The following is a 44,440-nucleotide window of genomic DNA, read 5'->3' as shown; positions in this document are numbered from 1 at the left end:
TTGAGGTGGTCGGCCAGGTCGCGGCGGACCTGCCGGCCGGCGCGCTCACCGGCGCGCACATCGTGGGGGTCGGTCTCGGCGGCGCGGCGGGCGGCGCGCTCCGACAACGCTGCGGCCAGCCGGCACGCGCGCGCTTCCAGACGGCGGCGGGCGACCTCGACCGCCTCGAGCTCGGCGCGGATCTCGTCGTCGCCCAACTCGTCGATACGGGCGGCGACCACCCCGTCGACCGCGCTGGCCAACCCCTCCAGACGTTCCGCGTCGAACACGGTCGGCGCCTGCACCACCGCCGCCGACACCGCCACTCCTCCCGTGGACCGAACTGACGTTCGACCCCATCATACGAAGTGGTGTGACGCCACAGCCACCCAGACCCGACCCCGGTGTGGACAAGAGGACGGCCGCTACGCCCTCCGCGGCCGGGCGTCCGCACCCTGGCCGCCGATGCAGGATCCTCAGCGTCCGGAGGGCAGCAGCCCGAGCTGTGCCTTGAGTCGCAGAACCCGCCTGGTCGCGTCGGCGATCGTCTCCTGTGAGAGCCGGCCGGATCTCACGGCGCCCACGATGGCGCGCACAGCCGTGGCGGCGTCCGCGGGCATCAGCAGCACGTCGCAGCCCGCCTCCAGCGCCGCAACCACGATCTCGCCATCATCACGTCCGTTCCGCACCCCGCCCATCCACAGCGAGTCGGTCACCACCACGCCGTCGAAGCCCATCTGTTGGCGCAGCAGGCCGCCGACGATCCGCGGTGAGAGGGTGGCTGGCGTCCCTGCCGCGTCGAGTGCCGGAGCGCTCAGGTGGGCGGTCATGACCGCGTCGACGCCAGCGCGCACGGCGGCGACGAACGGCGGCAGGTGAACGTCAGACCACACCTGTCGGCGAGCGTTCACCACCGGCGTGCGCTCGTGGCTATCGACGTCCGCGCCGCCGTGGCCCGGGAAGTGCTTGGCCGTCGCGGCGATCCCCGCGTCGTGGTAACCGGCGATCTGCGCCTGCACCAGGTCGGACGCGGCCTTGGGGTCGGCGGACAACGCCCGGTCGCCGATGACCGGGTTACCTGGCTTGGTGTTGACGTCCGCGACGGGTGCGAGGTTGAGGTTGATGCCCACCGCAGCCAGTTCGTGCCCGGCGGCGACCGCCGCGCGCCTGGCCACGCCCAGGTCCCCGGCTGCACCCAGCTCGGCGCCGCCGATCGGGTGCGAACCGGGCAGGCGGGTGACGGGACCGCCCTCGTGATCGGTCGCGACCAGCAGACCGATACCGACCGACGAGCAGGCCGCTTGCTGCAGGCCAGCCGTGAGGCGGGTGATCTGGTCGCGTCGACGCAGGTTGCCGGTCGGCACGTCGAACGCCTGTGGATCGCTGCGGTTGTGACGGACGAAGACCACCCCGCCGGGGCGGACGGCAGAGATCACGCTGGCAGGCGTCGCGGCGCCGTACAAGCGTCGGTTGGAAGCTGCCTCCTGCTGAGTGACCTGGTGGGGTCGCGAACCGTAGAGGTGGACGACGAGGAGCTGGCGGATCTGCGCCTCGAGATCGAGTCGTTCCAACACGCTTACGGCGTGCGCGTCCGTCGTCATGTGCCTGTCATGGGTCTCAAGCCTCGGAGCGATGATCCACGGTTCGTGTGTCCTCGGCCACGGCTACGTGGTCGGTTCCGCTATTCCCGCCGGCGCCAGCCAGCGGGCGTGGCGCGACCGCTACGCTCGCTCGCCGTGGTGACCCGGGAGCGGACCAGTCAGCCCGATCGTTGCCGTGCCTGACGACCGCCAGGGCGGCAGTTGCCAGCTCGTCGGATGGCTGCTGTTCCTCGCGGGCGTGGTGCTGTTCCTCATGGCTGGGATCCGCGACGGCGACCTGCTGACGACCGTCGGGAGTGTGTTGTTCCTGGCCGGCGTGATCGCGTTCCTGGTGCCGTCCCTGTCGGACCGCGACGAGTGATCCTGGTTCGGCCGCGACGAGTGACGCTGGTCCGGTCGGCACCAGGGGCGCATCAGCAGTCAAGCCGCTGACACCCGGAAGGTTGCCCCCTGAGCTGGAGCGCGGATGCCGACACCTACCAACAGCACGCCGCGTTCGTGGCCGAGCTGGCTGCTGCCCTCGTCGAAGTCTTGGATCCCCGCCCCGGTGAGCGCATCCTCGACCTGGGGTGTGGTGATGGGCGGTTGTCGGTCGCGATCGCCCAACGGGGAGCCGAGGTCGTGGCGGTCGACAGCTCACCGGACATGGTTCAGGCCGCGCGGACCCGTGGCATCGAGGCGTACCACGTGGACGGGCAGCAACTCGGCGACACGCTGGGGTCCTTCGATGCCGTGTTCTCCAACGCCGCGTTGCACTGGATGCCCGACGCCGACGCGGTCATCGCGGGGGTGGCCGGTGTCTTGGTGGAAGATGGCCGCTTCGTCGCCGAGTTCGGTGGCCGCGGCAACGTCGCCGCGATCCGGGTCGCGGCCCGAGCGGCACTCGACGCGCAGGCGGTGGACCGGCCGCTGCCGGCCTGGTTCTTCCCGTCAGCCGATGCCTACCGGCAGCGCCTCGAGCGCCACGGGTTCACGGTGTCGCGGTGTGAGCTTCACCCGCGCCCGACGTTTCTTGAGAGCGGCATCCGCTCATGGCTGACCACGTTCCTCGGCGACACGTTCCGTGCGATGGACGACGAGGTGGCCGCGGCGGTCCTCGCACGGGCCGAGGCGCTGCTTGAGCCAGTGCTCCGCGACGAGGACGGCCACTGGTGGGCCGATTACGTGCGGGTGGTCGTGCACGCCACCCGATGAGTGGCGGAGCGTCTCGGCCCGGGTTCGTCGCGGTCGAGCATGGTCCAGCCTGGGCCATGCTGCTCACGAGCAGCCACTCGTCGCCCCGCACTGCTCGCACAGGTGGCAGCTGCCCGCCCGCACCATCGGCGTCCCGCACGAGTAGCACAGCGGGGCGTCGGCGTCGTACGTCGCCGGCGAGTCGGCAGCCGGCACTGCGGGGAGCGCCTCGGCACGCGTCGTCGGTGCGACGGGCGTTGCCGCGGAAGCGTCGGTCGACCCGCCGCCGTACTGGGCGTCGAGGGCGGTGGTGCGTTCGTCGGTGGTGTAGATCCCGAGGTCGGCGCGCCTGTCGGCGGGGAGGTACTCGATCGCCAGCTTGCGGGCGAGGTAGTCGATGATCGACGTCGCGAAGCGGATCTCCTCGTCGTCGGTCATCCCGGCCGGCTCGAAGCGCATGTTCATGAACTTCTGCACGTACACGTCGAGCGGCACGCCGTACTGCAGACCGAGGCTGACGCTGATCGCGAACGCGTCCATCACCCCCGACAGGGTCGAACCCTGCTTGCCGAGCTTGACGAAGATCTCCCCGATCCCGTCACCGGGGTACTCCCCAGCGGTGAGGTAGCCCTCCGCGTCGGCCACCCGGAACGAGATCGTCTGGCTGGGCCGCTGCTTGGGCAGCTTCCGGCGGACCATCCGGTCGCGGGTGTCGATGGCGGGGGACGCCACCGGCGATCCCGCCTCGTCGGTCTTGGTGACCGACAGGGGCTGTGCGACCTTGCAGTTGTCGCGGTAGATCGCGATCGCCTTGATGCCCAGCTGCCACGCGTCGTAGAACAGCTGCTCGACGTCCTCGACGGTGGCCGATTCGGGCATGTTCACAGTTTTGCTTATGGCACCCGAGATGAACGGCTGTGCCGCCGCCATCATCTTCACGTGCCCCATGTAGTGGATGGCGTTGTCACCCATCGCGCACTGGAAGACGGGCATGTGCTCGTCTCGGAGCGCCGGGGCGCCGTCGATCGTGTTGTGCTCGTCGATGTGGGCGACGATCGCCTCGATCTGCTCGTCGTTGTACCCGAGCTGGTGCAGGGCCTGGGGCACGGTGCGGTTCACGATCGACATCGATCCGCCACCGACCAGCTTCTTGGTCTTGACCAGCCCGAGGTCGGGCTCGATGCCGGTCGTGTCGCAGTCCATCACCAAGCCGATGGTGTTGTGACTGACGAACCCGTTGGCGACGTAGGTGACGTTGTCGGGGACGGACAGGTCGTAGGTGAGCTCGTCGTGGCCGAGCTCCGCACTCACCACCGTGTCCAGCAGCCACCGGGCCGGCGGAACCGGTTCCACGTCGGCGCCGCCGTGGCCGGTGGCGTCGGCGCCGACCAGGTCGACCTCGTCATCCTGCGCCGGGACGTGCCGATCCACGTCCAGCACAGCGACCGTCGCTCCGGTCGCGTCGTGGTGCACCCGGCGGGTCGAGGGGGTGCCGAGTGCCAGCAACAACGTCTGCACCTCATCGCAGAACTCCTCGGACGTCGTGGACCACGGCATGCCGGCGGCGTGCCCGCTCGAGCCGGCGTGGAACAGGCCACGCAGGAACGCCGAGTACACCTTCCGGTCGTTGCTGTGCAGCACCGCGTCGGGGACCTGCGTGACACGGGCTCCCTTGGGCGATCGCTTCCCAGCGAAACCGCACGCGTCCCACCACGCCGCGAGCCGGTCAGAGGCGAGCACCACGTCGACGCGGTCAGCGCGCTGCGACACCTGCGGCTCGACGTCGAACAGCTCCTTGGCGGCCAGACGCACGTCTTCGACCCGGTCGAAGTCATCGGCGGGCACGTGCACGCGGACGCTGCCGTCGCGCACCGAACCGCCGCCGAGGACGCAGCCCACCAGCCACGCCAACTGCGAGGTCAGCTGCCGCGGGGGGACCACGTCACCGTCGGGCAGCGGCGGGAGCGCGACTCTCCGGGGCTCGTCGATCAGCTGGCCGAGCGCGAGCGGGACGCGGTCGCCCGGCTGCAGCTCGTCGAACCGCCGCCACACCCACTCCCCGGTGTCGGTGACGACCTTCACGCGGTGGCGGGGGGTGCCACGCAGCCGGTACCCACGTGTCGTCGAGACGGTCACGACCGACTCCGAACCGTTCACGTAGAAGCGGGTCGCGTCACGCGGGCCCTCGTCGGTGGCCACCTGGACTCCCAGGCCCTGCCACCGCTCACCGGCCGGGTCCCCCAACGACTCCAGGCGCACCAGCCCATGCTCGGTCGGCACCAGCGTGCCACCGACCAGACATCCGGTCGGTGCCAGGACCGTCGCCTGCGAGTTGCGGAAACCGTGCTCCGCGCCGACTGCGTACGCTTCCTTCCAGGCGCGCTTGGCCGCACCGAGCAGGTCGCCGGGGAGCGGGCGGGGATCGATCTTCTCGGCCTGGTCGCCGTGCATCTCGATCACGCGCAGCATGGCGTCGGCGTTGCGGGGGTAGCCGGAGAACGGCCCGGTCACCTTCGCGATCTCCGCCGACGTGCGGTAGGCGTGGCCCGTCATCAGCGCGGTGAGCGCCCCACACCACGCCCGGCCCTCGTCGCTGTCGTACGGCAGGCCCAGCGACATCAGCAGTCCGCCGAGGTTCGCGTACCCCAGCCCCAGCTCGCGGAACGCCAGGGCGTTGTCGCGGATCTTGTCGGTCGGGTACGAACTGTTCCCAACGATGATCTCCTGGGCGGTGATCGTCAGTTCGATCGCGCGCGTGTACGCCTCGACGTTGAAGCGGTCGGCCTCGTAGTCGTAGAACTTCTTGAGGTTCAGCGAGGCCAGGTTGCAGGCCGAGTTGTCCAGGTGCATGTACTCGCTGTTGTGCGCGATGACGGAGTGATCGCTGAACGCCCCGTCGTCCGTCACGGCGAAGTTGTGCGTCCCCTCGACCTCCATGTCGAACACCATCACCGGCTCGGGCAGAACGATCCGGAAGACCTGCGACACGTGGTCGATCCGGTCACCGTCCGGCCCGACGGCGCGGAGCGCCATCCCGGGGTCGAGCAGTTGCGCCTCCACGTACCGGCCATCGGCGAGCAGGAAGCGGTGCTCCGGCGTGCACCGCAGGTTGACGCCACCGACCGTGACGACCTCGACGACGTTGCGCACCTCTCCGGCGACCCACACGTTCGTCGCCCGCCGCCACACGTGCTGGCCCGACGCCAGGTCGTAGGCGCGGACATGCGGCAGCTGCTGACCGGCCCGTGCGCGCTTGTCGAGCACGTCGAACCTCAGCAGCCCTTCGGATGTCTCGACCTGGGTCTCCGCGACGAAGCAGCACGGGTTGCTCGCGTTGATCCGCCCCGACTCCGGGCAGGTGTGCCAACGGTTGATGGTCGTGTCGTACTGCATGCCCGGGTCGGCGCACTCCCACGTGGCTTGCGCGATCTGGCTCATGACGTCCCGCGCCTTCTTCCGCTCGATCACGTCGCCGGACGTCACCGCGCGCAGTTCGTACTCCTCGTCGTTCTCCCACGCGCGCATGAACTCGTCGGTGACCCGGACCGAGTTGTTCGCGTTCTGGTACTGGATCGAGGCGTAGTCGGGGCTGTCGAGGTCCATGTCGATCCCCGCCTCGCGCAGGACGCGGATCTTGCGCTCCTCCCGCGCCTTGCACCAGATGAACTCCTCGACGTCGGGATGGTCGACGTTGAGGATGACCATCTTCGCCGCACGACGGGTCTTGCCTCCGCTGCGGATCGTCCCGGCCGATGCGTCGGCGCCGCGCATGAACGACACGGGACCCGACGGCTCCCCGCCGCCAGAGAGCTGCTCCTTGGACGAACGGATCGTGGAGAGGTTGACGCCCGATCCCGAGCCGCCCTTGAAGATCAGCCCCTCCTCGACGTACCAGTTCAGGATGGAGCTCATCGTGTCCTCGACGGCGAGGATGAAGCACGCCGAGCACTGTGGCTCCTTCTCGACGCCGACGTTGAACCAGACCGGCGAGTTGAAGGCCATCTTCTGGTTGACCAGCAGGTGCTTGAGTTCGTGGTCGAAGGCCTCAGCGGACTCCTCGTCAGCGAAGTAGCCGTCCTTGCTCCCCCAGGCGGTGATGGTGTCGGCGACCCGGTCGATCATCTGCTTGACCGAGCGCTCGCGCGCTGGGGTGCCCAGCTGCCCGCGGAAGTACTTCTGCGCCACGATGGTGGTGGCGTTCAGCGACCACGACGCCGGGAACTCCACGCCCCGCTGCTCGAAGGAGGTGGACCCGTCACGCCAGTTGGTGATCACCGCATCGCGCAGCTCCCACTCCACCTCGTCGTAGGGGTGGACGCCGTCCCGCGTGAAGAACCGGCCGACCTTCAACCCGCGGGCGCCATCTTCGGAGACCGTGGCGTGCAGCGGCTCACCGTCGCCGGTTGCCTGCGGGGGCGTGGTGAGGTCGGCCTGCGCAACCGTGGTGATGTCGATCGCGGCCTCGTCGCGGCCGTTGTTCCTGGCCTGCGCCATGGAGTCCCTCCGGGTTGTCGAGTGCGGCGGTGGAGTTACGACGCTGTGATTAGAGAGGGCAGCTGGGTCAGTGTCAACGATGCGCCGCGGCCGGCCAACCACCACCGGTTGGGTCCTTCCACATGTGTGACCACGACATGTTGTGTTTCCACCGCGAAGCCACCGACGCTGCACACGGTTATCCACAGGCTACCCACGCGTTCCTCACAGCTCGTCCACGTGCTTGCTGTTTGCGAGCAGTGCGCCGCCCGCACAACGGTTCCGTTCAGCGCACCACAGTGGGCATGCTCCCACGGGGGCGTGACTGCAGCCCCACCGACCATGGCGGGCCAGGCGCGGCGTCCCCACTACGCTTGTGACAACCGCCGGCCGGCTGGAGGTCCCCTCATGCCAGACGACCGTCCCGAGGTCCACCTGCGCGTGCTGACACCCGAGGACGCTCCGTGGATGGTGCAGCTCGACGACCAGGGCTACGAAGGCATGGCCCGGCGTTTCGCCTGGAACGAGGAGAAGCTCGCTGCCGAGCTCGCCTCGGGGATCTGGGCGTGCGAGGAGCAGGTCGGCTGGGCGGTGCTCGTCGACGGTGAGCCGGCCGGCTTCGCGTTCGCCGGCAACCTCACTGGCGGGGAGGGGGTGCTCGACATCCGGTTGAGCGAGGCCGTCCGCGGACAGGGTGTGGGCCGTGAGGCCCTGCGCCAGCTCGCCGATCACCACTTCGCCGACCACCCCGACCTGCTCCGCCTCGAGGGCCGCACCCACGAGCACAACGTCCCGATGCAGCGCGCCTTCACCGCTGCCGGGTTCCTGATGGAGGCCCGCTACCGCGACTCGTTCGAGCAGCCCGACGGCACGCTGGCGTCCGAGTGGGGCTACGCGATCACCCACAGTGACTGGAAGGCCGGCCGCCACCGCGCCGACGACAACGGGTACAACGTGCACGGCTTGGCGTTCTCCCTCGACAACATGCCCGATGAGGGGGCCCACATGCCCAAGGGCTCGTTGGCCAAGTTCCTCCAGGAGGGTCGCCGGGTGCTGGCCAGGTACGGCGGCGGCAAGGTCAGCGACGGTGAGGCCGCGGGGATCATCCACGGTGACACGATCCGCTACCGCTTCATCCACCGCTACCAGGAGCACGAGATCATCACGGGCTTCGGTCACGGCCGGTTGCAGCGGCGCGGCGACGGCCGCCTGGAACTGATCGACGAGTTCGAACGCGACAAGGATGGTGCGCGCGGTCTGCACGTGTGGGTCGAACGCCGCTGACGCCCCGACGACGTGTCGGGCCTCCTCGTCGCCGGCGCGGGCCGCGGGTAGCGTCCTGGCGGCATCGGGGTCGCGGAGGTGGACTGGGCGATGCGTTGCCCGACGTGCGGCCAGGACGACGACCGGGTCGTCGATTCCCGTCCGGCCGATGACGGTTCGTCGATCCGCCGTCGCCGGGAGTGTCAACCGTGCGGCGCACGCTACACCACGTTCGAGCGCTTGGAGCTGCCGCAGTTGCTCGTCCAGAAGACCTCCGGCCAGCTGCAGCCCTTCGACCGCACCAAGGTCCGCGAAGGCATGGCTCGGGCCGCCAAGGGCCGGGTCTCCACCGAGGCGCTGGACCGGGCGGTGGCTGACGTCGAGGTGGCCGTCCGTCAGGTCGGCGCTCGGCAGGTGACCAGCGAACAGGTGGGGCTGCAGGTCCTGGCACGCCTGCGTGAGCTCGACGACGTGTCCTACGTGCGGTTCGCGTCCGTCTACAAGGACTTCCAGGGCCCCGAGGACTTCGAGAAGGAACTGAAGTCGCTCCAGAAGGACGCGACGGTCGCCCTGACCCCAACGACACCTGCGACGTCGCCACGCCCGACCGGGTCACTCGGCCGGTAGGAGCACCACCGTCCACGGCGCGACCTCCCCCGGCGCGAGCAGGTTGACGGCACGGAGCCGTTGCAGGTACCCGCGGGGGTCGCTGCCCGCAGGCGCATGCGTCAACGCGACATCCCACAGGGTCTGGCCGGGACCGACCGTGGCGGTCCCGGCGACCAACGGCCGCTCAGCGTCTGCGACAGCCGCGACACGGGTCCACGCCAGCGTCAGCAGCAGGCAGACGAGCATCGCGACCGCCACCGTCGCGCGCGTCCGCTCGGCATGGCGGCCTCCTTCGATCACCGTCAGCGCCGGCCGCCTGGCGACCTCACCCCTCGCGCGTGTCCGTCTGGGCTCGCTGGTCGTCGCCGCCTCGATCATCACCGACCTCCTGTCTGGTCTGCGTCGGGTGTACGTCATGGGTGTGACAGTCCCGACGCACGTTCGTTGCAGCTCGCCCACACGCCGGGCGCACCGCTTCCGAACGTGCGTTCGTCATGCTCGCCGAACGTGCGTTCGTTCGTCAAGGGCCGAACGGGTGTTTGCTTCCGGAGGCCTGGTGGGGATACGGTTGCCCGTCGAACGTTCGTTCGTCAACGCCAGGCCGCACGGTCGCGGCCGCCTGGTCAGGACGGAGAGGGGCCAGATGCGATCACGTGACGAGCTGACCGACCGCCAGCGGCGCATCCTGGAGGTGATCCACGACCACCTCGAAGCGCGCGGCTACCCCCCGTCGGTCCGCGAGATCGGGAACGCCGTGGGACTGTCGTCCCCATCGTCGGTGCACGCCCAACTCGCGCAGCTGGAGACCAAGGGGTACCTGCGGCGCGACCCCACCAAGCCACGCGCCCTCGAGGTCCGCGTCGACGTGGACACCGACCTGGGGCTGCGCCCCGCCGTCACGCGCAACGTCCCACTGGTGGGTGAAATCGCGGCCGGCGCGCCGGTCGTGGCTGAGGAGCGGGTCGAGGCGCTGTTGCCCCTGCCGCGTGAGCTCGTCGGCGAGGGTGAGCTGTTCATGCTGCGTGTGCGTGGTGAGTCGATGATCGAGGCGGGCATCCTCCCCGGTGACCTGGTGGTCGTCCGAAAGCAGCCAGCCGTCGAACAGGGCGAGATGTGCGCTGCCCTGATCGATGGTGAGGCCACCGTGAAGTTCTTCCGCCGCTCCCGGTCCGGTGAGGTGACCCTCGACCCGGCGAACCCCGTGTACGAGCCGATCCCGCTGAGCAGTGACCAGGACGTGGCGATCCTGGGTCGGGTCGTCACCGTCCTGCGCAGCGTCTAGCTCGCTCTGTCACGGACGTCCCTGACGGCGAGGGAGCAGCCAACCCGCCAGACGCTCCCAGCGATGTCTTCGTGACCGAGCCTCCTGCGCCGCCCTCCCGGGCTGCGGCCGCCGACGGAAGCACGTTCACTCCCCGACCGGCCAGTGCTCGACCACGACCTCCTCCATCGGGAAGTGGCTCGGGTTCCCGGTGGCGAGCGTCGCGCCCGCCCGCACGGCGGCAGCCGCGATGAGGCAGTCCGCCTGGTGCAGCGTGACGCCACGTTCGGCGAACGTGCGCCGCCAACGGCCGGCGACCTCCCCTTCGCGGGAGCCGAGCGCCACGGTCCGCAGGCCGCGGAACAGTGATGCCACGATCCCCTCCTCCTCCGGCCTCACCCCTCGCCACACCTCTTCGATGTTGATCGCGCAAACCCACGGAACCTCGCCCGTGGCACGAAGCCGGCGAAGGCGGTCGCCCGCACGACGCCCACGGAGGGCGTCGATCAGCACCGTGGTGTCGAGCAGCAGCAACCCTCAACCGACTCGTCGGTCGTCGCTCACCCTCTGGGCGCGCACCCATGCGGCAGGATCCTCGTCCCACTCGTGGCCTGTCTCGGAGAGGCCGCCGAGCGCGTCTTCGATCGCGTCCCATCTGCGTTCGTCGTCGAGAGCCCGGCGGATCAGAGTGGCGATGAACGCGCTACGCCGGCCGCGCCCGACGCGCTGATCGAGCTCTTCGACGAGCTCGTCGTCTAGCGTGATGTGCACACGCATGGGCCTAGGATAGCACATCAATTGCCCGACCCGAGGCTCGCAGCTCACGTTCAGGGCATCCTGCGTCCGCTCGGCAGGCACCCACCGTGGGCGTGGCAGCTCGGTGAACGGCCCGGCGGCCAGAACCACACGCTCAGATCGTCCAACTCCCCTGGCGACGGTGGCGGCGCGACCCGACTGCGGAAGTCGACGTCTCCAAGCTGCCACAGCGCGAACACCTCAGCGAAGTCGCCGGCCCCCGTCGACAGATCGTCGCAGCCCGAGCATCCGTACCACGGGGTCGACTCAGGCGCCCCGCGGCGCTCCAGCCACGCGGCACGTCTGGCTGGAGAGCCGGCCGTGACGTCGACGGCGTGTCCGATCTCGTGGGCGAGGTCGAACGCGGTCTGGGCCACCGGATCGCCGCGACGCACGAACACCTCGATGCGGCGATCGACGCGATGGAACAGGGCGCGCAGCCCGGTCCGGGCGGGGCCGAACTCGATCGTGAACCCCGTGCTGCGCCACGGGTAGGTGATGCGTTGCAGCACCTGCTCGGCGCGGTCGGCGAGCCACGCGGGGCCGTGCACGCTCACCCGCGGTCGGTCGTCGCCTGCGTCGGCCGCTGGTGGGACGGGCGGGGCGACGCGGGGCTCGGGCGGCTCGGGAGGGGCGGTGAGGAGTGCGCTCCACGGTACGGGCCCGTCGAGGTTGTCGGTCGCCGCCGTGGGAGCCGCCAGGGTCGCGCCCGACCGCGTGCGCGCGTCGACGTGGGGCTCGACGGTCGGAGCCGCGCTCAGTACTGCCGCCATCGAACAGGCGGCCACCACCGTGGCTGCCGCCCGTGGGTGGCCCACGCTCGACGCTCCGTCGTTCACCCGAACGGGTCGGGATCGAGCAGGTCACGCATCGCACGTGCAACGTGCTCGTCGACGGTCGCGACCAGCTCGGTCCCCTCGCTCGAGTGCTCCTGCTTGTGGACCTCCCCGTACCGGTGCGCGAGGTTGACCAGCTCCGTGCGGTCGTAGGGCACCGTGACGGTCACCCGCAACCGCTCGTCCGGCAGGCGGAGCAGGACGCGTTCGACCAGCTCGTCGATGCCGTACCCGGTCCTGGCCGACACCTCGACCGGTTGCCCGTTGGCACGCGACAGGCTGCGGGACAGCGCCGCGAGGTCGACCGGATCGGCCAGGTCGGCCTTGTTCAGCACGAGTTGTTCGGGGACGCCGTCGGCTCCGATCTCGGCCAGGACGTCGCGGACGGCCGCGATCTGCGCCTCGGCTTCCGGATGGCTGGCATCCACCACGTGCAGCAGCAGGTCGGCGTGGGCCGATTCCTCCAGCGTGGACTTGAACGCCTCGACCAGCCCGTGCGGGAGCTTGCGGACGAACCCGACGGTGTCGGTCACGACGACCGAGCGTCCGTCGGGCAGGTCCAGCCGCCGCGCGGTGGTGTCCAGGGTGGCGAACAGGGCGTCGCGCACCAGTGCGGACGCGCCGGTCAGCTCGTTGAGCAGCGAGGACTTCCCGGCGTTGGTGTAGCCGACCAGCGCGACCGTGGGCACCCGGTTGCGGTCGCGCTCCTGGGTCTTGGTGCGTCGGATGCGCGCGAAGTCGGCGAGGTCCTCGCGGAGCTTGCGCATGCGCCGGTGGATGCGCCGGCGGTCGACCTCCAGCTGCGACTCGCCGGGTCCTCGTGTGCCGATGCGACCCTCCTGCCGCGACAGCGCCTGTCCCCAGCCGCGCAGACGTGGCAGCAGGTAGGTGAGCTGGGCGAGCTCGACCTGCGTCTTGCCTTCACGGCTCACCGCGTGCTGGGCGAAGATGTCGAGGATCACGATGGTGCGGTCGAGCACCTTCTGCTGGACGCCCTCCTCGAGGTTGCGCTGCTGGGCCGGTGTGAGCTCGTCGTCGAAGATCACCGCATCGGCGTGGCTGGCCTGCAGCAGCGCACGCAGTTCGGCGACCTTGCCCTTGCCGATGTAGGTGGCGGGGTCCGGCGTCGCCCTGCGCTGCACCAGGCGACCCACGACCTCCGCCCCGGCCGTGTCCGCCAGCGCCTCGAGCTCATCGAGGTTGGCCACGACCCGCTCGTCGGTCCGGTCGGCCAGCTGCACACCGACCAGGACGGCGCGCTCCACCGGCTGGAAGACGTCCATCCCCTCGCGGGGACGACCCTCCTCGAGGACGTCGCGCTGCCGGCGACGCAGCTCCGCTCGCGTGACCTCGCCGTCGTTCGATGCGCTCTTGCCGCCGTCGTGTGGCAGCGACGATCCACGGTGTTGCGACACCGTGCGCTCCCGGTCGGTCATCGGCGCCCCGCCACCTCGGCGAGCCAACGACCGTTCAACTCACCTTCCGCGACCTCCACCGCAGGGCCGCGCAGCAGCACTGCACGATCCTCGCCCGGGTCGTACCGGACCGTCAGCTCGCCGCCGGGCCACTCCTCGATCAGGTCGGTGCCCGCGAGGTCGAGCAGCTGCAGCGCCACCAGCGCTGCGCACGCACCCGTCCCGCAAGCGGCGGTCTCGCCCACGCCACGCTCCCACACCCGTATCCGCACCCGGCCGGCGGCGACCACCTCGACGAACTCGACGTTGGTCCGCTTCGGGAACCGCGGATGGGTCTCCAACGCCGGCCCCAGATCCGTCACGGGCGCAGCGCCCACGTCATCGACCACCACGACCGCGTGCGGGTTGCCCATGGACACCGCCGTCACACGGATCTCGTGCCCGTCGACGGACACGGGGACGTCCACCGCGCGATCACCGTCGACGTGGAACGGGATCTCGGCCGGGTCGAGCACCGGGTGGCCCATCGCGACCGTCACCGCGGTGACGGTCGCGTCGCGGCCGGTCTCCACCGACGCCGCGACCACCCCAGCCCGCGTGGCGATGTGCAGGGTGCGCGACGCGTCAGCGACCAGCCCGCGCTCGACGAGATGTTTGGCCACCACCCGCACGCCGTTCCCGCACGTATCGGCGACCGAACCGTCGGCGTTGCGGTAATCCATGAACGCGTCCGCGCCGTCGGGTGCAGCGACGATCCGCAACACCCCGTCGGCGCCGATGCCGCGACGCCGGTCACAGACCGCGCGGACCAGCGCCGGGTCCAACGTCAGCTCGTCGTTCCAGTCGGGGACGACGACGAAGTCGTTCCCGGCTCCGTGCGCCTTGACGAACCGCATACGAGCGAGGGTACCGGTGGGTGGGTGGTCCTCCCCGATCAAGACCACACCTGTAGGACCTGGTGCGGCGTCGACCAGCGCACGCGCGGGTCGCGACGGAACCACGCCAGCTGGCGTTTGGCGTAGCGCCAGCTCCGCGAGGCGATCGCGGTCGGGAGCTCGTCGGCGTCCAGCTCACCGTCCAGGACCGCCAACGCCTCGCGGTAGCCGATCGCCTGCGCCGCGGTGGCCGACAGCGGCTGCGGCAACGCGGCCAGGCGGCGGGCCTCGTCGAGGAGCCCGGCGGCGACCATGGCCTGGGCCCGCTGGTGGATGCGTCGGCGCAGCTCGACACGGCCGGGATCCAGACCGCGGACCTCCAGCCCCCGGTAGATCGACCGGTGTTGGTCCCACGCTCGTGAGAAGCGCGAGAAGGGTTCGCCGGTGAGTTCGATCACCTCGAGGGCGCGGACGGTGCGTCGCAGGTTGCCGGGATCGATCCTCGCCGCGGCGTCCGGATCGGCCGTGGCCAACGCTGCGTGCGCCGCGACGGGGTCGTGGCGGTGGGCGTCCTCGAGCCGCGCGCGCACGTCCGGGTCGGTGGGAGGGAAGCGCAGGTCGTCGACCACGGCGCGGAAGTACAGGCCCGACCCGCCCACGAGGAGGGCGACGTGACCGCGCTCGCCGACCGCGTCGACCGCGGCGCGGGCGGTCCGCTGGAACCGCGCGACCGACGCCTCCTGCCACGGGTCGAGCCGGTCGATCATGTGATGCGGGACCGCAGCGCGCTCGGCGCGGGACGGCTTGGCCGTGGCGATGTCCATGCCGCGGTAGAGCGTGAACGCGTCGGCCGCGACGATCTCGACCGGGTGGCCGCCGACGCCCCGCCGTCCGACCGTCAGCGCCACGTCGGTCTTCCCGCTGGCGGTCGGACCGACGAGCGCCAACACCCGTCGGTGATGCATCAGCCCCGCCGGTCCCCGGTTCGCCGGACGACCCCTTCACGCTGGGTGGCGGCGACCTCGTAGGGCTCCTGCTCTCCTCGACCCGCGCCGACGCAGAGGGCGACCAGCTCACCAACACCGCGCGGCGCTCCGTACCCGAGCAGCTGGGGTGTCAGCCTTCCGGCCGCGCACACGCCGTGGACGACGGCCAGCGGTGCCCACCCCAGTGCGCGGACGCGTTCTGCGGCGTCCGGGCCGAGTCCGGCCAGTCGGCGCAGGTCGCCGTCCTTGACCGCGGCGACGACCGCGGCGTCCCACTGCGACGCGCCCTCGATCGCGTGAGCGGGGCTGCGTTGGGACAGGCCGGCCGACAGGTCGCCGGCCGCGACGACCGCGGCGACGAGACCGGCTTCGCGGAACGCCTCGCCGATGCTGGCGCCGACGCTGACCAGGACCTCGAAGTCGGTGTTGGGTGGGACGTTGACGGGCAGGACCGTGGTGGTGCCGCGCACAGCGTGGAGCTGGAGCGCCAGAGCGGAGTGGCTGAGCGTGAGGGGATCGCCGCGGAACATCGGGTACTGCGTCAGACGTGACAGGTCGTCGACCGCGTCGGTGGCGACCGGAAGCTCCACCTCGGCGCCCTCGACGCCCAGCGGCGCCAGCGAGGCGATTGCCCGGTCGAAGATGCCGCGTGGCCCGGCCGCGACCAGGACCACCACATCGCTGTCCGGCAGGTCGGCCAGCGCTCGGTTGGCCAGGTGGCGCAGTTCGGCGACCTCACCGCGGATGTCCGCCGGCTGGTCAGGTGACGCGGCGGGGACCATCAGAGGCGCGCCGGGGATGACGGCCGCTCCGTCCAGCCCACGCACGTCAGGCCGGCACGAGTGGCAGCGTCGTGCCGGGGGCCTCGACCCGCTGGACCGTCCACCCTTCACCGGCGGCGATCGCGGCCTCGGTCGCCCGACCCGCGAACGTGCGGCACACGTCGATGGGGGGACCGGCGAGGACGTAGTTGGCCGCGGCCTCGACGACCGGGACGGTGGCCAGGTCCCCGGGGGCGTATCCCCCGCCCACCGGCAGGTGGACCAGGTGGTTGCCGCGGGTCCGCCCCGAGTAGCGCCGCGGGTCGGTCTTCGAAGGGGACTCGATCAGGACCTCGACGTCGCGACCGACCAGGTCGCGGTGGCGGCGCTCCGACCAGCCGCGTGTCACCGCCTGCAGCCGGGTGTACCGGTCGGCGACGACATCGGGGTCGACCTGGTCGGCCATGGTGGCTGCGTCGGTGCCGGGTCGGGGCGAGTACTGGAAGGTGAAGGCCTGATCGAAGCCGACCGTGTCGCACACCGCGAGGGTCTCGGCGAAGTCATCCTCGGTCTCGCCGGGGAACCCCACGATGATGTCGGTGGTGAGCGCACAGCCGGGCACGACCGTCCGCGCCCGCTCGACCAGGTCGAGGTAGCGACGCTGCCGGTACGACCGGCGCATCGCCTTCAGGACACGGTCGGAGCCCGACTGCAGTGGCAGGTGCAGGTGCTCGCAGACGTTTGGTACCTGGGCCATGGCGTCGAGCACGTCCGCGGTGAAGTCGCGCGGGTGGGGACTGGTGAACCGGACCCGCTCGAGGCCGTCGACCTCGCCGAGTTCGCGGAGCAGCTCGGCGAACATCGCCTTGCCGTACTGGTCACGGCCGTAGGAGTTGACGTTCTGGCCGAGCAGGCTGACCTCGATCACGCCGTCGGCGACCAGCAGCTGCACCTCGTGGAGGATCTCGCCGATGCGCCGTGAACGCTCCGGGCCGCGCAGAGCCGGGACGATGCAGAACGAACAGGTGTTGTTGCACCCGACACTGATCGAGACCCAGGCGTGGTGGCGCACCTGCCGCTTGCTGGGCAGCGCCGACGGGAACGTCTCGATCTGCTCGAGGATCTCCACCACCGGGAGCGACTGCCCGTCGGCCTGGGCCAGCAGCGCCGGCAGGTTGACGAGGTTGTGGGTGCCGTAGACGACGTCCACCCACGGGGCGCGCTCGGCGATCTCCCCGCGGTCCTTCTGAGCGAGGCAGCCCCCGACCACGATGGTGAGGTCGGGCCGGTCGTCCTTGAGCGGCTTGAGCCATCCCAGCGCCCCGTAGAGCTTGTTGTCGGCGTTCTCGCGGACGGCGCACGTGTTGAACAGCACCAGGTCGGCCGAGTCCTCGTCGGGTGCGGGGCGGTACCCGAGCGTCTCAAGCACGCCCGCCGCGCGCTGGGAGTCGTGCTCGTTCATCTGGCACCCGAAGGTGCGGATGAAGTACCGGCGAGTCGTCATGGAGGCCTTGCCATGGATGCCTTGCAACGTCCGCGAACGCGGCCGAGGGTACCAGCGGAGGTCCACACGGCCGGGGCGCAGCACGGCGACTCGTTCGCGACGGCGTTGCCCGTGCGGCATGGTCTGCGAGGGGCGTCAGACCCGCTCAGGTTGGTCGACGTCGGGGTCGTCGACCCGCATCGGGACGTCCTGCGCCGCGGCCTGGGTCTCGACCGCGGTCTCTCCCCGGCCTGCCGCCACGAGCAGGAAACCGATCATGCCGACGAAGGCGGCTGACATCGGGCTGCGCGGGACGAGCAGGAGGAACACGAAGAGGACGGCGAGGACGAGGTAGCCGAACGCGGCGCGGACCGGAGAGTGCCCGGCGAAGAGACCAGCGACGATGACGAGCCCGGGGACCCCGACGATCAGCCACGCCTGGAGGGTGCTCACGGGTCACGCTTCCGTTGGTCTGCGTGCCAAGGCTACGTCACGTGGGCATCCGGCCCGGTCGGCGAGGTCGCCGGTACGCAGGTCGAGGTGGGCGAGCAAGACTACGGTCCACTGGCACCCCCACGGTCACGCGAGCCGGAAGGACGACAACCGCCATGGCCGGCACGTTCGACACGGGCGACGATGGGGGCGAGGACCCCGTCGCGGCGGGCAGGGACCGCCTCGACCCAGGCGAACGAGCGGAGGTGCACCGGGCGCTGCGCCTCGCGCACCGGATCTGCGACGAGCTGCGTCCGGTCCTGGTAGAAGGCTTCTGCGCGGCCGGTGCGACCGTGAAGGACGATGGGTCGCTGATCACCGCCTCGGACCGGTTCGCCGACGACCGCATCACCCAGGTCGTCACCGAGCACTTGCCCGGGCACGAGATCATCTCCGAGGAGCGCTCGACCGTGTACAGCGGCGCTCCGTGGTCCTGGGTGGTGGACCCGGTCGACGGCACCACGAACTTCGCGCACGGCACGCCGGTGTGGTGTGTCTCGCTCGCGCTCGCCTTCCAGGGTGTACTGGTCCTGGCGGTGGTGGACGCACCGCCTCTGGACCGTCGCTACCACGCGGTGCGGGGCGAGGGCGCCTGGAGCGGTGCGACGCGGCTGGCGGTCAGAGATGCGGACTGGTCCGACCCTGCCCGGGCCAGCAACGCGCTGGTTGCCGCGTCGTCGGGCGTGGGCCGCGACTTCGCCGTCGACACGCCGCTGAAGAACCGGGCCCTGGGGTCGGAAGCGTTGCACCTGGCGTCGGTGGCGGACGGCTCGATGGCGGCGGCGGTGGTGGCTGCAGGCCGTGCGTGGGACGTGGCTGCCGGCTTGCTGCTGGTCGAGGAGGCGGGTGGGGCCCTGGTGGATATCGACGGCGGACCGACCTTCCCGCTCACCGCCGGGACCGACTATGCGTCACATCGCCACCGGTTCGTCGCGGCGGCCAGCGAGCGCACCGCGCGCCGCGTCCGCGACGGCGTGCGGCGCCTGTCGCTTCCGCCCACACGTCGCGGCGCGCCGCCCCACCCGAGGTGATATGCGAACCGTCTCTCTGATCGTGCTCCTGGCGCTCTGGGTCGCGGCGTGTGGCGGCGCAGCCGAGCCGACCGCCGACCTGGTCGGCACGCTGGGCGGCGACGCCCAGCTGGAAGGCGGGTGCGCGTGGCTGGATGTCGATGTGGGGCGGTCCACGGTGGAGGCCGACCGCGTGCAGCCGTCGTGGCCGCAGGGCTACCGGGTCGAGTTCGAGCCGGTGCGTCTGGTCGGCCCCGACGGGCAGGTCGTCGCGGAAGCCGGCGACCTCGTGATGGTCGACGGCGCGCTCCGCCCCGACGTCGTGACGGTGTGCATGGTCGGTCCGGTCTTCGACGCGACGCGGATCCACGGGGAGGATTGACGCACGGGGTGCATCCCCCCGGTGCGGTTCTGAAGCGACTATCCTCCCCGGTCCCTCGAAAGACGGTCGGTCGACAGACGGAGGTTGAGATGAAGCAGCGCAGGTGGTGGCGTCCGGTCGTCCTCGCGGGGGCGGTGCTGGTGGTCAGTGCGTGCGGGGGTGAGGACGAGCCGGGGCTTGAGCAGACGCCGGGCCCCGTGCCGACCGCCGCGACGGAGGCGACTGACGAGGTCAGTGTCTCGTTCGCCGACCCCGTGGACGGCGCCACGGTGACGAGCCCGGTGCGGGTGCAGATGCAGTCGACGGGGATCCTGATCGGGCCGGTCGCCGAAGCGCGGGAAGACACGGGACACTTCCACATCATGGTGGACGTGGGCTGCGTCACCCCAGGGCAGGAGATCCCCGAAGACGAGCAGCACCTGCACTTCGGTGACGGCGCGAGCACAACGGAGATCGAGCTCGAGCCTGGGGAACACACCCTGTGCCTCCAGGCGAGCACCAACGAGCACATCGCGTTCGACGCCACGGACGAGATCACCATCACCGTCCAGTAGCGGTCCCACCGCCTGTACCCCCACGGCGAGACGGTGGGGGTACAGGCCGCTGCGGGTACCGTGAGGCCATGTCTGAGGCCTCCCGGGACCGGCTGGCCACGATCGTCCGCGACCCAGCTTGCGATCTGGCCGAGGCGGCGTTGCTGTGCTGCGTCGAAGCGCAACCCGACCTCGACGTCGAGGCGGCGCTGGCCCGCATCGACGCGCTGGCTGACGACCTCGCCGCCGGGTTGCTGCCGCACAGCCGCTACGAACCGCTCGGCTGGGGGGCGACCATCGAGGCGGCGACCGCCGACGCGCAGGCGTTGTCGGGCTACCTCACCGCCGACGTGGGGTTCACGGGCGATCCCGCCGCCGCTCACGACGCCCGCAACGCGCTCCTGACGTCCGTGCTCGAACGCCGGCGAGGGACACGAACGGCCCTGGGGACCGTCTACATCGCGGTCGGGCGACGTGTGGGGCTGCGGGTCTTCCCGGTGGACACCCCGGGGCCCCTCCTCGTCGGGGTTGGCGGCGGCGCACCCCAAGGTCGCGCCACCCGGCCAGCGGTGGTCGACCCGTTCGAAGACGGCGTCATCCTCGACGACGAGATGATCGCCGAACGGGTCGAGGCAGCCACCGACGGGCACGTCGAGTTCGCCCGGGCGATGCTGCGACCGGCGCCGGCGACGAGCGTGATCCGGCGCCTCCTCAACGAGCTGACACACGCGTATCTGCACCACGGCGACGCCCGGGGTGCCCTTTGGACGGTCGAGCTCAGAAGACGGCTGCCCGGTAGCGGCCCTGACGACGTGCTGGTCACCGGACAGCTGCTCGCGCAGCTCGGCCGGTACCGCCAGTCGGCCGAGAGCCTCGAGGGTTACCTCACCGAGGTGGCCGGCGACGTGGACACCGCCGCAGAGGCCGGAGGCCCGGAGCTGGCCACGATGGCCGCGGTCGCCCGCGCAGCACGCGCGAAGATGAACTGACACGCCGGGCTCGGAGCGTGGACGTGCAGGTGCGTGACCCGCAGTGAGCGATCGACCAGCTCTGCGTCCCACGGACGACCAGCTGTGGGTGGGCTGCGACGTGGGGACGCAGAGCGCGCAGGTGCTGGCGGTGACCTTGGCCGGAGAGGTTGTCGGCGATGGCGCCGCTGGATTGACCAGTCGCCGCGACGGCCGACGCCACGAACAGGACCCTGACGGGTGGTGGCAGGCTGTCGTCTCGGCGTCCCGCGCCGCGTTGCGGGGCATCCACCCCGAGCGCATCCAGGCCATCGCGGTGTGCGCGACGTCCGGGTCGATCCTGCTCACCGACCGCACCGGGCGGCCGATCACCGCGAGCGTCATGTACGACGACGCCCGCGCCGGCGACGACGCCGAACGGGTGCGCGAGGCCGGCGCGCCGGTGTGGGCGTCGCTGGGTTACCCGATGCAGTCGACCTGGGGGCTACCGAAGCTGGTGTGGCTGCTCCGCGAGCACGCCGAACGGCCATCTGAGGTCCGCCTGGGCCATCAGGCTGACGTGATCACCGGGCGGCTGATCGGCCATCCGGTCGCGACCGACACGAGCCATGCGCTCAAGAGCGGATACGACCTGCTGGCTGACGAATGGCCGTGGGACGTGCTCGACCGGCTCGGGATCCCCCACGAGGTCATGCCGGACGTCGTCCCTCCCGGATCCCGACTGGGTGCCGTCGGCGCGGACGCTGCGTCACAGACCGGCATGCCGCAGGGCATCCCCGTGGTCGCCGGCATGACCGACGGGTGCGCCGCGCAACTCGCCGGCGGGGCGCTGTCCGTCGGCGACTGGACGTCTGCGCTGGGCACCACGCTGGTGCTCAAGGGCGTCTCGGAGGAGCTGCTGAGATCTCCGACCGGGGGGCTGTACTGCCACCGGTCGCTGGACGGACGCTGGTTGCCCGGGGGGGCGTCGAACGCCGGTGCAGGGGTTCTGACCGAGAGGTTCGGGGAGCGCGATCTGGCGGCGCTCGACGCCCGCGCCTCCGAGCGGGAGCCCGCCACGGTCGTCGCCTACCCGCTGGTATCGGAAGGTGAGCGGTTCCCGTTCGAGGCACCCGATGCGGAGAGCCTCGTGCTCGGTGAGCCGGTGGACGAGGTCGACCTCTACGCGGCTCTCCTGCAAGGGGTTGCGTTCGTGGAGCGGCTGTGCTTCGACGAGGTCGACCGACTCGGCGCGCCCACCGGGGGTGCGGTGCGGTTCGTCGGGGGCGCAGCAGGGAGCGACTACTGGTCCCAGCTCCGCGCGGACGTCCTACGACGGACGGTGCAGGTTCCCGAACACACCGAGGCGGCGTTGGGGATGGCGCTGCTGGCGGCTGCCGACGGCGGCTCGATCCAGGACACCGCTGGTGACATGGTGCGCATCCGGGCGGTGTTCGAGCCCCGCCCCGAGGCGACCGAGCGCTTCGTCGGCGCCTACCGGACGTTCATCGACGCGCTCGAGGAACGCGCGTGGCTGGATGACGAGCCTGCCGACCACGCCCGCAACAGGCTCGGCCAATGAGTGCGGGTCAGCGTTGGGTCGTGCGCTCGCGGTCGTTGAACAGCGCCTGCCGCGCGACCTTCCGGGCCAGCGCCTCGTGGTAGCCGCGGCGCGCGAGGTAGCCCAACAACCGCCGGTACGCGACCTCGGTGTCCACGCCCTGTAGCTCCGCGGCCCGCTTGTGAGCGACCGCGTACGCGGCGGCTTCGGGGTCGGTGTCGCCGATCGCGGCGAGCGCGATCTGGATCGCCTCTTCGGCGATGCCTCGCCGTTCGAGCGTGACGCGGATCCGTCGCGGCGCATGACCTCTGCGCCGACCCTCACCGACCAGGCCCTCGGCGAACGCACGGTCGTCGACGATGCCGCGTTCCCGGCAGCGTTGCAGCGCGACCTCGATGGCGGCTGGAGCGTAGCCGCGCCGCCGCAACGCCTGCTGCAGCCGCGCCTCCGACTTGGGCGCCTGCGCGGTCGCCCGTCGGGCGTACGCGACGGCTCGAGCCACCTCGAGCTCGAGTCCTCCGCGTGATGCACCCGACGGCCGCTGCTCACGCGCCGGGTCGGCCCTGTCCGCGTCGGGGCCGGGGAGCCCCACGCCGATCGGTTCCCGTCTCACCCCACGGGCCGTGAGCCACTGCTCGGCGTCGGGGAACGGCTGCTCGTCGGAGGCGCTCATCGTGCCTGCCTGTCGGTGGTCGGCGTCAGCTCGTGGCGTCGCCGGGATCCTCAGCTGGTTCCTCGGAGACCACCTGCACCAGTCCCAGCGCCTCTTTGGCCTTCTTCTCGATCTCGCGCGCGATGTCGTCGTTCTCCTTGAGGAACTGGCGGGCGTTCTCCCGTCCCTGACCGAGCTGCTCACCCTCGTACTGGTACCAGGCACCGGCCTTCTTGACGACGCCGCTGTCCACGCCCACGTCGAGGATCGAGCCTTCCTTGGAGATCCCCTCCCCGTAGAGCAGATCGAACTCGGCCAGACGGAAGGGGGATGCCACCTTGTTCTTCACCACCTTGACGCGGACACGGTTCCCAACGAACTCCTGGCCGTCCTTCAACGACTCGATGCGTCGCACGTCGAGCCGCACCGATGAGTAGAACTTCAGCGCCCGCCCCCCCGGGGTGGTCTCGGGGCTGTTGTGGACCATCACGCCGTCCACGAAGTAGTTGTGGCTGCCCTCGACCTGGATGTCGAAACGGTGTGGCCGACCGTTCATCGGTGTTCTGCGCTCGATCTTGGTGATCGGCATGGGCGTCGGCTCGTACCGCATCTCTGCGAACACGGGCTCGACCGCGAACCGACCTCGGTACGTCGGCAGGAGCTTGTGCTCCATCGAGGGATACACGAACGGAGCGATGAGCGCGTGGAGCTTCGCGGTCTCGTTCTGGGTGAACTCAAGGACCGCTCTGCCGCCACGGTCGATCAGCTTGGGTTGGATGCCCCAGGTGTCGCGCAGCTGCTCGACCAGCCGTCGCCGCGACGTTGGTTCCATCACCTCGACGCAGATCTCCGATCGCCCACGGTCCGCGCCAGAGCCAACCTGGTTTCCTTGCGTTCGCAACGTGAAGGTCGCAGCGTCCATGTACCAGATCGCCAGCGACAGAGGCGTCAGGCGCTTCAGGTAGTCGTGGTTCAAGACCTTCTTGCCGCCGAAGTCGAGCGCCTGACGCAGTTCCACGAGTTCCGGTAACGGCTGGACGTCGTAGAAGACGGCTCCACGTTCGTTCTTCGTTCTGCGGGGACGCAAGTTCGCGAAGAGTGACGCCTTCCAGTCCCCGTACTCGACCTGTTCCGCGCCGTGTCCCCAGCGCAGGCGAGTGCCGTGGCCACTGTGCGCCGGCGAGAGCGTGCTGTCGCCCATGAGGCCCCCGAGCAGGACCTGCCATTGGAGGTCGGACAGGTAGTGCGGGACCGACTGGATCACCCGGTCCCCGACGACGAGCTCGTGAGCCTCCCGCCAGCCACCAGGCGTCATGATCGAGTGGCTAGGCGTGCACGCGAACTGCGACCGGCCGTTGCCTTGGCCCTTCGCGACGGTGAACCGCAGGAACTCGTCGGTCCGACCGTTGTTGAACCAGCCGGTGACCTTCCTGCCGACGATCCGTCCGATGTCGGGGTCGTAGGACAGCACCTCGACCGGCAGCTCGTTGTCGACGATCTTGCCGATGAACTCCCGCGAGCCGTCAGCGAGGGTCACACGCGTGTCCCAACTCATACATCCGAACATCACGCCGATCTTCTCGCGGAGCTGGTTGATGAAGACGCAGCACGTCCGCGACCGGTTGAGGTTCCCCGCCAGCTTCCGCAGCGCCTGGCTCATCAGCCGTGCTTGCAGGCCGACGTGCGAGTCGCCCATCTCGCCTTCGATCTCAGCGCGCGGGACCAGAGCCGCGACAGAGTCGATCACGATCATGTCGATCGCGCCCGACCGGACCAGCATGTCGGCGATCTCGAGGGCCTGCTCGCCGGTGTCCGGCTGGGAGACCAGCAGCTCGTCGATGTCCACGCCGATCGCGCGGGCGTAGACCGGGTCGAGGGCGTGTTCGGCGTCGATGAACGCGGCGATGCCGCCGAGCTTCTGCGCCTCGGCGATGCAGTGCAGCGCCAGGCTGCTCTTCCCGCTCGATTCCGGTCCGTAGATCTCCACCACCCGACCACGCGGCAGGCCACCGATGCCCAAGGCCAGGTCCAGCGACAGTGCCCCGGTGGGGATGGCGTCGGCCTTGACCTGCTGGTCGGCGCCGAGGCGCATCAGCGCCCCCTTCCCGAACTGCTTCTCGATCTGGCTGAGGGCCAGCTCCAGGGCCTTCTCGCGCTCCACGGGTGCCTCCGTTCCGGTCGGCTCCAGGCCGCCTGTCCTTCAACGCAGCGGTGATGTGCGGACGGTACGCGCCGGCTGCGACATCCCCACGCATCCGTCGCTGTCTGGCTGTGGACTTGAGCCGTCGACGTGAGCCGTCGACGTGCGCCGTCGAGGTGAGCCGTCGAGTGAGCCGTCGACGTGAGCCGTCGACGTGAGCCGTCGACGTGAGCCGTCGAGTGAGCCGTCGCCTGCTGGTCATATGCTCGCCGTCCACAGCGACAAGGTGCGGCGCACCCTAGACGAACATGCGTTCGTTGCAAGCACCCACGGGCGTGACGGGGCGACGACGTAGAGGCGGCGCTACGGTGCCGTGGCGTTCACCAGGAGCCTTGCGCCATGACCGTCTCGGACACGACGCTCACCAACCACGCCGGCGCAGAGCCCCCCGGGCCGGTCGCGGTGACCCCGACCCGGTTCGTGTTCCTGGACACCGAAGCGACCGGCCTCGACCTGGACCGCCACGAGTTGACGGAGGTGGCGTGGATCGCTCGCTTCGAGGACGGCACCGAGGTCGAGCGGCGGTTCTTCTGCGAGCACAGTCTGGATGGGGCCGACGAGGCCGCGTTGGAGCTGACCGCGTACCACGAACGGATCGCGCACCAGGAGAAGACCCCGACCTCGCAGTGGCTGCCGCAGTTCCTCGAGGACGCGCGTGGTGCCGTCATCGTCGGGGCCGTCCCCGACTTCGACGCCCGTCAGATGCTGAAGGCCTGCCGCGAGCAGGGGCTGGAAGCCACCTGGGACCACCACCTGCTGGACGTCGAGACGCTGGCCCTGCCGCTCATCGCTCCCGGACCCGAGGCGCCCCGCAGCCTGGCGCGGACGTGTGAGGCGCTGGGCGTCGCGCACGACAAGGACCAGGCACACGGTGCGCTGTACGACGCCCAGCAGACCAAGGCGGTGTTTGACGCGGTGTGGGCGCTGGTGGCGGAGCTGCGCGCGACAGGGCGGCCACTGCCCCGGCCCGTCCCGCGACCACAGCCACCGTCACCCGGTGAGGAGATCGAGACGGTCGACGCTCTGCAGCAGATCGGCGACGAGCGAGGAACTCGTGACTCCGGCGGCGACGCCGCCCGCGACCGCAGCGGATCACCGACCAGCCAGACGCCAAGCCCTCCTCAGGCGCCGAGCACGACCCGCGCGAGGCTGTCGTAACGGTTGGGCCGGCCGCGACCGGCACGCACCGACTCCATCACCGCCAGGTCGTGCGCCGACCACATCGCCGAGAGCTCCGGGACCGCGGCGACCAGCCGGGCGTCGACCCCACCTGCCGATCGCCGTGTGCGTGCACGGGCGAGCGTGAGGTGCGGATGGACGTCCTTGTCGTCGACGGGCAGGTCGGCCGCGGCGAGTGCCGCCTGAGCCGAGTGTCCCAGCCCCGCGACCACCCCGGCGGGCTGGTCGGTGATCCCCACCCACAGGACCCGCCGCCCGAAACGGCCGGCGGGCGACAGCTTCAAGCCGATCGCGGACGGCGCCGCCGCGGCGACCGGGCGGAGCGCGTCGACGACCTCGCCGGGATCGCGTGCGACCTGCCCGAGGAACGCCAGCGTCACGTGCCAATTGGCCGGTGGGGTCCAGGCCAGGTCGTCGCGGGCCTCACGCAGCGGTCGTAGGGCGCCGTCGAGCGGCTCGGCCACCTCCTGGGGGACCGTCAGGGCCACGAACAGTCGCCGCGCCATCAGCGCCCGTCCGACAGGCCGGACCACGCATGGACCCGTTGCGCCAGGTGCCGGCGGAGTGCGTGCAGCACCGCCCCTGTGGCGCGCAGGCCGACGGTTTCCCGGTCGCCGGGCAGGTGCACCTCCCGGTGATCCACGTCACCGTCGCGGCAGGCCAGCGCCCAGATCACCGTCCCGACCGGGCGTCCGCCCTGTCGGGACGGTCCCGCCACGCACGTCACGGCGACCCCGAGGTCGGCAGCGAACAGCTCGCGGACACGGCGCGCCATGGCCTCACTGGTCGGCGCGGCCACCGGGCCGTGCTCATCCAGCACCGTCTGCGGGACGCCCAGCACGTCGGACTTCACGTCGGTGGTGTAGGCCACCAGGCCGCCCCGGAGGAAGTCGCTGGCGCCGGGGATCCGCGCCAGGCGGGCCGCGACCCCGCCGGCGGTGCACGACTCTGCGGTCGCCACGGTCAGACCGGTCAACCGTAGCAGCCGCGCGACCTGCTCCGCGACGTCCTCCTCGTCAACTCCCGCCACACGGTCCCCGAGCCGACGCACGACCTCCTGCACGACCGGCTCGACGCGACGTTGAGCCGCCCCGGGATCGTCGGCGGACGCCGTGACCTTCACGCGGACATCGTCGGGTCCCGCCAGGAACGCCAACTGCACACGCTCGGCGGCCTCAACGACCTCCGCGAGGGCCTCGGCGACCGCCGACTCTCCCATCCCCGTGACGTGCACGGTACGGCTCACCGTCGCAACGGTTCCGCCCCGTCGCAGCAGGTCGGGGAGCACATCGCGTTCGACCATGGCGCGCAGCTCGTGGGGGACGCCGGGGACCGCGTACACCACGCACGGCCGGCCCGCGCCGCGCGCAACCTCGACCGTGAATCCCGGCGCGGTTCCGACCGGTTCCAACGCGGTCGCTCCGGCCGGCAGGTCGGCCTGCTGCAGGTTGGCTGGCTCCATGTGTTCCCCGTGGCGGGCGAAGACACCTTCGATGGCGGACACCAGGTCGGGCCGCCGTTCGAGCGCGACGCCCGCCACCTCGGCGACGACGGCACGCGTGAGGTCGTCGGGGGTGGGACCCAGTCCCCCACCGACGACGACGGCGTCGCAGCGCTCGACGAGCCAGCGCAGCGCATCGACGATCGTGGCGTGGTCGTCGGGGACGGTCACGGTGGCGGTCATCTGGGCGCCCACCTCGACCAGCCGCCGGGCGAGCCACGCGGCGTTGGTGTCGGTCGTCTCGCCGATCACCAGCTCGGTCCCCACCGAGCAGATCCCCGCCTTCACTGCGACGGCTCGTCGTCCGACTCCTCGTCCCGCACCAGCCGACCCGCACGGAACGCGTAGTCGATGCCGGACACGACGGTCAGGCCGACGGCGATGTAGAGGGCCGTGACCCGGATCATCTCGGCCACGGCCGGCAGGAGGAACAGGGCCACCGCGATCACCTGCGACAGCGTCTTGGCCTTCCCCCACCTGCTGGCGGGCATGACGGCCTCGTGATGCTCGATCAGGCGGACCCGCAGCAGCGTCACCCCCACCTCGCGGAACGCGATCACGATCACCGCCCACCACGGCAGCCGATTGAGCGCCGCCAGCGCCGACAGCGTTCCGATGATCAGGAGCTTGTCGGCGATCGGGTCGGCGAGCTGCCCCCAGCGCGTGACACCGTGCCAACGGCGGGCCACCCAGCCGTCGACGGTGTCGGTGAGAGCCGCGAAGACGAACGTGGCGAACGCCCACCAGCTCGCCACGTGCGATCCGACGATCAGTAGCCCCAGGATGACCGGGATCAGCAGCAGTCGCAGCCCGGTGAGGAGGTTCGGGACGTTCAACCAGGGCCGTGCCCGCTCGGAACGCAGCTGCCCTGCGTTGAACAGGCCCGACCGGTGCGAACCGCCGGTGTTGTGCGACCCGACGACCTCGACGTGACCGCCGGGATCGGCGTCGGCGTCGCCGTTGCCGGACAGCTGCTCAGGCATCGGACAGATGTGGGATCGCGACGAGATCCACACCGTCGGCCGCGACGACGTCCACGCCGATCGTGCGGCCGGTCGGGACGGTCACCGGGACCCCGTCGGTTGCCACCAACCGGATGTCGCCGTCGGTGTCCGGTGCTTCCCGGTACGAGCGCGCGACGCAGACGCCGTCGAAGACGCCCTCAACGGTGGCTCGCAGACGTCGACCCACGAAGCGGCGTGCGGCGTCCTCGGCGACCCTCTCCTGCAGGTCGACGAGCTCGTTCAGCCGGGTGTGGACCAGGTGCCCCGGGACCTGCTCGGTGAACGCGGCGGCGGGCGTTCCGTCCTGTGGGCTGAACGCGAACAGGCCGACCCAGTCCAGGCGTTGGTCTTCGAGGAAGGTCATGAGTTGGCGGTGGTCGGCGTCGGTCTCACCGGGGAAACCGACGATGAACGACGAACGGAACACCGCGTCGGGGTCCAGGTCGCGGACCTCGGCCACCAGCGCACGCCAGCGCCCCGAGGACCCGCTGCGGGCCATGCGCGCCAGCACACCGGCGGACACGTGCTGCAGCGACAGGTCGAAGTACGAGGCGACCTTGGGCAGCTGCGCGATCGCTTCGACCAGCGGCCGTTGCAGCTCGGCTGGCTGCAGGTACACCAGCCGGATCCGCTCCAGACGGTCGATAGCGGACAGCCGCACGAGCAGCGCGACCTGCCGGCTCCGGCCGCCGGGCAGGTCCTTGCCCCACGAAGTGGTGTTCTCGCTGACCAGCACCAGCTCCCGTGCGCCACGGTCGACCAGCCACTCGGCTTCGGCGACGACCTCGGCGAGCGGGCGCGAACGGAACCGGCCACGCCACGACGGGATGGCACAGAACGTGCACGCCCGGTCGCAGCCGCTGGCGATCTTCAGGTAGGCCCACGGCCGATCGACCCCCGACGACCGGAACGAGGCCTGTGGGCCGCTCGGCGGGATGCGGTCCAAGGCGTCTTGCGCCTGGTACCCGCGACGCGAACCGTCCACGGGGAGTAGCGGGAGGCGTGCTGCGCTCAAGCGTGTGGCGTTGCGCGCCGTGGCGTTGGGGGCGGCGCCGGCGAACCGCGCGACGGGCCGGCCAGCGAGGACGTCGGCGACGATCTGGGGCAGTCGCGGGTAGGCTCCGAAACCCACCACGGCATCGGCCTCTGGGAGTTCGGCGGCGAGCTCGTCGCGGTACCGCTCCGCCATGCAGCCCACGACCAGAACCGCCCGGGTCCCACCCTCTTTCAGGTCGCAGGCGGCCAGCACCGTGTCGACCGACTCCTGCGACGCCGGCGTGATGAACGTGCAGGTGTTGACCAGCACGACGTCGGCACCGCGCGGATCGTCGACGTGGCGGTACCCAGCGTCGACCAGCGACCCGGCGAGCTGATCGCTGTCGACCTCGTTTCGCGCACAGCCCAGCGTCACGATCGCGACGGTCGGGACAGCGGGCATGGGCGGGCGGTCTCCCGTGGTGGCCTGCCGGAACCGGCGATGCCAGCCTACCCGCGGGGGCCAGGCGCAGCGTCGGCCGGGGTCGACTCCTCCAGGGAGCGGCAACCCTCGCTGGTGCAGGTACCTCTCCAGATCTGGCCGCGAGGACCGGGGCTGCCCACGTTCTCGCCGTTGAGCACCAGACGGACAGCACCGGCGTCGCCGACGTGCAGGTACACGGCCTGCGGATGTTCGAACGAGCGGTTCTGACCGGCCTCGACGGTCTCCTCGAGCACCTTCTGCCCGGTCGGCCCTGCCAGACGCACCAGCGTCCACGATCGGTCCTCGTAGAGGATCGTGAGGTCAACGCTGGTCGGGGTCGGCGACGGTGTCGGGCTCGGCGTCTCGGTCGGCGACGGTTCGCCCGCGCCGTTCGTGGTCGGCGACGCGGTCGCGGCCGGCTCGGGTTGCATCGCGCGCTGCGGGGTGCGGCCGCCGACCAGACCCACGACAGCGAGCGCGGCTAGCAGCACAGTCACCGATACCGCGGCCCAAACCACCCAGTTCGGCAGGCCCTGGCGTGGTGGCTTGGCGACGGGGTGCACCACCAGCTCGTGCGCGTCGTACCCGGTCCGCTCGACCTGCTGCCGGTAGCGCTCCAGGAGGGGATCGGGATCCAGTCCGAGGAAGCGGGCGTACGCGCTCAGGAAACCCTTGGCGTAGACGTCCCCCCCGAGCCGGGCGAAATCCTCGTCCTCCAGCGCTCGTAGGTAGTCGCCGCGGACACGGGTCGCCCGGGACGCCTCCTCGATCGTGCGTCCCTGCTCCTCGCGTGCGCCCCGCAGGGCGTCGCCGATCCCGATCGACACGGCTCTCCTCCGCGCGGAGCGTACGCGACAGCCGGGACGAAGCCGCGGATGCCGTCAGACGACTCGCACCGCATCCAGGACCGCGGTCGCTGCCGCACGGTCGTCACCGTCGAGGCGTAGGTCGCCGCCAGACTCGGCGTCCTCCCACTCGATGCGGTCCGCAGCGATCAGGCACCACGTCGCCACGTCGCAGCGGATGTGGACGGTCGGTTCGGCCGTGACCCGGGGGCCGAATCGGCGCTCGCCCAGGTCGAAACGCCACGTCGGGCGGCGGGGCGCGTCCGTGAAGGTCACCTCGACGACCCCGTCGCCGGTGGCGACCGACCGCAGCGGCTGGGCAGGCAGGGCCGCGAGATGGAAGTGAGCCAGCAGCTCGCGCAGCCGGCGGTCCATCGGTGGCTGGTCGCCGCCAACGACCCGGTGCACGTCGTCCTGATGCACCCATTCGTCGTACAGCCGCGTCGTCGCGAACCAGCCGATGCTCACCGTCCCGAACATGGTGGGGATCTGCAGGCGAGCCAGCGGCCGCGGGACGGCCCCGACCAGGCGTTGCAGCCGGCGACCCCAGACCTGTAGTTCCTCCCGCAGCTGGTAACGGGAGGCGCCACGCAGACGTTGCAGCGCTCGGTCGTTGCCACGCTGGAGGTCGGTCGGAGACGCGCCGGGCAGGAAGTCGAGCAGGTGCTTGCCGAGCACGATGCTGCGGTCTCTCTCTGCCAAGTGGCGGAAGACGTCCGCCACCGACCACCCCGGCAGTGCCTCTTGGTCGAGCTGCTCGGTGGCCAGGTCGTCGAGGAGTGCGACCGTGTCCTGCCGCAATCGCGCGGCCGCCCCCGCGATCTCGTCGGGCTGAAAAGCCACGATGGTCCCTTCGCCGTCGGCTGGCCACCTTTGTCGCGCTCGATCATCCAGCCCGCAGTCGGGCAACGGACAGTGGGGCAACGGGCAGTCGGCAACGGGCAGTCGGGCGGCGCTCGGCGAACGCCGTCGCGTTCGGACAGGCTACCCGCGCTGCTAGCCTGCCCGGTCATGCGTCGCCTGCTGGCAACCGCAAGGCTTCTCGCTGCCGTCATGCTGGCAGCTGCGGCGTTGGTGGTCCTTCCCGCGTCCGCGACCGAGGCGCAGTCCCCTGGCGGCGAGGCGAGCCCCGGAGCTCAGGGCGGGCAGGAAGGCGGCGGCGAGGCCGGCGGCGAGGAAGGCGGCGAGGAAGGCGGCGAGGAAGGCGGCGAGGAAGACGGCGACGATAAGTCCCCGTTCCCGTTGGACCTCACCGATCCCCAGGACATCCTGGGCCTGGTCTTCCTCGGCTTGGTTGGCCTGGGCGTCGTCGCTGCGGGCGCCAACGCCTTGAAGCAGCTCCGCGGCGAGCGGTCGCAGGCCGACGGCTCGTGGCGGCCGCGTTAGCAGACGCCGCTCAGACCCGCCCTTCCTGCAACGTGTCCAACTCCTCCACGGCCATCAGCACGTCACGGGCCTTGGATCCCTCGGACGGGCCGACGACACCCCGCTGCTCGAGTTCGTCCATCAGTCGCCCGGCCCGCGCGAACCCGATCCGGAGCTTGCGCTGCAGCATCGACGTGGACCCCAAGCCGGAGCGCACGACCAGGTCCATCGCCTTCAGCACCAGCACCTCGTCGTCATCGTCGGCTGACACCTCTGACAGGTCGACGTCGTCGACGTCGACCGTGGCGCCCTGCTGAACCCCGTCGACGTAGTCGGCGTGACGCTGGGTCTTGCAGAACTCGACGACCGCGTCGATCTCGGCTTCGGACACGAAGCAGCCCTGTAGCCGCGCCGGCTTGCCCTGGTTCGACGGTAGGAACAGCATGTCACCCAGCCCGACCAGCTTCTCGGCGCCCGCCTGATCGAGGATCGTCCGCGAATCGGTCTGCGAGGCCACCGCCAAGGCCAGCCGTGACGGGATGTTGGCCTTGATCAGGCCGGTGATCACGTCCACCGACGGCCGCTGCGTGGCGATCACCAGGTGGATACCGACGGCGCGGGCCATCTGCGCGATGCGGCAGATCGCCTCTTCGACGTCGCGCGGCGCGACCAACATCAGGTCGGCGAGCTCGTCGATCACAACCAGGATGTACGGCATGTGCCGGTGATTCGCCGCCTGCGCACCGCTGCCGGGCGTGGGCCCATCCGCCAGCGCCCCGGCCGCGACCGCGTCGTTGTAGGCGTCGATGTTGCGGAAGCCGAGGTGTGCCAGCGTCTCGTACCGCTGTTCCATCTCCTTCACGACCCACTCCAGCGACATGGCTGCGCGCTTGGGGTCGGTGATCACCGGCGAGAGCAGGTGCGGGGCGCCCTCGTAGTGGTTGAGCTCCACGCGCTTCGGGTCGACCAGGATCATGCGGACCTGATCGGGACGGGCCCGCAGCACCACCGACGCGATCATCGCGTTGAGGGTCACGGACTTGCCGGCCCCCGTCGCGCCCGAGATCAGCAGGTGCGGCATGGTGGTGAGGTTTGCCAACGCCGGCTGACCGGCGATGTCGACGCCGAACGCGACCCGCATCGGGTGCGGATCGCGGCGCGCCTCGTCGCTGTCGAGGATGTCACGCAGAGTGATCAGGTCACGGTCACGGTTGGGGACCTCCACCCCGATCGCGGACTTGCCCGGGATCGGCGCGACGATCCGGACGTCGGGGGCAGCCAGGGCGTAGGCGATGTCATCACCGAGGCCGACGACCTTGCGCACCTGCACCCCCGGCCCCAGCTCGACCTCGAACCGGGTCACCGTCGGGCCGCGCGAGGTACGGGCGACGACCGCGTCCACGCCGAACTGCTCGAAGGTGTGCTGCAAGGCGCGGGCCTGCGCCTGCACGTGCCGGTGGGCCGCGGCTTGGCTGGCGGCCTTCCCGCTGCGGAGCAGGTCGAGGGGAGGCAGGAGGTAGCTCTCCCAGCCGTCGCGGGGTGGCTCGATCGGCGTAGCACGGCGCGGTCGGGTCTGCGGCGGGGCGTCCGACTGGGCGGTCGCGGGGGGGGTCGTCGGCGCGGTCGGGTCCGCATCGGCCAGGTCTGCGCCCGAGGTGGTGTCTTCAGTGAGCTTCAGCACGGCCCGTTCGACGACGTCGTCCGGCGCCTGGTCGTCAGCGCCGCTCGGCGCGTCCGAGACGGTGACGTCGACCGTGTGGCCGCGTCCCGATCGGGCCTCGCGCGCGACGTCGGACACGCGGTCGCGCACCCAACGCCCCGTACGGACGGTTTTCCGGCCGACAGCGTGGACGGGGGTCTTGGTGAAGATCAACCCGCCGAGGAGACCGGTGGCGGCGCACACCGCCGCCGCCCCCCACATCCCGACCGCCAGCTGCAGGGGCCGGGCCAACGCCCAGCCGACCAGGCCGCCCGCCGACCACAGCGCCCGGTACCCGCCGGTGGGTGGCGGCACCCCCCGGGACAGGTGCCACGCGGCCAGGACGGCCGCCGCCAGCAGAGCGACACCGATCGCGCGCCGACCACGCTCCTTGGCCGCACCGTCGATCACCAGCTGGGACCCGGCGTAGACCAGCAGGGGGGGGACGGCGTAGCCCACGACCCCGAACAGCCCCCGCATCAGGGCATCGACGGTGGCGCCCACCACCCCGGCCTGACCGGCGTACATGCCCAGGCCCGCCAGGACCCCGACCAGGACGAGACCGACGCCGTAGACGTCGTCGCGCTGGTCGCCGAGGCTGGTTTTGACCCAACGGGTCAGGCGCGCGGCCGCGCCGGGACCGCCGCGACGCGGCCGACCGCGGCGAGCACGTCCGGAACGGTCCGCGGCCTTGCCCGACGGACGCGACGACCCCTGCCGCTTCCGCGTGCGTGTGGTGGTGGGCACGTGTCCCCCTCGACGTCGCGCAAATCCGGTTGCCTCGAGCAACACAGGGTGCCACGTGCAACACGAAGGAACAACCGTGTAGTTCCACCACGGTGATGGGAGCACCGCCCGATGCGGGCCGCGCTGGACCAAGACCCGGCCAGCACCCGCCTCGGCCGCAGCCGCTGCTCAGGCCGCGGCGCCCGCCGGGACCAAGATGCCGCGGCCTTGCATGCGGTCTTCGACGAGGTCGCTGAGCGCGTCGTCGAAGGCCTCCAGCGGGTACTCGTTGGTGTGCAGCGTCACGGTGCCCGCCGCGGCCAGCGTCATCAGCTCGACCAGATCCACGTAGGTGCCCACGAGGTTGCCGACGAAGCTGACCTCGGTCGAGATCACGTCGATCAGCGGGATCTTGAGGCTGTCGCCGTAGCCGACCACGTAGTACCGTCCGTGCGGTCGCAGCATCGCCACCCCGTCTTCGACGGCCCCGAACTCCCCGACGAAGTCGATGACGGCCTCGGCGCCGTGGCCGTCGGTGAGGTCGTTGACCTGTTCGACCTGGGTTCCGTCGGCCAGGACGGTGTGGTCGGCGCCCCACCGCAACGCCAGGTCGAGGGTCCTGGCGCGTTTGTCGACCACGATGATCTCCGCGGCGCTCAGCGCGCGCAGGACCTGGATCCCGATGTGGCCGAGCCCCCCGGCGCCGATCATCACGGCTCTGGTACCCGGCGACAGCATCCGGGACGCCTTCTTCACGGCGTGGTAGGCGGTCAGTCCAGCGTCGGCGTGCGCTGCCACGTCCTTGGGTTCCAACGTGGCCGGCAACGTGACCACAGCGCGGGCGGTGGTCTTGAGCAGCTCGGCGAACCCACCGTCGGTGTCGATCCCGGGGAAGGCGGAGTTGTCGCAGTGCATGTCGTCCCCGGATCGGCACGCCAAGCAGAAACCGCAGGTCTTCAGCGGGTGGACGATGACGGGATCGCCGACCTGGATGTGTTCCACGGCGCTGCCCACCTCGTGCACCCGGCCGGCGTTCTCGTGGCCGAGCGTGTACGGCAGCTCGATGCCGGTCTTGTCGCGCCACTGGCCCTCGATGATGTGCCAGTCCGTGCGGCACAGCCCCGCCCCGCCGATGCGAACGATCACATCGAACGGGTTGGTGATCTGCGGTTCGGCGACCTCCTCGACCTGAGGACGCTCGTCGTAGGCGTGCAGCCGGACGGCTTTCATCGCTTCCTCCCCTGGATCAGATCTCGACCACCAGCGGCATCGTGACCGGTCGACGGCCGGTCTGGGCCCGCCAGTAGGTGGCCAGAGCCTGGACGACGTGCCGCTGGATGGCTTGGACGTCGTGGTACTTGCCTGCCGCCGGTCCAGCGAGTTCCGCCAGGACGGACTTGTGAGCGCCGTCTATCAGGGACGTGTCCGCCTCGTCGTCGATGACGCCGCGCTGGATGACGGTCGGCTCGCCCACCAGGGTGCCGCGGTGCGGGTCGATCGTGACCAGACAGATGCAGATGCCCTCCTCGCCCAGGCGTCGCCGGTCGCGCAGCACGGTCGGGCCCACGTCGAGCAGGAGACCGTCGAGGAGCACCTGGCCAGAGGTGACCGGGTCGCCGCGCCGGACGGTGTGGTTCGAGACGATGACCGTGTCGCCGTCCTCGCAGACGAGCACGTTGTCGGGGTCGCAGCCAGTGGCGATCGCCACGTCGCGGTGGGCGACGAGGTGGCGGTACTCGCCGTGGACGGGGACCACGGAACGCGGCTGGAGGACGTTGTGGTAGAGCATCAGGTCGTCGCGTGCCGCGTGACCCGACACGTGCACCTGCGCGATCCCCTGGTGGACGACCCTCGCGCCGCGGCGGACCAGGCCGTTGATCGAGCGGAACACCGCCCTCTCGTTCCCGGGGATCAGGCTGGACGCGAGGATCACCAGGTCCCCGTCGCCGACGGAGATCTGCTTGTGGTCACCGGACGCCATCAGCGACAGTGCCGAGTAGGGCTCGCCCTGGCTCCCGGTGCAGATCACCACGAGCTCTGACCGGTCGTACTCGCCGACGTCGTCGAGATCGAGCTCGAGGTGGGTGTCGTAGACCAGCTCGCCGAGTTCCGCGGCCAGGTGCATGTTGCGCACCATCGACCGACCCACGAACACGGGGCGGCGACCGAGCTCGGCGGCGGCGTCGAGCACCTGCTGCACCCGGTGGACGTGCGACGCGAACGACGCGACCACGACCAGGCCGTCGGCCGCCGCGATGGCGTCGCGGATGGTGGGGCCCACCAGCCGTTCCGTGGGGACGTGGCCGGGGTGGTCGGCGTTGGTCGAGTCGGCCAGCAGCAGCGTCACCCCCTCGTCGCCGAGCCGCGACAGCTGCGCCAGATCGGTGACCCGCCCGTCGATCGGGGTCTGATCGAGTTTGAAGTCCCCCGAGTGCAGCACCAGCCCGTGGGGTGTGCGGAACGCCAGCGCGGCACTGTTGGGGATGGAGTGGGTCGTGGGGATGACCTCGACCCGGAACGGGCCGTGGTGGACGAGGTCTCCGGGCCGCATCTCACGCAGGTCGGCTTGGGCGTGCTGGGGGTGCTCTTCGAGGAGGGCCTCGACGAACGCGATCGTGAGGCGCGTGCCGTAGATGGCCACGTTCGGGAACTCGTCGAGGAAGTACGGCAACGCCCCGATGTGGTCCATGTGTCCGTGGGTGAGGAAGACCGCGTCGACCGCGTCGGTTCGTTGGCGCAACCACGCCCAGTCGGGGAGGATCAGGTCCACGCCGGGGTGGTCGTCGGTGGGGAACGTGACGCCGACGTCGATCACCGCGAGGCGGTCGTCGACCTCGATGGTGGCCATGTTCCGCCCGATCTCGCCGACGCCGCCCAGGAACGTGATGACGACCGGCGGATGGGTGGGCATGGCCTGCGTCAGCCGCGGTCGCGGGGGATGCCCGCGTGGTCGAGCGCGTCGCGCAGTGCCTGGAGAGTGGACTCGCGTGCCGGCGCCAGTGGCGGACGGACCGGACCGGCGGGCAGTCCCAGGTCCGCGAGGATCGCTTTGAGCGGAGCCGGGTTGGGATCGGCGAACAACGCCTGGAACAACGGCATCAGCCGCAGGTGGATCTCGCGGGCCTTGACCGGATCGGACTCGAACGACGTGGCGAGGTCGGCCAGCTCCGGTCCGACCAGGTGAGCGGCGACCGAGACGAAACCCACTCCGCCCACCGCGAGGATCGGGAGATTCAGCGAGTCCTGGCCGCTGTAGATCTGGAACCCGTCGGGCGCCTGCGCCGCCACCGCCCCGGTCTTCTGCAGGTCCAGGGTCGCGTCCTTCACACCGACGATGTTGTCGACCTCGGCGAGCTCAACGAGCGTTGCGACGGCGATCTCGCGCGCAGTCCGACCGGGGATGTCGTACAGCAGCACGGGACGGTCGGTGCTGGCCGCCACGGCTCGGAAGTGCTGCAGCAGGCCGCGCTGGTCGGGTTTGTTGTAGTAGGGGGTGACCACGAGCACCCCGTCCGCTCCGGCCGCGGTCGCCTTGTCCGTGGATGCGCAGGTCTTGGCGGTGTCGTTGGTCCCGGTGCCGACGATGACCTGGCCGCCGTCTGCCACCGCGTCCTTGACCGCCTGGAGGAGCTCCAGCTGTTCGTCGCCGTCCAGGGTGGGACTCTCGCCGGTGGTGCCCGACAGCAGGATCGTCTCGGTGCCGTGCTCGATCAGGTGGCGTGCCAGGCGTGTCGCCCCGTCCAGGTCGAGCGACAGATCGTCGCGGAAGGGCGTGACCATCGCGGTGACGACCCGACCGAAGTGCGGCGTGGCCATGGCGTGCTCCGTCGCGGGTTTGGCCCCCATCCTAGCCAAGGCCCTGTCGGCCCCCGCCGGACCACCGCCGTCGTCCGACGACAGCACGCACGGCCGTTAGGGGACGCGGGCCAGCTGCACCGTGGCGACCGCAGCGGCGCCGTCATGGCACACGATCAGCTCGGCGCCGATCGCGTCAGCCAGGACGCGCGACGCCAACAGTCGCAACACCGCGGTCGGGTGCGACGAGTGGCCGAGCGGGTCGTCGGCGTCGATCGGCGGGGACGGCTGACCACCGGGTGTGCGCACCACCAGCTCGACGCGGTCGCCGGTCGTTTCCACGGCGAGCTCGGTGATGGTGTCGGGCGGGGCGCCGGCCTGCTGGGCCGCCACCAGGTCATCGATCAGCATGCCCAGCACGGTGCGGTCGGCGAGCACCGGGACCGGGCGGTCGGGCAACGAACGCACTCGCCGGTCGCGGTGTCCGGTGGGGTCCACGACGATACGGGCGTCGAGCGGGGCGGCGCTCACCGTCCGGGCGAGCTCGTCGGCGCGGGCCTCGGCGAAGACCCCCGTCGCGAGACGATCGATCCGCCCGATGGCCTGTTCGATCCGCGCAACCGCACCACGCCGCTCGGCGTCGTCGAAGCTGTCCCACATCCGGGTCAGCGTCTCCGCCCACCCGTGGGCGATCGCCACCTGGGCGTTGTAGTCGTGTTGGGCACGTGCCAGCAGCCGCCCGCGGTCGTACTCGCCCGTGATCGGCGACGAACCGAGCCCGGTCACACCTCAGCTCCTCGCCCCGACGTTGCGCTGCCGGCGGCGCGCGTCGGCACGTCGCTCCGCGTCGAGGCGTTCCAGCTCGGCGCCGCCGTGGTCGACGTGGACCATCGCATCGGCCACGACGGTGTGGCCGGCCACGTCCGCGATCAACCGGTGCATCTGCTGCACGACGCGCCGGTAGGAGGGATGGCCCTGGGGCGAGGACCGCAGCTCGATCAGGTGCATCGCGGCGCGGGCGTTGAGCTGCATCACGTAACGCGTGCGGTAGGCGAAGCAGACCGCGTACTGTGCCTGCGCCGGGTGGTCGTCCAGCAGCTGCTCGTACAGCGCGGCGGACCGCTCGAGTGCCTGGTGCCAGCGGTCGGCGACACCGGCCTCCTCGATCTCGGGTGGCGTCTCGTACCCGTGGCGGGTCGTGAGGTCCTGCCAGTCGATGGTGAGCATCCGGTGTCGCTGCAGATCGCGGAACGCGCCGTAGTCGCCGAGCACGTCGAAGCGGTACCACAGCCGCTCGAAGGCGCGGCCGGGCTTGTGCCGGCGGTTGCGTCGTTCGCCGACGTAGGCGTCGATGACCTGCCGGCGCTCGTCGGCTCGCATTCTCCGGGCCACCCCGAGCAGGTGTTCCTCGGGGAGGTCGGCGTGTGGGTACAGCATCGCCGCGACCAGCTGGACCTCGGCGGTGCCTGCGTCCCGCGGTGACCAGTCGACGAGGGTGACCCCCTCGACCGGGTCGGGCGCGATCTCGCCGAGGAGGTGGTCGGCGAGGCTGCGGGTGTCCGCGCGGGTGACGCGCAGGTACGCGCTCCACACCCCACCGCGGTCGGGGCGGTCGATCCGGGTGAGGAACGACGGGATGACCTTGCGCAGTTCACGTAGCAGCGCGGCGAAGCAGGTCCCGGCCTCGGCAAGCTCGCTGGCGTGCAGGCGCAGCAGCAGCGCCTCGTACGCCTGCCCGCTGGCGAAGATCCCCACGTTGCTGGTGGTCGCAGCGGGCAGGAGCCCGCGCAGGAGGTCGAGGGCCTTGGCCTTGGTCGCCGAGCGCCACGCCCGCTCGCTGGCAGCGTCGGTCGGCGGGTACCGGGTGCGCACCCAGTCCAGCATCTGCGGCAGGAGGGTGGCGTAGGTGTCGAAGATCGCGTCGAGCTGTCGGATGTAGGCGGCGGCGTGCCGGCCGGAGAGCACGTCGGGGTCGCGGTAGTAGCGGTACCGCCCGCCCGGCTTGTCGTCGTACGCGACGTACCTCGTGGATTGCTCGAGGTAGGCGGCCAGGCGACCCCGCTCCAGCTGCTTGGTCAGGAGGTTGGAGGCCTGCTCCACCGCGACGTGCGCCCCGCCGAGCTGAGCGACCGAGTCGTCGCCGTACTCGGTCAGGACCCGCTCGTAGAGCCGCTGGGCGCGCTCGACCCCGATCCCCTGCTCGGTTGTCGCCGCCATAGGCGCGTTGTTGCTGGTCGGTCGGGGCGGGAACCCGTCGTCGCCCGTCAGTCCGGGCGCGAACCCGTCGTCGCCCGTCAGTCCGGGCGCGAACTCATCCAGGAAGAGCCGCCGCAAGCTCTTCGACGACCGCGAGTACCGCGCGAACAGCGCCCCCTTGACGACCTCAGGAAGGCCGGTCAGCGCGAACACGTCACCGTTGAGGTCGGTGAAGTAGCGGGCGAGCAGGTCCCGCTCCGCGGCGGTGAAGGTCTCGGCCACGACCGTCCGTCCTGAAAGGGGATGGCGAGACTAGGCGAGTTCGATCCGAGCGGCGTCGCTGATGTCGTTGTTCCGAGCGATCGCGGCTCATCACGTCTAGGACGCTGGCTTCCGTCGACGCCCCGTCTGAAGTACAGTGGCCTTGCCCGGCCCGCGCTTCCCGACGGGGCCTCCGAGCAAGCCGGCGCACGATGAGCCGTGGGAAGGGGTGGGGGCTTGGGTTTCCGGGCGACAGTGTCAGCTTCCCGGTTGTCGAGCGCAGGAGAGCCCGATCTCCGCATCTCGCGTCTTGATATGTGATCAAGCGTCGTAACATCGCGCACTCGCAGCCAAGGCTGGGCAAGGAATGTCGATGTCCGTCAGTGTGCTGAAAGGTCCCCTTCTCCTCGACGCCCCCGTCGTCGAGAGGCGGGTCCGGGTCCAACTGATCCGCCACTTCGAGGTCCGATGCGGCAGCGAGGTGGCCACCCTGCAGCCAGGCGCTCAGCGCCTGATCGGGTTCCTCGCCATCAACCACGGGCCCAGGCTGCGCTCGCACGTCGCCGGTTCCCTCTGGCCTGACGCGGCCGAGGATCGGGCCGGGGCGAATCTGCGGACTGCGCTGTGGCGCATCAAGCAGGCCGGTCTGGAGATCGTGTCGTCGACTTCGACGCACCTGCAACTGCGCAGCGCCGTCCGGGTGGATCTGCGCGACGCCGAAGGACTGGCGCGTCGGCTCGTGGATGGCGCTGACAGCCTCGTCAACGTTGACTTCGCGAGTCTCCGCGGCGACCTCCTGCCCGACTGGTACGACGACTGGGTCATCGTCGAACAGGAGCCTTTCCGCCAGCTTCGGCTGCACGCCCTCGAGGCGTTGTGTCACCGACTGTCCATGGCCGGCCGCCACGCCGAGGCGGTGGAAGCAGGCCTGGCTTGCGTCGCGGGCGAGCCGCTACGGGAGACGGCGCAGGCGGCGCTCATTCGCGCGCACATGGCCGAGGGAAACCCCAACGAGGCGATCCGCCAGTACCGCTCCTACGAGGCGCTGCTCGGCCGGGAGCTCGGCCTGGCACCGTCGCACGCGCTGACCGACCTGATCAGCGGATGGCCCGCCCGCAGCTAGCCGCCGCACCGCATGGCAGGTGACGCCCCGGTGACGGCGGAGTGTAAGGGTCGTGGCCATGGAGGAGCGTCGAGGGCCGACTGCGATCCTCGTCCTCAACGCCTGGCTCGAGGACGATCCTCGAGCGCCGCTACGGGTCCGGATCAAATCCGTCGTGGGCGATGATCCGTCACTCCGGCGGCAGGTCGTGCTGGTCGACGACGACGAGGTCTGCGCCGCCATCCGCGCCTGGCTCGCCGACCTTCGGAGCCTGAGCGGCGGCCGTCAGCCCACGGTCTGAGCCAACAACGGCCGGGCCGCCCGACGACCGAACCCCACCTTCGCGAACTTTCCGGCGAATCCTCCTGCCGATGGGGGGCGGTGACGCAGTGGTGACGCAGCGACGACGCTGGAGTGACCGGCTTCGGCGACCATGACGCCGCCATGCCCGTCACAAAGCACTCCTCAACTTGACCACGAAAGGAAAAACGCATGCAAGGTGGGATGACACTCTTCAGAAAAGCAATCTCGCGACGCAACCTTGCCCTGGTTACGGGGCTGGCGCTCGTGGCGTCGCTCTTCTTCAGTCTTACCACGGTCTCACAGGCGCAAACGGAGAAGGTGGCCGCGTGTGAGGTTGATTTCCTCGAGCCCGGGGCGTCGCCCGAAATCGAGGGCGGCACGAGAACCGGAATCAACGTCGTTTGCGACGTCAAACCACAGGACGTCGTCGTCGACATCACGGTCCGGGCGGGCGACCTCCTGGTCCTTGCCGAGGAGGATACGGTCAAGCTCGGAGGACTGAGCGCGACGCTGAATAAGACGATCGACATCGCGGTTCCGCCGATTGACATCGAGGCCTGTGTCGAGGTCCTGGGAGAGAAGCACGGAATCTGCCCAGAAGAGCCCACCACAGCCTAGCCGACAAAGAGCAGACGGAGCACCTTCGAAGCCGCCCCATCGACGGACCGTCGATGGGGCGGCTTCGTGAAGGGTGAAACGAGCGGCGCCGGAAGCGAGAAACGAGAGGACCGCGATCCGTCAAGTTGTCGCGCAAGGAATACTTCGACATGATCTCTTAGAACCTCGGTTTTGTTCATAAGTTCGATTGATGTTTCAGGAAGGTGACCCGACTTATCTGTGCAGGGACCATCGTCAATCCCCACCCCCGACTTTCTTCCGACGGCGTCTTCCGGCGGAGTTGGGGTCGGCGTCGGACTGAAGCCGGGGTCAGGTGGAGCGCCCGACGGGACGAACGACCTTGACGCCGGCGAGGGCGACGTCATCCTGAGCCAGCTAGAAGACGCGGTGGGAGGTGTGTCCGTTCATGTCATCGGCTCATCCTCTCCTCCGGTGAGGCCTGTGGAGCTAAAATTGTGGGTGCGATCATGCTCGGTCTCCCATGGCAGGGTGAGATGGAGAAGGCCAGCGGAGAGCATCACGAGCGCGAGTGCGGCCTTGGCGGAGTGCAAACCGAACGCGCGTCGCATGATCAGACGCACACGCTGATTCAGGCCCTCGAGCATCCGTCAGGCAGCACCCCGGCGTGCGCAGCGCAGCGTTGATGGCCCGATGTGGGGAAACCTTGCTTGACAGGCCGGCGCACGCCAAGTAACGTATCGAACGTACGTTCGGAGTCGTCGGGGGGCACCGGCGACAGGCAACACCGATGACCCAGGGCAACACCGAGCTGGACGCGGCCACCCCGCGCCAGCAGCTGACGCTGACCTCCGCCTCGACCAGGCCAACGACCACGTCAACGACCACGCCGACGACCGCGTATGCGTCCGACGGGCGGGCGCCGGCCACAACCGCCGCCGGCGGTGGTCGCCCCGACGCGGGTCCGGCCGGCGACGTGGACGTGGACGTGGCGGGGGTGCTGGCCGGCCTCGATGCCGCCGTGGCCGGCGTGGCCGCCATCGACCCGGAGACGATCCATCCCGGCGACCTGCCCGGGGCGGTCAAGCAGCTGCGTCGTGCCCGCAACCGGCTGGAGGCGGTCGAGACGTCGTGGCTGGCCA

General features: G+C 70.5%; 42 protein-coding genes and 2 pseudogenes. 16 read left to right on the top strand and 28 right to left on the bottom strand.

Annotation, left to right across the window (positions count from 1 at the left end; genetic code table 11):
- Both KY462_14185 and KY462_14180 read right to left on the bottom strand, forming a co-directional pair.
- Positions 1-299 (bottom strand): hypothetical protein (locus KY462_14185; GenBank protein ID MBW3578858.1); only part of this gene is annotated, 299 nt, incomplete at its 3' end.
- Positions 300-455: 156 nt separating this feature from the next.
- A complete protein-coding gene (locus KY462_14180; GenBank protein MBW3578857.1) occupies positions 456-1,580 on the bottom strand; it encodes a beta-hexosaminidase in 1,125 nt (374 codons plus the stop codon).
- Between the two features lie 175 nt (positions 1,581-1,755).
- Here KY462_14180 and KY462_14175 point away from each other — a divergent pair, with 175 nt between their 5' ends.
- Positions 1,756-1,941, top strand: a complete 186-nt coding sequence (locus KY462_14175) for a hypothetical protein (protein MBW3578856.1) — start codon at positions 1,756-1,758, stop codon at positions 1,939-1,941.
- Positions 1,942-2,030: 89 nt separating this feature from the next.
- Complete coding sequence (locus KY462_14170) at positions 2,031-2,774, top strand: class I SAM-dependent methyltransferase (protein ID MBW3578855.1); 744 nt, start codon at positions 2,031-2,033, stop codon at positions 2,772-2,774.
- A gap of 63 nt (positions 2,775-2,837) precedes the next feature.
- Here KY462_14170 and KY462_14165 read toward each other — a convergent pair whose 3' ends face one another.
- Both KY462_14165 and KY462_14160 read right to left on the bottom strand, forming a co-directional pair.
- Positions 2,838-5,153, bottom strand: a complete 2,316-nt coding sequence (locus tag KY462_14165; GenBank protein MBW3578854.1) for a hypothetical protein — start codon at positions 5,151-5,153, stop codon at positions 2,838-2,840.
- A 918-nt stretch (positions 5,154-6,071) separates the two neighbouring features.
- Positions 6,072-7,247 (bottom strand): annotated as a pseudogene (locus KY462_14160) (vitamin B12-dependent ribonucleotide reductase).
- A 387-nt stretch (positions 7,248-7,634) separates the two neighbouring features.
- Between KY462_14160 and KY462_14155 the strand changes: the two are divergent.
- Complete coding sequence (locus KY462_14155; GenBank protein ID MBW3578853.1) at positions 7,635-8,510, top strand: GNAT family N-acetyltransferase; 876 nt, start codon at positions 7,635-7,637, stop codon at positions 8,508-8,510.
- 90 nt (positions 8,511-8,600) lie between these two features.
- Positions 8,601-9,116 carry a transcriptional regulator NrdR gene (gene nrdR / locus KY462_14150; GenBank protein ID MBW3578852.1) on the top strand — a complete coding sequence of 172 codons (516 nt, stop codon included), beginning with the start codon at positions 8,601-8,603 and terminating at the stop codon, positions 9,114-9,116.
- Here the strand turns inward: nrdR and KY462_14145 are convergent.
- Positions 9,102-9,476: a hypothetical protein gene (locus KY462_14145; GenBank protein ID MBW3578851.1), complete on the bottom strand. Its 375-nt coding sequence runs from the start codon at positions 9,474-9,476 to the stop codon at positions 9,102-9,104. The two genes, nrdR and KY462_14145, sit on opposite strands and share 15 nt — an antisense overlap.
- Positions 9,477-9,741: 265 nt before the next feature.
- On the opposite strand from KY462_14145, the gene lexA reads away from it, so the two are divergent.
- Positions 9,742-10,380 (top strand): transcriptional repressor LexA, encoded by a 639-nt coding sequence (gene lexA, locus KY462_14140; GenBank protein MBW3578850.1) that lies wholly within the window; start codon positions 9,742-9,744, stop codon positions 10,378-10,380.
- Positions 10,381-10,506: 126 nt separating this feature from the next.
- Here the strand turns inward: lexA and KY462_14135 are convergent, their stop codons facing one another.
- The 9 genes from KY462_14135 to KY462_14095 all read right to left on the bottom strand — a co-directional run bounded on the left by KY462_14135 (position 10,507) and on the right by KY462_14095 (position 17,963).
- Positions 10,507-10,893, bottom strand: coding sequence for a PIN domain-containing protein (locus KY462_14135; protein MBW3578849.1), 387 nt, complete (start codon positions 10,891-10,893; stop codon positions 10,507-10,509).
- A 3-nt stretch (positions 10,894-10,896) separates the two neighbouring features.
- On the bottom strand, positions 10,897-11,136 hold the full coding sequence (locus KY462_14130; protein ID MBW3578848.1) for a ribbon-helix-helix domain-containing protein: 240 nt from the start codon (positions 11,134-11,136) through the stop codon (positions 10,897-10,899).
- A gap of 50 nt (positions 11,137-11,186) precedes the next feature.
- Entirely contained in the window at positions 11,187-11,972 is a 786-nt protein-coding gene (locus tag KY462_14125; GenBank protein ID MBW3578847.1) for a hypothetical protein, read from the bottom strand.
- 17 nt (positions 11,973-11,989) lie between these two features.
- Positions 11,990-13,426, bottom strand: coding sequence for a GTPase HflX (gene hflX / locus KY462_14120; GenBank protein MBW3578846.1), 1,437 nt, complete (start codon positions 13,424-13,426; stop codon positions 11,990-11,992).
- Positions 13,423-14,301, bottom strand: a complete 879-nt coding sequence (gene dapF / locus KY462_14115; protein ID MBW3578845.1) for a diaminopimelate epimerase — start codon at positions 14,299-14,301, stop codon at positions 13,423-13,425. The genes hflX and dapF overlap by 4 nt, the downstream gene beginning before the upstream one ends.
- A 38-nt stretch (positions 14,302-14,339) precedes the next feature.
- Positions 14,340-15,245: a tRNA (adenosine(37)-N6)-dimethylallyltransferase MiaA gene (gene miaA / locus KY462_14110; protein ID MBW3578844.1), complete on the bottom strand. Its 906-nt coding sequence runs from the start codon at positions 15,243-15,245 to the stop codon at positions 14,340-14,342.
- Positions 15,245-16,093 (bottom strand): hypothetical protein, encoded by an 849-nt coding sequence (locus KY462_14105; protein ID MBW3578843.1) that lies wholly within the window; start codon positions 16,091-16,093, stop codon positions 15,245-15,247. The genes miaA and KY462_14105 overlap by 1 nt, the downstream gene beginning before the upstream one ends.
- 1 nt (position 16,094) lies before the next feature.
- A complete protein-coding gene (miaB, locus tag KY462_14100) occupies positions 16,095-17,531 on the bottom strand; it encodes a tRNA (N6-isopentenyl adenosine(37)-C2)-methylthiotransferase MiaB (GenBank protein MBW3578842.1) in 1,437 nt (478 codons plus the stop codon).
- A gap of 135 nt (positions 17,532-17,666) precedes the next feature.
- A complete protein-coding gene (locus tag KY462_14095; GenBank protein MBW3578841.1) occupies positions 17,667-17,963 on the bottom strand; it encodes a hypothetical protein in 297 nt (98 codons plus the stop codon).
- A 155-nt stretch (positions 17,964-18,118) separates the two neighbouring features.
- Between KY462_14095 and KY462_14090 the strand changes: the two genes are divergently transcribed.
- The 5 genes from KY462_14090 (at position 18,119) to KY462_14070 (ending at position 22,456) form a co-directional block, all read left to right on the top strand.
- Positions 18,119-19,033 carry a hypothetical protein gene (locus tag KY462_14090; protein MBW3578840.1) on the top strand — a complete coding sequence of 305 codons (915 nt, stop codon included), beginning with the start codon at positions 18,119-18,121 and terminating at the stop codon, positions 19,031-19,033.
- Position 19,034: 1 nt separating this feature from the next.
- Positions 19,035-19,394, top strand: a complete 360-nt coding sequence (locus tag KY462_14085; protein ID MBW3578839.1) for a hypothetical protein — start codon at positions 19,035-19,037, stop codon at positions 19,392-19,394.
- Positions 19,395-19,483: 89 nt separating this feature from the next.
- Positions 19,484-19,948, top strand: a complete 465-nt coding sequence (locus KY462_14080) for a DUF4399 domain-containing protein (GenBank protein MBW3578838.1) — start codon at positions 19,484-19,486, stop codon at positions 19,946-19,948.
- A 68-nt stretch (positions 19,949-20,016) separates the two neighbouring features.
- Positions 20,017-20,916, top strand: coding sequence for a transglutaminase-like domain-containing protein (locus KY462_14075; GenBank protein MBW3578837.1), 900 nt, complete (start codon positions 20,017-20,019; stop codon positions 20,914-20,916).
- A gap of 82 nt (positions 20,917-20,998) precedes the next feature.
- Positions 20,999-22,456, top strand: a complete 1,458-nt coding sequence (locus tag KY462_14070; GenBank protein ID MBW3578836.1) for a carbohydrate kinase — start codon at positions 20,999-21,001, stop codon at positions 22,454-22,456.
- A 7-nt stretch (positions 22,457-22,463) separates the two neighbouring features.
- Here KY462_14070 and KY462_14065 read toward each other — a convergent pair whose 3' ends face one another.
- Together KY462_14065 and recA are read right to left on the bottom strand one after the other, a co-directional pair.
- Positions 22,464-23,108: a recombination regulator RecX gene (locus KY462_14065; GenBank protein MBW3578835.1), complete on the bottom strand. Its 645-nt coding sequence runs from the start codon at positions 23,106-23,108 to the stop codon at positions 22,464-22,466.
- A gap of 25 nt (positions 23,109-23,133) precedes the next feature.
- A pseudogene (recA, locus tag KY462_14060) lies at positions 23,134-25,245 on the bottom strand (recombinase RecA).
- Positions 25,246-25,626: 381 nt separating this feature from the next.
- Between recA and KY462_14055 the strand changes: the two are divergent.
- The gene (locus tag KY462_14055; GenBank protein MBW3578834.1) at positions 25,627-26,445 is read left to right on the top strand and encodes a 3'-5' exonuclease; all 819 of its coding nucleotides are present in this window, start codon (positions 25,627-25,629) and stop codon (positions 26,443-26,445) included.
- On the opposite strand, the gene thpR is transcribed toward KY462_14055, so the two are convergent.
- The 6 genes from thpR to KY462_14025 are packed head-to-tail and all read right to left on the bottom strand — an operon-like array spanning position 26,409 to position 32,118.
- Positions 26,409-26,972: an RNA 2',3'-cyclic phosphodiesterase gene (gene thpR / locus KY462_14050; GenBank protein ID MBW3578833.1), complete on the bottom strand. Its 564-nt coding sequence runs from the start codon at positions 26,970-26,972 to the stop codon at positions 26,409-26,411. The two genes, KY462_14055 and thpR, sit on opposite strands and share 37 nt — an antisense overlap.
- Positions 26,972-28,234, bottom strand: a complete 1,263-nt coding sequence (locus KY462_14045) for a CinA family nicotinamide mononucleotide deamidase-related protein (protein ID MBW3578832.1) — start codon at positions 28,232-28,234, stop codon at positions 26,972-26,974. The genes thpR and KY462_14045 overlap by 1 nt, the downstream gene beginning before the upstream one ends.
- Positions 28,235-28,251: 17 nt before the next feature.
- Positions 28,252-28,950, bottom strand: a complete 699-nt coding sequence (pgsA, locus tag KY462_14040; GenBank protein ID MBW3578831.1) for a CDP-diacylglycerol--glycerol-3-phosphate 3-phosphatidyltransferase — start codon at positions 28,948-28,950, stop codon at positions 28,252-28,254.
- A complete protein-coding gene (gene rimO / locus KY462_14035; protein ID MBW3578830.1) occupies positions 28,943-30,409 on the bottom strand; it encodes a 30S ribosomal protein S12 methylthiotransferase RimO in 1,467 nt (488 codons plus the stop codon). The genes pgsA and rimO overlap by 8 nt, the downstream gene beginning before the upstream one ends.
- 47 nt (positions 30,410-30,456) lie before the next feature.
- Positions 30,457-31,257, bottom strand: a complete 801-nt coding sequence (locus tag KY462_14030) for a DUF4115 domain-containing protein (protein MBW3578829.1) — start codon at positions 31,255-31,257, stop codon at positions 30,457-30,459.
- A gap of 54 nt (positions 31,258-31,311) precedes the next feature.
- Positions 31,312-32,118, bottom strand: coding sequence for a maleylpyruvate isomerase N-terminal domain-containing protein (locus KY462_14025; protein MBW3578828.1), 807 nt, complete (start codon positions 32,116-32,118; stop codon positions 31,312-31,314).
- 210 nt (positions 32,119-32,328) lie between these two features.
- On the opposite strand from KY462_14025, the gene KY462_14020 reads away from it, so the two are divergent.
- Entirely contained in the window at positions 32,329-32,661 is a 333-nt protein-coding gene (locus tag KY462_14020) for a hypothetical protein (GenBank protein MBW3578827.1), read from the top strand.
- A 10-nt stretch (positions 32,662-32,671) separates the two neighbouring features.
- Here the strand turns inward: KY462_14020 and KY462_14015 are convergent, their stop codons facing one another.
- The 6 genes from KY462_14015 to KY462_13990 all read right to left on the bottom strand — a co-directional run bounded on the left by KY462_14015 (position 32,672) and on the right by KY462_13990 (position 41,338).
- Positions 32,672-35,086, bottom strand: coding sequence for a DNA translocase FtsK (locus KY462_14015; GenBank protein MBW3578826.1), 2,415 nt, complete (start codon positions 35,084-35,086; stop codon positions 32,672-32,674).
- Between the two features lie 168 nt (positions 35,087-35,254).
- Positions 35,255-36,295 (bottom strand): NAD(P)-dependent alcohol dehydrogenase, encoded by a 1,041-nt coding sequence (locus tag KY462_14010; protein ID MBW3578825.1) that lies wholly within the window; start codon positions 36,293-36,295, stop codon positions 35,255-35,257.
- A 16-nt stretch (positions 36,296-36,311) separates the two neighbouring features.
- A complete protein-coding gene (locus tag KY462_14005; protein ID MBW3578824.1) occupies positions 36,312-37,976 on the bottom strand; it encodes a ribonuclease J in 1,665 nt (554 codons plus the stop codon).
- Positions 37,977-37,984: 8 nt separating this feature from the next.
- Positions 37,985-38,881 carry a 4-hydroxy-tetrahydrodipicolinate synthase gene (gene dapA / locus KY462_14000; GenBank protein MBW3578823.1) on the bottom strand — a complete coding sequence of 299 codons (897 nt, stop codon included), beginning with the start codon at positions 38,879-38,881 and terminating at the stop codon, positions 37,985-37,987.
- Positions 38,882-38,977: 96 nt separating this feature from the next.
- Complete coding sequence (locus tag KY462_13995; protein MBW3578822.1) at positions 38,978-39,646, bottom strand: hypothetical protein; 669 nt, start codon at positions 39,644-39,646, stop codon at positions 38,978-38,980.
- A gap of 3 nt (positions 39,647-39,649) precedes the next feature.
- Positions 39,650-41,338 (bottom strand): FAD-dependent thymidylate synthase, encoded by a 1,689-nt coding sequence (locus KY462_13990; GenBank protein ID MBW3578821.1) that lies wholly within the window; start codon positions 41,336-41,338, stop codon positions 39,650-39,652.
- Positions 41,339-41,690: 352 nt separating this feature from the next.
- Between KY462_13990 and KY462_13985 the strand changes: the two genes are divergently transcribed.
- The 4 genes from KY462_13985 to KY462_13970 all read left to right on the top strand — a co-directional run.
- On the top strand, positions 41,691-42,440 hold the full coding sequence (locus KY462_13985) for a bacterial transcriptional activator domain-containing protein (protein ID MBW3578820.1): 750 nt from the start codon (positions 41,691-41,693) through the stop codon (positions 42,438-42,440).
- A 58-nt stretch (positions 42,441-42,498) separates the two neighbouring features.
- On the top strand, positions 42,499-42,720 hold the full coding sequence (locus KY462_13980) for a hypothetical protein (GenBank protein ID MBW3578819.1): 222 nt from the start codon (positions 42,499-42,501) through the stop codon (positions 42,718-42,720).
- Between the two features lie 191 nt (positions 42,721-42,911).
- Positions 42,912-43,340: a hypothetical protein gene (locus KY462_13975; GenBank protein ID MBW3578818.1), complete on the top strand. Its 429-nt coding sequence runs from the start codon at positions 42,912-42,914 to the stop codon at positions 43,338-43,340.
- 748 nt (positions 43,341-44,088) lie between these two features.
- Positions 44,089-44,440, top strand: a 352-nt coding sequence (locus tag KY462_13970) for a hypothetical protein (GenBank protein MBW3578817.1), incomplete at its 3' end; no start/stop codon positions are given.

Source organism: Actinomycetota bacterium, from assembly GCA_019347675.1.
In the GTDB taxonomy this organism is placed as follows: domain Bacteria; phylum Actinomycetota; class Nitriliruptoria; order Nitriliruptorales; family JAHWKO01; genus JAHWKW01.
This window is presented reverse-complemented; position numbering and strand designations above follow the sequence as displayed.

Coding starts and splice junctions, on each gene's coding strand:
- KY462_14005 (MBW3578824.1), bottom strand. CDS start 37,976: ATGCCCACCCATCCGCCGGTCGTCATCACGTTCCTGGGCGGCGTCGGC.
- thpR (MBW3578833.1), bottom strand. CDS start 26,972: ATGGCGCGGCGACTGTTCGTGGCCCTGACGGTCCCCCAGGAGGTGGCC.
- dapF (MBW3578845.1), bottom strand. CDS start 14,301: ATGCGGTTCGTCAAGGCGCACGGAGCCGGGAACGACTTCGTCGTCGTC.
- KY462_14090 (MBW3578840.1), top strand. CDS start 18,119: ATGGCCGGCACGTTCGACACGGGCGACGATGGGGGCGAGGACCCCGTC.
- hflX (MBW3578846.1), bottom strand. CDS start 13,426: ATGACCGACCGGGAGCGCACGGTGTCGCAACACCGTGGATCGTCGCTG.
- KY462_14055 (MBW3578834.1), top strand. CDS start 25,627: ATGACCGTCTCGGACACGACGCTCACCAACCACGCCGGCGCAGAGCCC.
- lexA (MBW3578850.1), top strand. CDS start 9,742: ATGCGATCACGTGACGAGCTGACCGACCGCCAGCGGCGCATCCTGGAG.
- dapA (MBW3578823.1), bottom strand. CDS start 38,881: ATGGCCACGCCGCACTTCGGTCGGGTCGTCACCGCGATGGTCACGCCC.
- KY462_13985 (MBW3578820.1), top strand. CDS start 41,691: ATGTCCGTCAGTGTGCTGAAAGGTCCCCTTCTCCTCGACGCCCCCGTC.
- KY462_13975 (MBW3578818.1), top strand. CDS start 42,912: ATGCAAGGTGGGATGACACTCTTCAGAAAAGCAATCTCGCGACGCAAC.
- KY462_14180 (MBW3578857.1), bottom strand. CDS start 1,580: ATGACGACGGACGCGCACGCCGTAAGCGTGTTGGAACGACTCGATCTC.
- miaA (MBW3578844.1), bottom strand. CDS start 15,245: ATGCATCACCGACGGGTGTTGGCGCTCGTCGGTCCGACCGCCAGCGGG.
- KY462_14080 (MBW3578838.1), top strand. CDS start 19,484: ATGAAGCAGCGCAGGTGGTGGCGTCCGGTCGTCCTCGCGGGGGCGGTG.
- KY462_14075 (MBW3578837.1), top strand. CDS start 20,017: ATGTCTGAGGCCTCCCGGGACCGGCTGGCCACGATCGTCCGCGACCCA.
- KY462_14145 (MBW3578851.1), bottom strand. CDS start 9,476: ATGATCGAGGCGGCGACGACCAGCGAGCCCAGACGGACACGCGCGAGG.
- KY462_14130 (MBW3578848.1), bottom strand. CDS start 11,136: ATGCGTGTGCACATCACGCTAGACGACGAGCTCGTCGAAGAGCTCGAT.
- KY462_14065 (MBW3578835.1), bottom strand. CDS start 23,108: ATGAGCGCCTCCGACGAGCAGCCGTTCCCCGACGCCGAGCAGTGGCTC.
- KY462_14155 (MBW3578853.1), top strand. CDS start 7,635: ATGCCAGACGACCGTCCCGAGGTCCACCTGCGCGTGCTGACACCCGAG.
- rimO (MBW3578830.1), bottom strand. CDS start 30,409: ATGCCCGCTGTCCCGACCGTCGCGATCGTGACGCTGGGCTGTGCGCGA.
- KY462_14010 (MBW3578825.1), bottom strand. CDS start 36,295: ATGAAAGCCGTCCGGCTGCACGCCTACGACGAGCGTCCTCAGGTCGAG.
- miaB (MBW3578842.1), bottom strand. CDS start 17,531: ATGACGACTCGCCGGTACTTCATCCGCACCTTCGGGTGCCAGATGAAC.
- nrdR (MBW3578852.1), top strand. CDS start 8,601: ATGCGTTGCCCGACGTGCGGCCAGGACGACGACCGGGTCGTCGATTCC.
- KY462_14085 (MBW3578839.1), top strand. CDS start 19,035: ATGCGAACCGTCTCTCTGATCGTGCTCCTGGCGCTCTGGGTCGCGGCG.
- KY462_14020 (MBW3578827.1), top strand. CDS start 32,329: ATGCTGGCAGCTGCGGCGTTGGTGGTCCTTCCCGCGTCCGCGACCGAG.
- pgsA (MBW3578831.1), bottom strand. CDS start 28,950: ATGCCTGAGCAGCTGTCCGGCAACGGCGACGCCGACGCCGATCCCGGC.
- KY462_13980 (MBW3578819.1), top strand. CDS start 42,499: ATGGAGGAGCGTCGAGGGCCGACTGCGATCCTCGTCCTCAACGCCTGG.